This is a genomic window from Nocardiopsis sp. TRM 82005 (assembly GCF_056312425.1).
On the sequence record NZ_JBWDTQ010000036.1, the window covers coordinates 1 to 57,671 of the forward strand.

General features: G+C 67.6%; 49 protein-coding genes and 1 CRISPR repeat array (1 of these 50 running past the window's edge). Of the genes, 3 read left to right on the plus strand and 46 right to left on the minus strand.

The window, feature by feature from the left end; all coding sequences use genetic code 11:
- Positions 1–43: 43 nt before the first annotated feature.
- The 27 genes from AC0T5L_RS24535 to fxlA all read right to left on the minus strand — a co-directional run bounded on the left by AC0T5L_RS24535 (position 44) and on the right by fxlA (position 29,680).
- Positions 44–2,128 (minus strand): OmpA family protein, encoded by a 2,085-nt coding sequence (locus AC0T5L_RS24535; RefSeq protein WP_476167851.1) that lies wholly within the window; start codon positions 2,126–2,128, stop codon positions 44–46.
- A gap of 53 nt (positions 2,129–2,181) precedes the next feature.
- Complete coding sequence (locus tag AC0T5L_RS24540; protein ID WP_476167852.1) at positions 2,182–2,616, minus strand: TadE/TadG family type IV pilus assembly protein; 435 nt, start codon at positions 2,614–2,616, stop codon at positions 2,182–2,184.
- Entirely contained in the window at positions 2,613–3,041 is a 429-nt protein-coding gene (locus AC0T5L_RS24545) for a TadE/TadG family type IV pilus assembly protein (RefSeq protein ID WP_476167853.1), read from the minus strand. The genes AC0T5L_RS24540 and AC0T5L_RS24545 overlap by 4 nt, the downstream gene beginning before the upstream one ends.
- Positions 3,038–3,439, minus strand: coding sequence for a TadE/TadG family type IV pilus assembly protein (locus AC0T5L_RS24550; protein WP_476167854.1), 402 nt, complete (start codon positions 3,437–3,439; stop codon positions 3,038–3,040). The genes AC0T5L_RS24545 and AC0T5L_RS24550 overlap by 4 nt, the downstream gene beginning before the upstream one ends.
- Positions 3,436–3,642, minus strand: coding sequence for a hypothetical protein (locus AC0T5L_RS24555; RefSeq protein WP_476167855.1), 207 nt, complete (start codon positions 3,640–3,642; stop codon positions 3,436–3,438). Before AC0T5L_RS24555 ends, AC0T5L_RS24550 begins: the two co-directional genes overlap by 4 nt.
- Positions 3,643–3,657: 15 nt before the next feature.
- On the minus strand, positions 3,658–4,533 hold the full coding sequence (locus AC0T5L_RS24560; RefSeq protein ID WP_476167856.1) for a hypothetical protein: 876 nt from the start codon (positions 4,531–4,533) through the stop codon (positions 3,658–3,660).
- Positions 4,530–5,432 (minus strand): type II secretion system F family protein, encoded by a 903-nt coding sequence (locus tag AC0T5L_RS24565; RefSeq protein ID WP_476167857.1) that lies wholly within the window; start codon positions 5,430–5,432, stop codon positions 4,530–4,532. Before AC0T5L_RS24565 ends, AC0T5L_RS24560 begins: the two co-directional genes overlap by 4 nt.
- Entirely contained in the window at positions 5,432–6,742 is a 1,311-nt protein-coding gene (locus tag AC0T5L_RS24570; RefSeq protein ID WP_476167858.1) for a CpaF family protein, read from the minus strand. The genes AC0T5L_RS24565 and AC0T5L_RS24570 overlap by 1 nt, the downstream gene beginning before the upstream one ends.
- Positions 6,739–7,623: a CpaE/TadZ family protein gene (locus AC0T5L_RS24575; protein WP_476167859.1), complete on the minus strand. Its 885-nt coding sequence runs from the start codon at positions 7,621–7,623 to the stop codon at positions 6,739–6,741. The genes AC0T5L_RS24570 and AC0T5L_RS24575 overlap by 4 nt, the downstream gene beginning before the upstream one ends.
- Positions 7,620–8,348 (minus strand): SAF domain-containing protein, encoded by a 729-nt coding sequence (locus AC0T5L_RS24580; RefSeq protein ID WP_476167860.1) that lies wholly within the window; start codon positions 8,346–8,348, stop codon positions 7,620–7,622. Before AC0T5L_RS24580 ends, AC0T5L_RS24575 begins: the two co-directional genes overlap by 4 nt.
- A 39-nt stretch (positions 8,349–8,387) precedes the next feature.
- Complete coding sequence (locus AC0T5L_RS24585; RefSeq protein ID WP_476167861.1) at positions 8,388–9,218, minus strand: hypothetical protein; 831 nt, start codon at positions 9,216–9,218, stop codon at positions 8,388–8,390.
- The gene (locus AC0T5L_RS24590; RefSeq protein WP_476167862.1) at positions 9,212–9,733 is read right to left on the minus strand and encodes a hypothetical protein; all 522 of its coding nucleotides are present in this window, start codon (positions 9,731–9,733) and stop codon (positions 9,212–9,214) included. Before AC0T5L_RS24590 ends, AC0T5L_RS24585 begins: the two co-directional genes overlap by 7 nt.
- A 234-nt stretch (positions 9,734–9,967) precedes the next feature.
- Positions 9,968–10,183, minus strand: coding sequence for a hypothetical protein (locus AC0T5L_RS24595; RefSeq protein ID WP_476167863.1), 216 nt, complete (start codon positions 10,181–10,183; stop codon positions 9,968–9,970).
- A gap of 856 nt (positions 10,184–11,039) precedes the next feature.
- Positions 11,040–12,107 (minus strand): C40 family peptidase, encoded by a 1,068-nt coding sequence (locus AC0T5L_RS24600; RefSeq protein WP_476167864.1) that lies wholly within the window; start codon positions 12,105–12,107, stop codon positions 11,040–11,042.
- Complete coding sequence (locus tag AC0T5L_RS24605; protein ID WP_476167865.1) at positions 12,104–12,985, minus strand: replication-relaxation family protein; 882 nt, start codon at positions 12,983–12,985, stop codon at positions 12,104–12,106. Before AC0T5L_RS24605 ends, AC0T5L_RS24600 begins: the two co-directional genes overlap by 4 nt.
- Positions 12,982–15,324 carry a type IV secretory system conjugative DNA transfer family protein gene (locus AC0T5L_RS24610; protein ID WP_476167866.1) on the minus strand — a complete coding sequence of 781 codons (2,343 nt, stop codon included), beginning with the start codon at positions 15,322–15,324 and terminating at the stop codon, positions 12,982–12,984. Before AC0T5L_RS24610 ends, AC0T5L_RS24605 begins: the two co-directional genes overlap by 4 nt.
- Entirely contained in the window at positions 15,324–17,171 is a 1,848-nt protein-coding gene (locus AC0T5L_RS24615) for a VirB4 family type IV secretion system protein (RefSeq protein WP_476167867.1), read from the minus strand. The genes AC0T5L_RS24610 and AC0T5L_RS24615 overlap by 1 nt, the downstream gene beginning before the upstream one ends.
- Complete coding sequence (locus AC0T5L_RS24620; RefSeq protein WP_476167868.1) at positions 17,171–18,151, minus strand: PrgI family protein; 981 nt, start codon at positions 18,149–18,151, stop codon at positions 17,171–17,173. Before AC0T5L_RS24620 ends, AC0T5L_RS24615 begins: the two co-directional genes overlap by 1 nt.
- Before the next feature lie 24 nt (positions 18,152–18,175).
- Positions 18,176–20,185, minus strand: coding sequence for a TrbL/VirB6 family protein (locus AC0T5L_RS24625; protein WP_476167869.1), 2,010 nt, complete (start codon positions 20,183–20,185; stop codon positions 18,176–18,178).
- Positions 20,182–20,574, minus strand: a complete 393-nt coding sequence (locus AC0T5L_RS24630) for a hypothetical protein (RefSeq protein WP_476167870.1) — start codon at positions 20,572–20,574, stop codon at positions 20,182–20,184. Before AC0T5L_RS24630 ends, AC0T5L_RS24625 begins: the two co-directional genes overlap by 4 nt.
- Positions 20,575–20,657: 83 nt before the next feature.
- A complete protein-coding gene (locus tag AC0T5L_RS24635; protein WP_476167871.1) occupies positions 20,658–21,491 on the minus strand; it encodes a sigma-70 RNA polymerase sigma factor region 4 domain-containing protein in 834 nt (277 codons plus the stop codon).
- Between the two features lie 669 nt (positions 21,492–22,160).
- Positions 22,161–23,510 (minus strand): pentapeptide repeat-containing protein, encoded by a 1,350-nt coding sequence (locus AC0T5L_RS24640; RefSeq protein ID WP_476167872.1) that lies wholly within the window; start codon positions 23,508–23,510, stop codon positions 22,161–22,163.
- A 491-nt stretch (positions 23,511–24,001) separates the two neighbouring features.
- Positions 24,002–25,177 carry a methyltransferase, FxLD system gene (gene fxlM / locus AC0T5L_RS24645; protein WP_476167873.1) on the minus strand — a complete coding sequence of 392 codons (1,176 nt, stop codon included), beginning with the start codon at positions 25,175–25,177 and terminating at the stop codon, positions 24,002–24,004.
- A gap of 33 nt (positions 25,178–25,210) precedes the next feature.
- Positions 25,211–26,383, minus strand: coding sequence for a lanthionine synthetase C family protein (locus AC0T5L_RS24650; protein ID WP_476167874.1), 1,173 nt, complete (start codon positions 26,381–26,383; stop codon positions 25,211–25,213).
- Positions 26,380–29,130, minus strand: a complete 2,751-nt coding sequence (locus AC0T5L_RS24655) for a lantibiotic dehydratase (protein WP_476167875.1) — start codon at positions 29,128–29,130, stop codon at positions 26,380–26,382. The genes AC0T5L_RS24650 and AC0T5L_RS24655 overlap by 4 nt, the downstream gene beginning before the upstream one ends.
- Positions 29,131–29,356: 226 nt before the next feature.
- Entirely contained in the window at positions 29,357–29,494 is a 138-nt protein-coding gene (locus tag AC0T5L_RS24660) for a hypothetical protein (protein WP_476167876.1), read from the minus strand.
- Between the two features lie 36 nt (positions 29,495–29,530).
- Positions 29,531–29,680 (minus strand): FxLD family lanthipeptide, encoded by a 150-nt coding sequence (gene fxlA / locus AC0T5L_RS24665; protein WP_150246332.1) that lies wholly within the window; start codon positions 29,678–29,680, stop codon positions 29,531–29,533.
- 33 nt (positions 29,681–29,713) lie between these two features.
- Between fxlA and AC0T5L_RS24670 the strand changes: the two genes are divergently transcribed.
- Positions 29,714–29,875 (plus strand): hypothetical protein, encoded by a 162-nt coding sequence (locus AC0T5L_RS24670; RefSeq protein WP_476167877.1) that lies wholly within the window; start codon positions 29,714–29,716, stop codon positions 29,873–29,875.
- Positions 29,876–30,331: 456 nt separating this feature from the next.
- Here AC0T5L_RS24670 and AC0T5L_RS24675 read toward each other — a convergent pair whose 3' ends face one another.
- Together AC0T5L_RS24675 and AC0T5L_RS24680 are read right to left on the minus strand one after the other, a co-directional pair.
- On the minus strand, positions 30,332–30,559 hold the full coding sequence (locus AC0T5L_RS24675; RefSeq protein WP_476167878.1) for a BldC family transcriptional regulator: 228 nt from the start codon (positions 30,557–30,559) through the stop codon (positions 30,332–30,334).
- Complete coding sequence (locus tag AC0T5L_RS24680; RefSeq protein ID WP_476167879.1) at positions 30,556–30,849, minus strand: WhiB family transcriptional regulator; 294 nt, start codon at positions 30,847–30,849, stop codon at positions 30,556–30,558. Before AC0T5L_RS24680 ends, AC0T5L_RS24675 begins: the two co-directional genes overlap by 4 nt.
- Positions 30,850–31,546: 697 nt before the next feature.
- On the opposite strand from AC0T5L_RS24680, the gene AC0T5L_RS24685 reads away from it, so the two are divergent.
- Positions 31,547–32,602, plus strand: a complete 1,056-nt coding sequence (locus tag AC0T5L_RS24685) for a hypothetical protein (RefSeq protein ID WP_476167880.1) — start codon at positions 31,547–31,549, stop codon at positions 32,600–32,602.
- 9 nt (positions 32,603–32,611) lie between these two features.
- Here AC0T5L_RS24685 and AC0T5L_RS24690 read toward each other — a convergent pair whose 3' ends face one another.
- The 17 genes from AC0T5L_RS24690 to AC0T5L_RS24770 form a co-directional block, all read right to left on the minus strand.
- Positions 32,612–33,550, minus strand: a complete 939-nt coding sequence (locus AC0T5L_RS24690; protein ID WP_476167881.1) for a 1-aminocyclopropane-1-carboxylate deaminase/D-cysteine desulfhydrase — start codon at positions 33,548–33,550, stop codon at positions 32,612–32,614.
- A 727-nt stretch (positions 33,551–34,277) separates the two neighbouring features.
- A complete protein-coding gene (locus AC0T5L_RS24695; RefSeq protein ID WP_476167882.1) occupies positions 34,278–35,012 on the minus strand; it encodes a PaeR7I family type II restriction endonuclease in 735 nt (244 codons plus the stop codon).
- A gap of 9 nt (positions 35,013–35,021) precedes the next feature.
- The gene (locus AC0T5L_RS24700) at positions 35,022–36,695 is read right to left on the minus strand and encodes an Eco57I restriction-modification methylase domain-containing protein (protein WP_476167883.1); all 1,674 of its coding nucleotides are present in this window, start codon (positions 36,693–36,695) and stop codon (positions 35,022–35,024) included.
- A 1,149-nt stretch (positions 36,696–37,844) separates the two neighbouring features.
- On the minus strand, positions 37,845–38,081 hold the full coding sequence (locus AC0T5L_RS24705; RefSeq protein WP_476167884.1) for a Dna2/Cas4 domain-containing protein: 237 nt from the start codon (positions 38,079–38,081) through the stop codon (positions 37,845–37,847).
- Positions 38,078–41,143, minus strand: coding sequence for a CRISPR-associated helicase Cas3' (gene cas3, locus AC0T5L_RS24710; protein ID WP_476167885.1), 3,066 nt, complete (start codon positions 41,141–41,143; stop codon positions 38,078–38,080). Before cas3 ends, AC0T5L_RS24705 begins: the two co-directional genes overlap by 4 nt.
- Entirely contained in the window at positions 41,140–42,168 is a 1,029-nt protein-coding gene (cas7i, locus tag AC0T5L_RS24715; protein ID WP_476167886.1) for a type I-B CRISPR-associated protein Cas7/Cst2/DevR, read from the minus strand. Before cas7i ends, cas3 begins: the two co-directional genes overlap by 4 nt.
- Positions 42,165–43,574 (minus strand): hypothetical protein, encoded by a 1,410-nt coding sequence (locus AC0T5L_RS24720; RefSeq protein WP_476167887.1) that lies wholly within the window; start codon positions 43,572–43,574, stop codon positions 42,165–42,167. The genes cas7i and AC0T5L_RS24720 overlap by 4 nt, the downstream gene beginning before the upstream one ends.
- On the minus strand, positions 43,571–44,146 hold the full coding sequence (locus AC0T5L_RS24725; protein ID WP_476167888.1) for a CRISPR-associated endoribonuclease Cas6: 576 nt from the start codon (positions 44,144–44,146) through the stop codon (positions 43,571–43,573). The genes AC0T5L_RS24720 and AC0T5L_RS24725 overlap by 4 nt, the downstream gene beginning before the upstream one ends.
- A gap of 482 nt (positions 44,147–44,628) precedes the next feature.
- Positions 44,629–45,823: a CRISPR direct-repeat array (repeat unit 30 nt; unit sequence GTTGCTACCCCTCGCAGGGGCGATGAAGGC).
- 936 nt (positions 45,824–46,759) lie between these two features.
- Positions 46,760–48,709 carry a hypothetical protein gene (locus tag AC0T5L_RS24730; RefSeq protein ID WP_476167889.1) on the minus strand — a complete coding sequence of 650 codons (1,950 nt, stop codon included), beginning with the start codon at positions 48,707–48,709 and terminating at the stop codon, positions 46,760–46,762.
- A 59-nt stretch (positions 48,710–48,768) separates the two neighbouring features.
- On the minus strand, positions 48,769–50,730 hold the full coding sequence (locus AC0T5L_RS24735; RefSeq protein ID WP_476167890.1) for a coiled-coil domain-containing protein: 1,962 nt from the start codon (positions 50,728–50,730) through the stop codon (positions 48,769–48,771).
- A complete protein-coding gene (locus tag AC0T5L_RS24740) occupies positions 50,727–51,446 on the minus strand; it encodes a hypothetical protein (protein WP_476167891.1) in 720 nt (239 codons plus the stop codon). Before AC0T5L_RS24740 ends, AC0T5L_RS24735 begins: the two co-directional genes overlap by 4 nt.
- A gap of 614 nt (positions 51,447–52,060) precedes the next feature.
- Positions 52,061–53,245 (minus strand): tyrosine-type recombinase/integrase, encoded by a 1,185-nt coding sequence (locus AC0T5L_RS24745; protein ID WP_476167892.1) that lies wholly within the window; start codon positions 53,243–53,245, stop codon positions 52,061–52,063.
- A 463-nt stretch (positions 53,246–53,708) separates the two neighbouring features.
- Entirely contained in the window at positions 53,709–54,248 is a 540-nt protein-coding gene (locus AC0T5L_RS24750; protein WP_476167900.1) for an SMI1/KNR4 family protein, read from the minus strand.
- A 444-nt stretch (positions 54,249–54,692) separates the two neighbouring features.
- Positions 54,693–55,280, minus strand: coding sequence for a GyrI-like domain-containing protein (locus AC0T5L_RS24755; RefSeq protein ID WP_476167893.1), 588 nt, complete (start codon positions 55,278–55,280; stop codon positions 54,693–54,695).
- 29 nt (positions 55,281–55,309) lie between these two features.
- Positions 55,310–55,681 (minus strand): nucleoside triphosphate pyrophosphohydrolase family protein, encoded by a 372-nt coding sequence (locus AC0T5L_RS24760; protein WP_476167894.1) that lies wholly within the window; start codon positions 55,679–55,681, stop codon positions 55,310–55,312.
- A 95-nt stretch (positions 55,682–55,776) separates the two neighbouring features.
- Complete coding sequence (locus AC0T5L_RS24765) at positions 55,777–56,754, minus strand: saccharopine dehydrogenase family protein (protein ID WP_476167895.1); 978 nt, start codon at positions 56,752–56,754, stop codon at positions 55,777–55,779.
- Positions 56,755–56,791: 37 nt separating this feature from the next.
- The gene (locus tag AC0T5L_RS24770) at positions 56,792–57,532 is read right to left on the minus strand and encodes an SDR family NAD(P)-dependent oxidoreductase (protein WP_476167896.1); all 741 of its coding nucleotides are present in this window, start codon (positions 57,530–57,532) and stop codon (positions 56,792–56,794) included.
- Between the two features lie 103 nt (positions 57,533–57,635).
- On the opposite strand from AC0T5L_RS24770, the gene AC0T5L_RS24775 reads away from it, so the two are divergent.
- On the plus strand, positions 57,636–57,671 hold the 5' end (the start) of the coding sequence (locus AC0T5L_RS24775) for an Rrf2 family transcriptional regulator (RefSeq protein ID WP_476167897.1). It continues 417 nt past the right edge of the window; 36 of the gene's 453 nt are visible here — the first part of the coding sequence; the start codon lies at positions 57,636–57,638; the stop codon falls past the right edge of the window.

Here is a 57,671-nt window from a genome sequence, read left to right on the forward strand (position 1 = left end):
GCCCGCACCGGGCCGGCGAGATCACCCGAGCCGTGCTCGTCCTTCAACTCCGAGAAGCAGGATGAAAAAGGCTGAGTGTGTACCGGCCGTTGCGGTTCGCGAGCACGGGTTGCCCGGGTTCCTGTAGTGCTTTTCGCAAGGATGAGCGGATGCTGTTGATCGCGTTCTTGCGGGCGGAGACCGCTCGGGCAGGCTCCAGCGCGGCGAAGCACTCCTGGGCGATGTCCTCTGCGCTCGCCCCGCGGGGGTGCAGGGCGAGATAGGCCAGGAGGGCGCGGGCCACCGAGCGCAGCCCGGTCACCTCCTTGCCGTCTACCTGGGTCACCAGGGTGGAGGCGAACAAGCGCAACCGCACCCGACAGGCGGCCGCGTCCTCTTCCGTGTCGGGTGCTGTGGGAACAGGAGGAAGCGTCACGGGGACCGCTGGCTCTGCTTCCTCCTCTGCCGGGAGAGAGGCCGCCTCACTCGGCGTGCTGTGCTCCGCCGGGCTGTGGCGGCGCAGGGCGATGCCGTCACGGCAGGCCTCGGCGTGAGCGGACCTCGCCCGCACTCGGTCGGTGGCGTCGCAGTCGAGGGCGACGGCGGCACGGTCGGTCTCACCGAGCACGCACGCCACCACCGTGGCGTCGTCCGGGGCCTCGGGCAGCCCGTGGGCCTCATCGAGGCCGTCGGCATCGCACACCACCAGGATTCGGGGAGTGCACGCGGCGTGGTCGTCCTCTGGGGCGCCGTCGGACTCCTCCATGCGGCGCCGTGTGGCGGTGAGGAGTTCGCTCTCCACCGCGTTCCGCGCTCCGGGGAGGTCGGCCACGACCTGCACACCCTTGGGAAGTGCTTTCACGCCGCCCAGTGCCGCGAGGGCGGCGCGGGTGGAGATCACCGGCTCGGGCGCGTGGTCTGTGGCGACTGCGGTCAGGACGGCGGCGGAGTGGGCTCCGACGAATGCCACCCCGTCCCGGCCGTTGACCCGAACGGTGTCGGAGACGAGCACATAGCCGTCCTCGTCGATGGCTCCGCGGGTGAGCCCGAGCCGGTCCTCGGTCAACAGATCACCCGTTGCGGGCGTGGTGTCCTCAGCGCTCGCCGGAGCAGGTGCCGGGACCGGGGCAGGGGCAGCGGGACTCGCTCGGAGGCGGGATGCGCGTCGCCGCCCGGCTGCGTATCCCGCTCCCAGGCCGACTGCCCCGGCCACGGCCCCCACCAGAAGCGGGTCCGGCTCCGGCGCTCCATCGCTCGCGGTGGTCACGTCCAACCGCACCCGCTCCGGCTCGGAAGCGCCGTCGGAGGTGTTCTCGGCGTTGGGCTGTGTGGTCGGCGCCGGGTCCTCTTCCTTGGCCGGGAGGGGCTGGACGGTGTAGGCGATCTCCACTCGGCGGTGCTCCCCGTAAGGCGCCTGGGGGTTCGCGGGAGGCTCGGCGGAACCGGCGCCCCGCACCTCGAAGTCGGCGTTCTCCAAGCGCTGGGCGAGGTAGTCCGCGACGGCCTGCGCCCTCTGCTCGGACAGGTTCCGGTTGTAGGCGGGATCGCCGACCGGATCGGTGTGCCCGGTGACCACCACCGGCTCCTCGGCCCGGCCGAAACCGCTGATGAGGTCGATGGTCGGTTGGAGCGACTCCTCCATCTCGGGGGTCAGCTCGGCTGAATCGAACCCGAAGTACGGCAGGTGGCGCACCCGGTCGATCGCTCCCTTCGGCCGGTCATCCGGCTGCTCCTCGGAACCCTCCGCCTCCTGCCCGGTCGGATCAGGGAGCACCGGTACCGCGGTCGCCGTGTCCGTGTGGGTCGCGAGCGCCACGGTCTGGGCGGTGGTCGCGGTGGCGCCCCCGGCCGCCAGTACCCACACCAGCCGCACCAGTCCCACCCGGGGCACCAGGCCTCGCAGCAGGGCGATGACGTCGAGGACTACGACGGCCAGGTGAACCGCCCACAGCGTCCACAGAGCCACCACCAGTACGGCGATCACGGCCTCGTCCGGAACTCGGCCGCCGCGTAGGTACTGCCACAGCCACGTCCACGTGGTGTGCTCTCCCAGCGGCCACCCCAGTCGAGACGCCAGCAGGGCGGGGCCGATGAGCATCACGACGGTGACCACGGCTTCTGCGGCCATGGACCAGGCACTTCGCGGCATACCTTCGCACTTTCCTTGTCTTGTTGGAGGTGCTGTGTGGAAGGGACTGCTCGTCATCGCGCAGACGGCTGGAGAGCGGTGGCCGTGGCTTCGGCCTCGATCGGCGTCGCGGTGAGCGGCAGGAGGGCGGGGGTGTAGGTGGTGCGGGCCAGCACGGTCACCCGCTCCTCCTCGACCAGCACCCGGCCGGTGAGCCCTTGCGAGGCCAGGTGGTCGGCAGCGGCCTGCTGGGCCGCAGCGGTGTCCAGCGTCGGGGTCCCGCCTCGTTCGAGGGTGGTGACCGTGTCGAGTTGTTGCGTGCCCGCCCGTGCGGCCGAGTGAGCGGCGTGCAGCAGCTCGGACTTGGCGGCCAGCATCTGCCCGCCCTCCCACACCAGCGCGAACACGACCGTGAGGACCGGGACGAGCATGATGAGGAAGACCGACGCGTGTCCGCCGTCGCCTCCGCCGGTCCGACGGCGCCTGTGGTTCCGGGGAGCGCGGTTCATGGCGTCTGCTCTCGGTAAGGATCCACCGGGGAGGTCGAGGTGGCGGTCAGGGTGCGCTCGCCGCCGAGCCCGCCCAGGTCGACCACGGTGACCGTGCACGCCACCCGCACCTCCACGCTCCCGCCCGGTTCGAATCCGGAGGCGTCCACCACAGCGGTGAAGGGGGAACAGACCACCCCCCGGTCATCCAGTTCCCGCCCGGCCTCCCGGTAGGCGTGAGTACGTGCGGAAGCCGCGTCCCGTTGCAGGGAGGCGGACCGCGCTGCCGCAGCGGCGGCGTCCCGGGTGATCAGGGCAGCCGAGACCTGGCGTCCGGCGATCACCATCAGCACCAGAGCCACGACCAGGACCGGGACGAGCAGGGACAGTTCAACCGAGGCGCTCCCACGGTCCTCACGGCACCGCTTCCGGCACGGGGTGTTCATGGTGTGAGGCGTTCGACGGGCCCGGACGCCTCCGAGGCCACGGGCAGACCGGTCCCGGGCAGCAGGCTCACGGCTCGGGCCCGGACGCGTACGCGCGCGTGAGCCGCACCCCGGTCGACGCGGACATCGACCTGGTACAACATCCCGCCGCCGAGCTGTTCGCGCGCCTGTTCGGCCTGTTCGTAGGCCGCTGCCACGGAGCCGTCGTAGGCGCGCGCCGTAGCAAGGGCCTGTGAGGAGATGACCTGGACGCGGTGCTGGGCGTGCGCCCACATCCCCACCTGGGTCACCACCAGCAGCATCACGAACACCAGGGGCAGGATGAACAGCGGCTCGGCGCTGCCCTGGTCGTCGTGCCCGGTTCGCCGTCGGCTGCTCCGGTGCGGGGCGGGCTTCACCTGTTCACGCCCAGGTCGATGGACTCGGCCGCCGTGGTGAACTCTCCGATGAGGATCCCTCCGACGACGGTGGCGATGGTGATGGACACCATGATGATCAGGATCCAGTCCGTGGTCGCCGATCCGGTATCGGTGGATGCGTCCGGCGGCGGAGTGGTCCAGGTACGGGCGCGGTGCTGGACGCGCTGGAGGAGACTCCTCATCACACCTCTCCTTGTCTAGAACCCCACCGTGATGTGCGCGAGGGCGACGTAGCTGATCAGCAGCAGGAACCCGGCGACCAGGCCCATGGTCGGCAGGGTCATGCGTTCGGTGGCCGCTTGGGCGAAGGCTTCGGTCTCGGCCAGGAGGCGGACACGCAGGGAGGTGGCCTTCGCGGCCAACGAGGTGCGGGTACGCGCCCCTGAAGCACCGCCCAGTTGCAGTGAGGCCGCCAATTCGCCCAGCTCCCGCACCCCGGTTTCCCGGGCGAGGGCGTCGAGCCCCTCCCAGGGAGGACGGTGCCGCAGCATCGCGGTCTGCACTGCGGTGCGGATCCGCTTGGGAGCGGGCCCCTTGCCGTGGTGCAGGGCGGTGGCCAACGCGCCGGTGGTCCCCGCCCCGGCGGCCAAACCCATCACCACCAGGTCCGCCAGCGCGGAGGAGGCCGCCCTCAGCTCGGCTCGGTGTTCGGCGGCGGCTCTGCGGGCTGCCAGGTCCGGGGCCGCGATGCAGCCTCCGGCGACCAGGGCGGCGAGCAGCCATGTGGTCGCGGGGCCGGGCAGGACCGCGCTGCCGACGGTAGCCAGCACGGTCGCCAGCAGGATCCCGATTCCGGTGGAGGCGGCCTTCTCCGCCCGGTAGGCCTCCGGCGATGTGCCCGCTGCCGTGAGCGTGCGGGTCATGGCCGGTCCGGGGACACCGGCGCGGGCCAGGAGGTGACCCGCGCGGCGGCCGGTCCGGTGTGCCCAACCGTCCGTGGCGACGGGGTGCGGCTCCGGCCGTGGACGGGGTGTGAGGCGCTCGGCCAGTGTGGGGCGGCGCAGGGCGTAGGCGGCAGCGCACACCCCGGCTCCCACCAGACCCCCGGCGGCTCCCAGCACCACGGCGCTCATCGGACACCGCCTCCTGCTCCGCCGGCCTCTGCCGGAAGGAGGCTGAAGGGGCGCGGCTGCTTCGGCGGTGGGGCGAGGCGGGCCAGCCAGAAGAACGAGGCCGCCCACAGGCCTCCGGTCGCACCGAGGATGAGCTGACCGGAGACAGTGTCCAGCGGTTCCAGGAAGGCGGGGTTGAACGCCGCCAGTCCCACCAGCATGAAGGTGGTGGCGGCGGCGATGATGCGTACCGAGGAGCGCACCCTGGCCCGGGAGGCCGATATCCGGGCCACCACCGTCGCCCTGTCCCGGGCGGCCTCGGCCAGGCGCGAGAGCGCCCCGGCCACATCGCCGCTCTGACGGGAGGCGCCCATGATCAGAGTGATCGCGATCAGGTCCGCCAGGTCGGAGTCGACCTGTGCGGCGAAGGCCTCCGCCGCCTGGTCCATGGGCTGGCCAGCGCGCAGCCGCGCTTCCAGGGCAGCGACCTGGTCGCGGATCACCTCCGGGGCGACGGTCACGGTCGCGGCGATGGCCTGGTGCAGCCCGGCGGCTCCGGTGATCATGTCCCGGAGCTGTTCTGCCCAGGAGGCCAGTGCTTCCGCCAGGTCGGCCTCAGCACGGTTCGCGGTGTCGGGTCCGAGCAGGGCGGGCAGCCACCACCCGGCCGCCGCGGCGATCACCGCCCCGACCGGCCACCCCGTCACCAGGCCGGCCACTGCTCCCGCACCTGCGGCACCGGCTGCGCGCACCCACATCCGGCGCTGGCGCAGGAACACGGTCCAGCGCCTTGAGGAGGGTGAAGCTCCTGCGGTGCGCCAGGGAACGAGGCTCGTCGTGTAGGCGGCGCAGGCGATCCCCGAGCCCAGGAGGGCTCCTCCTACGGCCAGTCCGACCATCGTCCAGTCCCACCAGGGCATCACGCCCACCCCCGCACCACATATCCGGCGCGGGACAGGCGTCGGCCGCCCACGCCGCTGGGAGCGCACACCATCGCGCCCGTGGCTTCCGCGGCCTCACGCGTGTACAGCTCGTTGGAAAGCACCTGGTCACCGTCGGAGCCCACGACCTCACGAATGCTCGTGACGGCCCGCTGGCCCTCCGCGGTGGTGTCGATGTGCACCACCAGGTGCAGGGCAGTCCCCGCCAGGGACGCGGTCGCCGAGGCGCTCAACCGCTCCGATGACTGGGCGCAGTAGGCGGCCAGTTTGGCGAACACCTGCTGACTGGACGAGGCATGGATGGTGGACATCGACCCGTCCGTGCCCATGCTCATGGCGTTGAGCAGTGCGAGCGTCTCCGGCCCCCGGGTCTCCCCCACGACGACCCGGTCCGGGCACATCCTCAGCGCTGCCCGCACCAGCTCGGCCAGGGTGATCTCCCCGACGCCCTCGATGTTCTCGGGGCGTCCTTGGAGGGCCACGACATCGGCCTCGGGAAGGTGGCGGTGCAGTCCCAGTTCGAGGGAGTCCTCCACCGTGATGATCCGCTCGGCCTCCACCGTGGCCAGCAGGGCTCGGAGCAGCGTCGTCTTACCCGCGTTGGTGGCACCGCTGACGATGACGTTCAAGCGCGCCCTCACCGCGGCGACCAGCAGGTCGCGAGCGGTCTGGTCGACCATCCCCGACCTGGCCAGGTTCCCCAGGGTGAGGTGCTGGGCGGGGTGGCGGCGGATCGTCACGGTCGGGCGGGCCGCGACCCCCGGCATCACCGCCGACAGCCGTTCGCCTCCCGGCAGCTCCATGGACAGGATCGGGGCACCCATGTCGAAGCGGCGCTCGCCGCCGGTTGCCCGGGCGGCAGCCCTCTGCACCAGGGCCACGAGGTCGGTGTCAGCGGCCACCACCGCCGGACGGTGTTCCCGGCGTCCTCCGCCGAAGTCGACGATGACTGGCTGCGATCCGGTGATGTGGATGTTCTCCACCCCGGGCTCGGCCAACAGCTCCTCCAGCGGCCCCAGCCCCAAGACGTGGTCCAGCACGAGCTGGCGCAGCCGTGCCTCCTCCGGCGCGGCGAGCTCTCCCTCCCCTCGGATCAGGGCTGTGCGGGCCCGGTCCTCCAGCAGGGTGTCCACCAGCCGTCCCACGTACTCGGTGTCCTCTGCCCCACCGGGTACGGTGACGAGCTGCTCGGTGACCTGGTTGGCCAGGGTGATCGCCGTATCCCGCAGTGCGTCATCCTCGTCGCCGGGTGCGAAGAGCGAATGTGGGCGTTCGGGGGTCGTCGTCATGCCGCGCCCGCCTCGATGGCACGCCGCACCGGGGAGGCCGCGCCGATCCCGGAAAGGTCGTCGCACAGTTCCGCCAGGGCCTTGGCCGCTTTGATCAGCGGCATCCACTCCAGGCCGTCGGGGTCCCGGTATTGGGACCGCCACGCGGCCAGGCGGTCGCGCAGGCGGGTGGGCGAGCGGTGCTCGCCTCGCACCAGCGCGGCTCCCACCAGGTCTTGCGGGATACGTGCCCACACCGGCAACCCTGAGGCCACCTGGGACACCTCCTCGTCGGGGTGGAAACAGGACTCCGCGACAGCCAGCCCCACGCGCACTCCCTCCTGGCGCAGCAACGCCAGGGCCGGTGCGCACGCTCTCATCCTGGAGGCGTGCCCCACGTTCCCCGGGTCCGTGACGACCACGACGGCGTCGGCATGGCGGAGCAGGGCCGCCCCCGCAGACCCCGGTACCGCCCGCCCCACGTCGATCACGGTCGCCTTCCCCGTCCCCAGCAGAGCGGACTTGCTGACGAGCGCGTCCACTGCCCGTCCGGCCTCCACCGGATCGGCGGGAGCCACCACCGCACGGAGTCCGCCGGGCAACTCCACCGCATGGTGAAGCAGCGGTTCACCGGCCGAGGAGGCGTCCTGCACGCCTGCCTGTGCCCATGCCTCAGCAGACGCCGGTACCGGAACCGGTATGCGGGAGGCGGCTGCCAACGACACCAGTCCTGTCTCACGGTCGGTGTCGATGCCGTACCAGGAGGCCAGGTCACCACCACAGGCATCGGCTTCCACCAGCACCGGCACTGTCAGAGGGGCCGAGGGCCAGCACGCCGCGATCGCGGTGGCCAGGCTGGTCACTCCGGGCGCCCCGCCCAACGAGCACACTGCCACGATCATTCGCGCTCCTCCTCTTCCTCGGACGACCGGAGCCCCTCGTGCGGGTTGACCACCGCGAGCTGTGCTTCCCCACCGGCTACCGCGCGCGAGAACCACACGGCTCGGTCCCTGGGCAGAACGACCTCGACGATGTGTCCGCCGCTGCCGAAACCCTCCTCACCGGTCACGACACGGTGGACCAGCCCCGTGACCGCACCTGCTTCCGAGGAGCTGTCCTCGTCGCTTTCCTCCCCGACCGCCGCGGTGATCAGGTCAACCGTCGTCCCGGCCTCCAGCCCCTGGGGCAGCGTGGAGACCGGCACCGCGACCACTGCCTGTCCCCGCTCCGGCCACAGGGCGCTGTCGGAGACCGAGTCCGCCACCAGCGGAGAACCCGCCGGTACCGGCCGTGTCAGCACCATGCCCTCCGCCACCTCGGGTGTGAGCAGCCGAAGCCCGTCAGCCGCTCCCAGATCCACCGAGGCCACATCCTCAGCCGTGATGAGGTGCCCCGCCGGCAGGTCGGCGGCGAGTACCGCGACCGTGCGCGTGTCCTCCCCAGCCAGTCCGGCCCAGGCCCCCGCCGCACCGCCGGCAACGATCAGCGCGCCGGCCAGCAGGCCCCACTTCCACCGGCGGCGTGAGGCCGCCACCAACCGCACGGACTCCCACTCCGGCCCGGTGTCCTTGGCACGGCCAGTCCCACTTTCCCGGTCGGTTCGTTCGGGTTTTGCGAGCGCGACCATCCCTCCCCCTTCTTCCTCAACGTCTTCTGCTCCCCGCCCTCAGCGGTGGCCGGTTACCACAGAGTGGATCTCGCTGACCGGCACCAGCACACTGGCCGCCGTGGTCAGGTCCTCCAGCTCTCCGCCCCTCCCGTCGGTGCTGGACCAGGCCACTCCCCACTCCCACACCGCTGCCAGTTCCACCCGGGCGCCCGCGCCGCCCGGCGGCAGGCTGGTGTAGGTGTGGCCGCAGTCCGGAGACCCCTCCTCCCGGTACACGTCGCGGGTGAACACGGTGCCCGGCACCTCGCACACCACTTCGTGGCCGTCGCCGGTGTCCCACACGATCCGCTCCGGTGTCGCGACCACCGTCACCGACCCGGCGCTGACCGAGGCCGTGGCCGTGACCGGCTCCCAGTCCGCGGCTTCCACCCACATCCAGGAGGGCATGTTCACGAAGCGAGGGCTGTCCGGTGGCGGAGCCGTTCCGATCTTCGGCGCGGGCAGGCGCATGACGGCGCGTGCCTGTTCAGCCAGCACGGCGGGGTTGAATTCCGGGAGACTCGCCGTGCTTCCCGAGCTGGCGCACAGGGCTGTGTCCAAGGGCACCTGGAGGGGCCCCTCCTGTCCGGACTGGGCAAACTCCACGTCCGGTGTCAGACAGGGCGTTCCCGCTTCGTCGGCTGCGCTGTGCCCGCCTTGGGGCGGAGCGCTGGAGACGGCCGGGTCGCGACCGGGCGTACGGGCGACGACTTCGCAGGAACCGCCGCTGCACGAGGTGTGACCGTCGAAACCGGAGGTGTCTCCCCAGGCAGCGGGCGCGCACACCGTCAGGTACACCGCGACCGCGACCCAGCCCAGGAGCCCTCGTGGCACCCTCCGTGTCAGCACGCGCCGGGCTCTCCCAGCCACAGCTCCTCGACCGTCCACTGGTCTTCGACCAGGGTGACCGTGGCCGTGTACAGCCGTGTGTTGCGGTCAGCGGGGTCTCGTGCCGGTTCGCCCTCCAGGACCCAGTCCGTGTTGTCCATGCAGTCCTCGATCACGACGGTCGGCGGATCATCGTCCGTCCTGGCCTCCGCCACCTCCGGGTTCAGTACGGGCTCCCCCATGGCGGTGGCACCGTCCAGCATGTCCGTAGTCAGTTCGAGCGCCTGCCCACGGGCGTACACCTTCAGATCGGCATGGTCTTCGGCGCCTTCCAAGGACGCGTCGACCAGCGCACGCATCATCCCGAGATAGGCGTCCACCGCCGCCTCCTCGACCTTCGACGACGGACTGGCAGGGACCGCCAGCGAGGAAGGCGTGCTCAGCGGTTCGCTCGCGGGGTCCCCCTTCTCAGCCGTGCATCCCGTCGACATCGCCACCACCGCTACGGTCGCCCAACCCACCGCAGGCGCGCGCATACCTCACCACCGGTTCCTCGCCAGACACGGCCCCACACCGTGCTTCCGAAGGGTGACACTAGCCACACTGAGAGTAATAAGACAACTGTTTTCTGAATACTCACCGTGACGAAAACTGTGAAGAGAACCACCCGGCTCCGATGTCGCACGCTCCACCTGGGAAAATACAAAGGCCATACAGACAGCACGGAGGGCTGCCTCCATGAGGAGACAGCCCTGGATCCGCTGCCCGGGTCAGGCCACGGGCACCCGTTGGGCCTTCCACTGGCGCACCAGGGCCGCCAGTTCGTCCCACTCCCCACGAGCCCCTGGACCACTCGCCGTCAGGGCGTCCGAATGATGCCGTGTCCGGCGCGTCTCGCGCTCCAGTTCTCGCTGACGCCCCGAGCGCTGCCGCTGTTCGTGCGCGACCAGGTAGGGACGCACCGCCCGCATCCCGTCATCGTCCACGCACCACCCCGGCTCCGGCGGACTTACGGCGCCGCCCCTCCCAATCGCCTTCCCGCCACCCGCAAGAAGGGCTTCCGCTCGGGCCTGTTGGGCCTGCCTCGCCTGGTCGTAGCGCCGAACCCACTCGGGTTCCCGGCACCGAGCCGCGTTCCCGGGATTCCGCGTCTTTCGTGGCGTGCGTGGTTCCGCATACCGGCTGGCAGCGGTCTTCACCTCGGGCTCCGCGCCGATGATCGCGGCGAGAACGGCGCCCATCGCCCACCGCATGCGGCAGGCCCATCCACGTCGACGCCTGCGGTGCCGACCCGTACCATGACTCACTGATTCTCCTCCTGCTACCTCAGGTGGGGATCACGCCCCGGGCGGTGTGCCAGCACCGACCGGGGCGCCTTTTTCTCTTGTGTCGTTTTCCTGGGGCCACCAGCAGGCCGGAATGGGGCGGGTGCCATTGGCTCCGAGGTCGTACGCCCCTCAAAGCTGCGCTTCCTCGCCGCCTCCGACCTGATGCGAACAGCCCCGCTACCTGGAGGTGGAGCCTTCGGAGCGAGGTGCGCCAGCGACTTCCTTCAGAACGCATTCAGACATGACAAACGACCCCATTTCAGACATGCGAAATAGAAAAAAGGATCGGGATAACAGCGTTCACCCGGACTGAACGGTATTCGCGATGTTTCCCCATACTCGCGAGAAGTTTCAACCGGTTCGGTTCGGAAGAGTCACGACAAGCGAAAAAGGCCGCCCGGCGGCCATGCCCCGAGCGGCCCGCACGCCGCCCCACGTCCCCGCACCGTCCCCAAGCGCGGCCCCGGCCTGCACCGGACGGCTGTCCGCGCCCCACGGGGTGTTTGGTGGCCGTTCAGCCCGGTCGGACGGCTGCCACGAACCGGGCGCTGTAGTAGTCGCCGTCGACCGGCTCGACCCGGATCAGCTGGCCGGTTCTGGGTGCGTTGACCATCTGGCCGCCACCGACGTACATGGTCACGTGCGAGGGCGAGGCACCGTATCCGGTGTCGTAGAAGAGCAGGTCGCCCGGTTGCAATTCACCGAGCCCCATCCGGGTTCCGACGTTGACCTGGTCGGTGGTCACCCGCGGAATGCCCACACCGGCCGCCGCCCACGCCTGCATGGTCAGCCCGGAGCAGTCGAACGCGTGCGGCCCGGTGCCGCCCCACAGATAGGGCTTGCCGACCTGGTCCAGCGCCCACTCCGCTGCCGCCCGGCCCTGCGCGCTACTGGCGCCCGAGCCCGCCACCGGGACCCGGGTGGCAGCCTGGGCGGCGAGCCCGGTGTAGTGCTCGATGTGCCCGCGCACCTGCCTCACGTAGGTGCCCGAGCGGTTGTAACGCAGCAGAGCCGCGTCGAGGTCTTCCTCATCGGCGAAGTCCACCGCCTTCGCTTCCGGGGCGCTGACGCACAGGTACACAGCGCTCGACCAGGCCGCGTCGAAGACGTTGTGCGGGTCTGCGGTGCCGTCCCCGGTCGCGTCCAGGCCGTGGGAGGCCCAGGTGGCGGGGATGAACTGCATCGGCCCCACCGCGCGGTCGAAATCCGTGTCCCCGTCCCACCGGCCGTCGTCGGAGTCGGTGTGGGGTGTGGTGTTGCCCCCGGCCCCGCGGCCGTCCAGACGGGGGCCGATGATCGGCGGGTCCACGTCCCCTGACAAGGAGACCTCATGCCCGGCCGCGTGGTCGGACTCGACCTTCCCGATGCCGGCCAGCACCGGCCAGGTCATTCCCGTGCACCCCGGGTACCTCTCCTCCAGACGTGCGGCGGCCTGGGCATAAGCCAGCAGGACTGTGCCCGGAATGCCCTCCACCCCTTGAGGTATCGCGGCGAGCTGGTGGTCCTCGCCCGCCGTGGCGCCGATGAACACCACCGGGAGCAGGAAGAGTACTCCTGCTCCCGCGACCGCGAGTCGGATCACTCCCCGTCCTGCCCCGGGGCGGTGTGGCGGCAGGCGACGTCGACCAGCCGCAACCGGTCCGGGGCGTCGGTGGCCCGCCACACCGCCTCGGCCGGGCCCCGTGCACCGAGCCGGGCATGGGTGGTGATGTAGACGCCCACCATGTCGGAGACGTCATCGGCCAGCTTCGCGGCGAGGTGGTCCTCGCGCTGGTCGGAGTGGACCGCGAACAGCACGATCGACGGCAGGCGGCTCTCCCTGGCCAGGCGCGCGTACCCGCCCATCTTGCGCTGCACCTTGGTCAGGGGTTCGCTGCCGGTGTCGTACTCCCAGAACACGTCCAGCTCGGCCCCGTCCTGGTGCCAGCGCATGTAGGCGTCCGGGCGGATGTGGCGTCCCCAGCGGCGTGCGCACTCGCGCTCGTTGTCCCAGCGCACCAGCTGCGCAGTGGGAAGGTCGCGCGCGGCCTCGGTGGCCAGTACCAGGGATTCGACCAGGCCGAGCATGTGCCCGAGCCGACCGGAGTGCGCCCAGGCCAGCACACGGTCCTGTCGGAACCCCAGCTCCCCCGGCTCCACTCCCCGCTGTTCGGCGACCAGGGCCGCGCCAGTCGGGGCAAGCACCCAGTGGTCGGGGACACGGACCCGGCCGAAGGGCCGGAACCGGTCGATGAGCCCGTACCGGTGCAGCAGAAGCAGTCTCCTGCGCGTACGGCGAGCTCCGCTTTCAGGAAAGTGGAGCCGGTGGATGTGGTGGGTGGTCATGACGTGGTGGTCATACAGTCCGGTCAGGATCTCCCTGTCCCTCGGTGTCACACGGGGTGCCAGCCACACCAGGGCCGACCCGTACTCGGTGCGCTCGACGGTGTTCCCGAGCACGCTCTTCTCCGTCCGCCTCACGACGTCTCCCCCGCCTTCCCCCGCACCTCGTCCGCGGGTCGGTCCTCCTGGGCCCCGAAAGTGCGTGCGGCTTCGCGAACCTGGACGGCCCTCCCCGTGGTTCCGTCAGGCAGCGGCCGGGTGCGTGCCGTCGCCGCCCCCTGCTCCCTGGCCCCCACCAGGGGCCTGACCACGGCCTGGTAGGCGCCCAGGTGGGTCAGGTCGTAGGCCCCCAGCACGGGCAGCGTGTGCTGCTGGAGGCTGGCCGCGTCGTCGGGTGAGGCGGTGAAGTACACCTTCGTGCGCGCGTTCGCCGAGACCGCCTTGCGCAGATCCGCTGGCAGCTGGCCCAGCTCCTGGTGGGCCAGGGTCAGGCCGAGCCGGTAGCCGCGGGCCTCGGCCAGCATGTCCTCCAGGCTCCCGGGAAGGTTGAGGAAGTTCTGGCACTCGTCCACGTACGCGCACAGGTCCTTGCGCTGGTGTTCGGGTGTGTGGATGCGGGCGGTCACCGCCTGCCACGTGGCCGCCAGCGCGAACGAGCCGATCAGCGAGCTGGTGTCCTCGCCCAGGCGCCCCTTCGGCAACCGCAGCAGGACCAGGTGTCCGGTGTCGAACAGGGAGGGCAGGTCGACCGTGGACGGCCCCGAGGCAACCACCTGCCGCACCCAGCGCCGGAGCAGCGCGGTCCTGAGCTTGTTCAGCACCGGCCCCGTCACCGAGCTGCGGGCCGAGACGGTGAGTCCGCAGTACCAGCCCCAGAAGTCCTCCAGGGCTGCGTCCTGACCGTTGCGGGCGGTGACCTTGTCCATCACCTTGCGGCGTAGGTCGTCGTCGGCCAGCAGACGCGGGACGTCCCCCAGGGTCAGCTTCGGGTCTCCCGCGCGGGTCAGGGTCAGGGTGGCCGCCCGCAGGATGTCGTCGGTCCGGGGCCCCCAGTACTCGGCGTAGATCCTGCGGAAGATCCCCACCACCGTGTCGCTGGTGAAATCAGGGTCGCCGCCCTGGAGCAGGTTCAACCGGGGCGGTGGCGCCTTGTCGTCGGGATCGAACAGCACCACCTTGTCGATGGCGTGTTCGGGCAGGCGGGCCAGGATGTCGGTGACCAGGTCCCCGCGCGGGTCGATCACCAGCCCCGCCCGTCCGGCCTCGGCGTCCTGGAGGACGAGGTTGGCCAACAGGGTGGACTTGCCCGAGCCGGTCTTGCCGAGGATGTGCGTGTGCTGGCGCGACTCCACCACCCCCAGCGCGACCGGGCGCCGTGTACCGACGTCGCTGTCGCCGACCACCCGGGCGTTCTCCCCTCCGCGCGGAACCTCCGGGGCGGGTGCTGCGGGCCGTGCCCCGGCCCGGGTCAGGCCGGGCACGGTGGTGTCGGTGGGCAGGTGCGCCACTCCGGCCAGCTCTGCCGCGGAGAGCAGGAACCCGTATCCCAGGAAGCGGTTCACCGCCCACCAGCCGGGCCGAATCATGAAGCGCCGGTCCAGGTGGTTGGTGCCGGAGGTGAACACGGCGAACGCCGCGGCGATCCCGTGTGCCCTTCCCCGCAGACGTTCCCTGGCGGCGTCGCCGACGTGGGTGGTGGTGAGTATGTAGGCCGCATCGCACGCCAGCCTCGGGCTGGAGGCCTTGGCCAGGATCGCCCGCACGTCGTCCCCCGTGCCGGGAAGCACCGGCGGGCGCCGGGGTGCAGAGCCGGCGGTGGGGTCGAGGGCGTCCACCAGGTGTGTGGCCAGGCCGGTGTGGCCGTGCAGGCGCGCCGCCGCTCGGCGGGCGCGCGCGGCCCGCCACCCCGTGGAGGGGCGGGCGGTGATCCGCACCAGGGCGTGTTCACCCTCGACCAGGTCCTCAAGCGCCCCCAGCAGCGGTCGGGCCGGGTCGTCCTCGAACCTGGTGCGTAGCGGGAAGACCTCGCTGCGCCCCAACCGCAGGTGGCCGCCGGTGGTGTAGACGCCTGTGGGAAGCGGGGGCTCCCCAGAGGCGAGGTGGCGTGTGGAGGTGGTCGCCCCGGGCCAGGCGGAGGAGACCGCGCGTTCCACCGTGCCCGGCGGCACCGCACCCGGCACCCACACCTGGAACCGCACCCCGGCTGCCGAGGCGATCACCTCCAGGGCCAGGTGGGGCTGCACCAGCCACCGGGACCACCGGGGTTTGAGCAGGCCCATCACGTGCTGCCAGAAGGCCTGGGCGTTCTCCAGCGTCGCCTCGGGCGGCGGCAGGATCTCCACCACCCGCGCTTCCCGGGACAGGTAGTGGTGGCGGGCCAGGCGCACCCCGACCAGAAGGGCACACACCGCAGCCCCTGCCAGCGGGACGGTCCCGAGGAGCAGGAAGAACCCGCCGCTTGCGAGGAAGCCGACCATCACACCGTCTCCTCGTCATCGAACCCGTCCGCGGCAGAAGCGGGGCTTTCGTCCTGCGCCTCTTCTCCCGCCGTCCCCTCCGTCCGCATGGCAGCGAGCTCTGCCGGGTCGGACGTGATCAGCTGGTGTTCAAGTAGTGAGGCGACGGGGTGGAAGCCGACCCTCTGGTGTCCGGCGACCAGGAGCGCGGAGCCCCTGGGGGCGGTACCGACCAGGTGGGTCTCTCCGCCCGAGAGGTGGAACGCCTCGCTGACGGCGTCGAGGTTCTGCGGGGCCTGCTTCAGCAGCACCTGGGTGGCGGCGTTGGCGACGACCACCCGCCCCAGCTCGGTACCGAGCACGTCGCCCACGTCCTGGGTGATCAGGGTCAGTCCGACCCAGTGCTTGCGTCCGGCTTTGGACAGCCGGGCCAGGTAGCGGGCCGCGGCCGGGTCCTGGAGCAGCATCCACGCCTCGTCGACCACGACCATGCGGGGACGCTCCGGTGTGCCGGCGGTGATGTGCCGCCAGATCGCGTCGAGCGCGATCAGAACACCGACCGGGCGGACCTCGTCCGGTAGCTCCTTGAGCGAGACCACGGTCAGGTGCCCGTCGACCCGGCCGGTGGAGGGCCCGTCGAACAGCGCCGCGTGTGAACCGTGGACGAAGGGCTCCAACCGGTCGGTCAGCGCCTGTGCGGCGCGGCCCGGTTCGTCCCCCGTATCGGGATCGGCCGCGACGTCCTCCAGAGCGGCGGCCAGGTCGGCGAGCACCGGAGCGGGCCGGTCCCACGTGGTGGGGTCGCGCGTGATCCCGGCCTCGGCGTAGGCGGTGATGACCGCCCGGTCCAGCACCGTCTTCTCGGTCGCGGACAACTGGCCGACCATCGCGGTGACCAGGGTGTGCAGGAACAGCGCGCGAGAGGTGAACGCCTGCCCGTCCTTCTCCGTGCCCGGCGCGGGAAGGTCGAAGGGGTTCAGCCGCCCGTTCTCAGTGCCCAGGCGGAGGAGGGTGCCGCCGACCGCTTCGGTCAAGCGCAGGTACTCGCCCTCCGGGTCGATGACTGCGGCCTCGACCCCCACCAGCAGCGACCGCAGGACTTCGAGTTTGGCCAGGTAGGACTTGCCCGCCCCGGAACGCGCCAGGACCACGCTGTTGTGGTTGTCCAGCCCGCCGCAGAACCGGTCCCAGGCCACCAGGCCGCAGGAGTGCGTGTTGGTGCCGTAGACGACCGTGGTCTCCCCCAGATCCGCGACCAGCTCCGGAGAGGTGAACGGCAGCGTCGTGGCCACTGCGTCGGTGTCCATCGACCGGCCCGCCCTCAGCGCGTCGGTCCCCAGCGGCAGGGTGGTGATCCACCCCTGCAACGGCCGGAACGTCGCGGGGACGGCCTCCACGAGCAGGGACGAGCACAGGGCCAGCACCTGCTGGAGTTCGGCCTCCAGCACTTCCAGGCTGGGGGCGTGCACGGTGATGTACACCCCCACCTTGAACAACCTGCCCTGACCCGTGGCGATGCGGTCGGCGATCTCGGCCGCGTCCATGGCCGCCGTCACCTGGTGCGGGTCCTCCACCCGCCCCTGGGCGGCACCGGTGCGGTGGGCCGACTCCAAGCGGGCCCGACGCTTGCGCAGCCGGGCTGCGGCGACGGGAGCGGGCACCGGCTCCAGGTGGAAGGCGATGTCGAGCTGGCCGGGATAGGTGAGCAGGGGTTCGGCCCATCCGACAGCGACCTCGCGCGGATAACCGGTGACGACGAGGGTCTGGCACACCCCGCCCTCGACCTCCACATGGCGCGGTCCGAGGCGAAGCGCTGGTCCACCCAACGCGGGCGTTCCGAGTCGTGTCCGCAGGCTACGGAGAACCATCAGCGCTCCTTCTCGTCGTCGGTATCCGCAGGGCTGTTGGTCTCCGCTCGGTCGCTGACTCCCACGGACCCGTCGGTGTCCGGATCGGGATCGGTGAGGCTCACGCCGGGAGCGGCCATCGACGCCCGCAGGACCTGCTTGGCTTCGCCTCTGTCCAGGACCTGTGTGCGGATGCCGAGAGCAGCCAAGCGGTCCGCGGTGTCCTGAGCCCTGCGCAGCAGAGCGGCCCCCACTCGGCGAGCGGCACCGGCCGCGGTCACCACGACCACCACCTGCTGGTGTGAGAGCTCGTGGGTGGCGGTCATCTCGTCCAGGAACTGTGCGTGTGCCATCGCGGCCTCGGCCAGCGCCGGATGCGGCAGGTGGTCGGCGTTGTCGCGGAGCATCGCGGTGAACTCGGTCAGATCCGCGCTGCGCCGTTGGACGAGGATCTGCACCGGTTCGGACAGGGCGTCCAGCACCCCGGCGAAGGCGGCGAGCACCTGGTCCTGCTCGCGCCCGGAGGCGAGCTGGAAGGGCAGGGTGGTGCAGGCGATCATCACCGCGCACCGGCCGTCCAGGTCCACCACCCCTTCCGGAGAGATCGCCGACGCCGGTAGCCGCAGCGGAGCCAGGCGGGGACCGCGCCCCAGACGGGGCGCCCACCGGGGCAGCGGCGGGATGTGCCCGGACGGCGCACAGACCAGGTGCTTGGGTGCGCGCGCCCACGCCAGGGCACTGGCGGCGACCTGCTCCAGGCCCCGACCGTCGTGCTCGCCCAGCGCGAGGGCGATGACCGCGCCCAGAACGGGGGCCAGGGCCATCGCGAACACCCACAGGGGCACGAGATCGCGCAAAAGCAGGTAGGTGCCCCAGGCTGCCAGCAGGGCCGGGGCGATGAGCAGGCACTGCCGCGCGGTCAGGTTGAACAGGACCGGTTCTGGCCGGTCGATATCGGCGGGGATGCGTCCCCGCCACGCGGACGCTTCTTCAGAGGCCACGCGGGTTCCTTCCTCGTCGAGCGATCATTTGGCGTCCTGGTCGGGGCGCGGAAAGAGCCCGTACTGCTTCCACACGCGCTTGGGGTTGGGAAACAGCGCCCGCTGGCCCTTGACGTGCGGCGGCTTGTCCCACGTCAGCGGCGGCATGCCGGGCAGGTGGCGCAGCCCCTCCGAGGGCCGGGGTGCGGGAGCGGGCAGGCCCAGGCGTGGCGTGGTGCGCCTGCCGGGCACCCGTACCGGTGGCGGGGTCGGCAGCACGCCCTGGCGCCACCTGCGCTTGGGCGGTGCGACCGGTGCCGAGGGCTTCGGCGGCGGGGCCGGACGTGGAAACAGCACCTGTTGGCCCACTCTGGGTGAGCCGGGCATGCCGCCCACCTCCAGCTCGCGCCGGAGCGACGCGGGTGGCACCGGACGCGGGGGCGGTACCGGCGGCAAAGCTCGCGGTCCCGGCAGCGAGAGCGGACCGCGTACGCGGTCACCTGGCCACGATGGGCCACCGGCCGCTCCGGGAGGTGCGCCCGTGGGACCGATGGCGGGTCCCGGACCTGTCGGGCGCGGGCCCCGGTGGTCTCCGCCGGGGCCCGGCAGCGCTCTCCGATCCCCTGTGGTGATGGCACCGGCGGGCTCAGGAGGATCGTGGCGGGCCCGGTACCACCACGCCTGGGGCTGCAAAGGTTGCAAGCCCGCCCCGGGCCCGGGTGTGTAGCGGGGCAGCTTGCGGCCGGGGGTGCGCGGCGAGGAGAACTGCCACTTCAGTGACGCCGCCGGGGCCGTGGGCAGCCGCATCCGGCCGATCGACCTGAAGGCCAGCATCGCCGCGATGTTCTTCAACATCGCGGCGATGGGCGAGGTACCCGGGTTGGGCTGCCACACCAGCTTCATCACCCAGGAGCCGATCCGGATCTGCACGTACAGCAGCACCAGGAGCAGCATGATCTGCATCAGCCAGCCCGCGTCCTCCGTCTGCCCGTGGCTGGGCGAGGCGAGCACACTGCCGGCCAGGGTGACGCTCTGACCGGTTCCGGTGTCCAGGGCCATGTCAGGTCCCTGCTCGGGCGCGGCCGTCTCCCGCAGCGATCCGAAGATCGTCATCTGCCCCTCGAAGAACAGGCGGGCCATGGCGATGAACACCACCGACTGGGCGATCGGGATCGCGCACAGGCCCGCCATGGACTTCCACCACAACTCGGCGAGCCGGTTGGTCTGCGGCAGGGCGTGGAAGATCAGCAGCAGCGGGGCGGCGATGGTCAGCACGATGGCCATGCAGATACGCACCGCCTCGGTGACCATCCACACCACCAGCAGCACCACGACCACGACCAGGAGCAGGATGGTGAAGACCAGCGCCTCTTCCAGGATCACCTCCATCCGGTCGCGGAGGTTGACCGCTGCCTCGTGAGCGTTGATGCCCTCGGCGCCGATGGCCGCGGCGATCTGGTTGGAGGCGCGGATCATCTCCCTGGCCGCCCACAGCGAGAAGTTCGAGGCCACGAAGGCGAACACGCACCGGGGCAGGATGTCGGCGGCCGAGTAGCGGCTCTGCACGCTCTGGTAGCCCATGGCCACCACCCCGCCCGCCACGATGAGCAGCACGAAGAGCGTGTTGCTGGTGGTGAGGATGCCGCTGTGCAGGGCCTTCATGCCCTCGGTCGGCACCGGCGTGTGGAACGCCTTCTCCGCCAGCCAGCCCAGGGCCGGGTTCAGCCCGGACACCACGAAATCGGCGAACCAGTTGGACACGTGGCAGCCCGGGTCGACCAGACCACAGTTGAACACGTCCCCGTCGGTGTCCAGCTCCATCGAGTCACCGCCAGATCCCTCCTGTTCCCGCAGAGGAGGCTCTCCCTCGCGCGGATCCTGCGGCTCTGGGAGCGGATCGTCGGTGATCTCCCGTTCCGGAGCCGGCTGCGCTTCGGACTCGGGTTCAGGTCGCGGCCCGGGGTCCTGCGGCTCCGGGAGCGGGTCGTCGCTGGGCGGCGGCAACGGGTCATCGGAGGGTTCGGGTTGCAGCGGGGGCCGCCAGGCAGACGTCACGCGCCACCCCCGCCCACACTGACGATCCAGTCCAGGATGTCCATGAGCACCGTGGCCAGGATCGCGATGCCGTAGCCGATCGCCGTGCCGGTCAACGCCCTCTTGGCACCGTCGATCTGCCCCGGCTCGCCGTTGGCGGCCAGCCACCGCACCGCCGCGATCGTCAGGAACAGCGTCCCCAGCGCTGAGGCGAGAGCAATGATCACCAGGCGGATCCGGTTCACGACCTGCCGCAGCTCCGAAGTGGTCTGCTCCGCCGACTCCGCTACGGCCTCCGCCCAGACCCACGCCGCTTCGTCACCGACCACCACCCACCACACGGCCGCCCCGACAGCAGTCAGGAGCACCACCGCCCACCGGCCCGCACTCGATCGCGTTGCTGCTGCCACCCGTCCCCCTCGGTGTCCTCGCCCCCGGAGGGGCACCGGGCCCAGCGCTGCACCGCCGAAGCCCAGTGCCCGTATCTGCTCCCCTAAGAAGCCCGGGGAAGAGGCCGATGCGACAACGGACTCCAACGGGTTTCCGACCCCGCCACCAGGAGCCGGAGCTCGCGCCGCTGCTCATGAAGACCCCGCGAGCGGACGAGTGCATCGGCGATCACCACCTCGCCCGCGCTCACCGCCGAGACCAGACGGGCTTCGGCGCGCTCACGGCGCTTCGCCAGAGCCTTGTAGGACACCCCCAACTCCGCCGCCTCCTCGGCCAGCGAGACGTTCTCCACCCTGGTCCGGGCGATCAGGCGTGCCTCCGCCTGCGAGAGGACACCCACCCGCGCCGCGGACACCAGCAGAAGGTCGGGGCTGCCCTGCATGCCCGGGTCAGGGTCCTCCTGATGCCCCGGGTCCCCGGTCGGAATCGGCGCTTCCTGCTCGTGCCTGCGCACCGAGAGCGCGGCGCGGTGTGCGGGCTGTGTCAGGTACCAGGCCATGCGGGCATAGTCCAGGCTGATGGTGCGGACCCGGTGGATGACCTCGGACAGGATCGCGGACTCCACCGCCTCCACTCCGTTCGCGCTCAGGCCCCGGCAGGCGCGCCGAGCGGTGGAGCGCAGCGCCGGCATGCACAGCCCCAGCGCGCCGACCATCCAGTCCTGGGACAGGCGGGCGGCGCGGATGGTGTGCCGCCACACCGCGTCGCGCACGTCGTACGGCGTCCCCTCGTCCATGAGGACGTCGCGGAGTTCGTACAGGGAGTAGGCGCGGCCCTGGAGCCATGGGTGGCAGTTGGTGCCGTGCAGGAGCAGATGGGATGGCGCCAGGCGGACGAAATGGGTTTCGACCACTTCCAGCGGCGATGGTGCGAACACGGATGCCTCCCCGAACACGAGCGAGAAATGACATCCGCATGGAACACGTCGGCGTTCTCAGTCAGGGTTCACAAGGGGTTCACTGCGCACGCAAAAGCTACTCGGAGGGCGCTCAACCCATGATCCCCAGAGTAAAGAATCACCCAAGGGAGTGCCCGCAGGAGACCCCCGTGTCCCAGGGAGCGATCCCAGTGAACCCCAGGTGAACCCGCCACCACCTGCACTTATGGCAGCTTGATCAACCAGTGAGTGCCGAGCAAGGTCGACGCTCACCAACCGAGAAGCGAAGGAACCGGCGCTCTCCTAAGACACGCAAGACACCAGGGAGTCAGTAACCGAGCACCCTGGGAGGAGGGTGTTTTCCGAATGCCCCCTCCTCCATTCGGAAATGACCTATGAGCTGTTCTGCTGAACCAAGGAAACCAGCGACCAGGAAGGGTTGTGTGTTGACGAGCACGAACATGGGTTCTGGCACTGATCTTGTGGTGTGGTGACAGTCAGTTGCCCGGATGGGGCAGAGGATCCGGGTCCGATCCCTTGAAATTCGCACACAGCCCAAGACCACAGGCTTCCGTGACTCTTCGTGCGCCAACCGCAAGATCAGTGCCAGAGTCCATCTTCGCGACTGTTGAACGCAACGAGCACGACAGTGTTGGCGCAGTGAGGATGTCAGTGATCGGGTGCATCAGCAGACGTGCTTGAGGCTCCCTGCTGGCCATTCTTGTTAGTAGTCGGCCGCCACTGCCCTGGAAATAGCAGTACCACTCCAGGTTCTCCGTGCTCGATCGCTTCCAGCAACCCGGTAGGACGCGTCCCCAAGGCCCTGTTGAAGTTCACGATCCCGCCAGCGAACATGGCCTCGTTGAAGTCCACCGTCCCATCGGTGAACCGGACCCCGCTGAAGTCGACTCTCCCACCTGCGAGCTGGATCCCACGGAAGTTCACCACCCCACTAGCGAACTGGGCGCCAGCAAAGAGCACCGTCCCATCGGTGAACCAGGCTCCGAAGAAGCTCACCGTCCCGCCTGCGACCTGGATCCCGCGGAAGTTCACGGTCCCGCCGACGAACATGGCCCTGCGGAAGTTCACGGTCCCGCCGACGAACCGGGCCCCGCGAAAGTCCACCGTCCCATCGGTGAACCGTGTCCCGCTGAAGTTCACGGTCCCGCCGACGAACATGGTCTCGCTGAAGCCCACTGCCCCATCGGTGAACCAGGCCCCGCTGAAGTTACCGCCATCGAAGACGACACCGGTGAAGTCGTAGTCCTTACCCCGCCAGCGAGTGGGCTCGCGCAAGTGGTTGCCGATGATACGGATGATGGTGTGGCGCACCTCGCGGAAGGAGGCGAACTCCAGTGTGCGTGCGCGGTGATCCTCGCGCTGGGCGTCGTCGGCGTCAGCGGGCAACTCGCCGGGCTCGGGGGCATAGGGCATGCGCAGGTAGGCACACAGCACGTCGATCACCATCTGCACGAGATCGTCGCGGTCCTCAGGGGCGTCGTCGGCCAGATGAGCCAGGGCGTGTACTCCGCCCAACCGCACTGCGGGCTGGTCCTCTCCGAGCTGGCTCACAGCGGTGGTGAACCGCTCGGTAAACAGTTTGGTGTTCTCACGCGCGACGGTCAGTTCCGCGCGTTGGGCATCGGACTCGACTGTACGTTGGCGTCGGTAGGCGATGACCAACAAGGCCACACCGCCCAAGCCAGCGACGATGGCGAAGGCGCGAGTGGCGATCGCGTCCAGATTCTTGGGTGTGAGCTCCGTAGGTGGTTTCCACTGGGGTGTGTCCAACACCAGCCACGCCAGGGTGGTCATAGCCGCGACCATACCCGCGGCGACCGCCCAGGCAGCCAGAATCAGCCAGACCAACCGCACCGGAGTGGTGCGCTTCCAGTTCACCCCCGCCACACCGGCGGCCAGCAGCAGAGCGCACACCCCCACTGCGGCTACGCGCCAGGTCTGGCCCTCGGTGAACCCGAGCAGATCCCAGACCGTTGTGGCCAGAGGCCACAACGCCACGGCCGCTCCGAGTCCGCCGACAGTAACCGCAATCCAGGACAGGTCATGGCGACGCCGATCGAGGCGCTCACGCAACAAGGCGGCTCGTTCCAGGAAACGTTTCCGCCAGGACGATCGAGGGGGTGAGGGATCAGTGGTCATGGTGCGACCGTAACCAGCCAAAAGCGGGGCATGGGCCTCTGGCCAAATCCGGTCACGCTAGCCCCGAGACCGGCCTGTGTAGGGACCGCCATCTCCGTCACACATCCCACTTGTTGAGTGCAGCGAAGATGGGTTCTAGCACTGATCTTGTAGTGCGTCACGGTCCGTAACTCAGATGAAGTAGACGCAGGAGTACTTCATCAACATCCTGAACTACGCACGTAGCTCAGGAACACAGGTCTCCATGGCCCTCCGTGAGAGAACCACAAAATTCAGTGCCAGAACACATCCCCGCGCTCGTCAACAGTGTGCCTGGACGGTGCTAACCGTCCAGGCACACCCCTGGCCGGCTACGGCCTGGTGACGAGCAGGTGCGTGGTCCGCTTGGTGATGACACGCCCCGATGTGCCGTCGAGCAGGGACTTGTCACGGGCGGCTGTGAACGCCAACCGGTCCTCACGGTCCTTGTCCCAGGCACGCACGTGGTCCACGATCCGAGCGCACAGTTCCTGGGCGGCCGGGCCGTGGCCGATGGCTCCCAGCTCGGAGTCCCGGGCGCCTTCCTCGCGTCGGTGGGTGAGGTAGGCCAGCGAGGAACCCTCGATCACCGCGGGGGTCATGGACGGGATCACCGGTCGCGCCCGACCCGACTTCACCGCCTCAGGCTGAGCAGCGATACGGCTGGTCCCCCGCTCGGCCACGACCAGCCGTCCCCCGAGGCCGTGGATCGGCTCGACGCCGACCGTGACTCCCGACCAGGTGGCGGTGGGAGAAGTGTCCAGCACCCCGGCCAGGTCGTCGGAGCGGATGTCCTGGTCTTCGTCATAGCGCACCATGACACCGCCGCCGAGGTCGAGGTCGTGTTCGCCGTCGTCGTTGCGCATGGGGATGAACCCGCACAGGCGCGCGGTCTCGCTGATCATCCGGTCACCGTGGCGACGGAACGCGATCGACCGGGTCGTGCCCCGGAACCTGAGCGGAATGACCAAGAGGCCTCCGTCGACGAGCTGGTCCCACCAGGTGCCGGGAATGTCCCACGACCCGGCGGTGATGACGATCCGGTCGTAGGGAGCGCGCTGGGGGACCCCCTCTTCACCGTCGCCGTGGACCAGGCGTACCCCGTCGACTCCGGCCCGTTCCAGTGCGGCGCGGGCGTGGGCGATGGCGTCGGCGTCGATGTCGATGGAGGTGACCGACCCGGTCGGTCCCACCAGGTGTGTGAGCAGGGAGGCGTTGTAGCCGGTTCCCGCACCGATCTCCAGCACGTTCTGTCCGGGTTCGGTCTCCAACTGTTCGAGCATCATGCCGACGATGCTGGGCGTGGAGGCGGAGCTGAGGCACTCTCCTGCCGGGCCGCTCTTGATCGCGATGTTGCGGTCGGCGTAGGCCGTTTCCAGGTCCTCGTCGGGCAGGAAGAGGTCGCGCTGTACTTCACGCATGGCCTTCTCCACGCGCGGGTCGTTGATCCATCCCTGGGAGCGGAGGGTGTCGACCAGGCTGTTGCGCAGATCGGTGGCAGTGGTCACGGGTGTGCCCTACTTTCGTGGTCGGTTTCGCGGTCAGCTGGTGATCAGTAGGCAGGTGTCCCACCGGGTGCGGTGGGCGGGAGCGGGCAGGTGTGCCAGGGCCTGTCCGGAGGAGCCTTCCAGGAGTCCGGTGCCGGTGCTGGGTCGCACCGTGACCTGGTGTTCCAGGTTTCGTACCACCTTGTCGAGGCGTCCGGTGCCCTCGTCCTCGGCTGTCCGGCGCAGGGTCTGCAGCAGCCCGGAGCGGCCGTGGCACAGGCTCGCGTCGAGTGCGGCCAGCCGGTTCCGGTCGGTGGCGCAGGCCGCCAACGCATCCACGCTTTCGGCAGCGCGCTCCGTTCGGCCGAGGGCGAGGGCGGCCAGGTGCTGGGCGCGTGCCTGTCCGGGGATGCCGTAGCACCACGCCGGTCGCATCGGGTTGGGTTCCACGGGTTGTTGTTCCAGGTACTGGGGCCAGGTGATCCAGCGGGGCCACCACACTCCGTCGTCGTCGCGGTGGCGCCAGATGTTCATCCAGGCGGCGATGTACTCGATGGCGTCGACCTGTCCAGGGACCTCCACGCCGCGGTGCAGGGCCGTGGCCAGGACGGCTAGGGGTCCGGCGATGCCGTGCGCCATTCCCAGGTTGGCGTGCCCGTGGACGAAGCCGGGGCTCTCCTGTCCTTTCGGGGACAGGCGTGTCCACCATCCGGGCACCTGTCTCCCGTGCACGTGGCGGGGCTCGGTGAGGGCCACCAGGTAGGACAGCACCGCGCGGGTGGTGTCCCCGTCGGGTTGGGTGGTCAGCAGGTAGGCGCCCAGGCCGGAGAGTCCACCGATGAGGTCGTATTCGCGTGGGGTCGTGGTCGCGCCGTCGGCCAGACGCCGGTGCGCTGTGTGGAGACGCTTTCGAGCCAGGGTGAGTACATGGGTGTGCAGCCGCCGACGGAGCTCGGCGTCCCCGGCCCGGGTGATGGCCAGCACGTAGGCCAGGGAGGTGACTCCGCAGAACAGGGCACCGTCGGGGTGGGAGGAGACGGAGGTACGGGTGGCGGCCCGCAACCATGCCAGCGCGGTGTCGGCTCTGTCGGGGGCGGTGGTGGCTCGGGTCAGGTGGAACAGCGCGGGTCCCAGAGCGCCGTTGGACAGCGACTGACCCCAAGCCGGGTCGGTGATGTCCTCGGGCACCCGGTCCAGGTCCCGGCTCGGTGGTGCGGTGGTGTTCACGTGCGGGTCCTCTCGGCACGGTGGTGCCAGGTCAGTGCCACTTGCCGGGCGGTGCGGTAGCAGGTGCGCTCCCCGGCTCGGTCGATGCCCAGAACACGGTTGTGGAGCATGTGCAGCAGTGAGGAACAGACCGTGTCGGAGTCGGGCCCGGGGCGCTCGTCCAATCGGGTCCGGTAGGTGATCAGTGCGCGGTGCAGGCCGGGATGGGTCGGGTGCGCGGCGAGCTCAGCGGCTCGTTGCTGGACGTGTGCGGAGGACGCATCGGCTCGCTTGTCCTCGCGGTGGTCCAGCAGCCACCGGGTGCCACCGGTGAAGGAGCGCACGGTGTGGACCATCATCGCGGCGGCCAGTGCCGTGGCGTCCGTGACACCACGGGCGAGGTAGTCCAGGACCACGGCCGATTCGGTGGTGAAGACCGCTTCGGCGGCTTCCAGGCACGGCCCGGTCCCGTAGCGTCCGCTCTCGGGCAGATAAGTGTCGAAGGCCAGGCGGGGAGAGAGCCCGGAGTCGCGCAGGCGCTCGGCCCACGACCCGAGGGCGGTCACAGCCCGGGAGGTCTCCTGGGAGGAGCCGACGCGGATACGCAGGCGCAGGTGATCGGCGTCTCGGGGTTCGCGGTAACGCAGGAACCACCAGGGCGGGTCGCCCAGCTCGTTCAGGAGGGCGAGTAGGTGGTGTGTGAGGATCTCGTTCTGGCGGTGTGGGTGGGTGTAGACCTTCGCGAACAACCAGCGCGCTCCCTCGGATCCGGGGAAGTCTCCGCGTTCGCGATCGGTCACAGTGACAGGGCAGACCCGTTCCAGAGGTGAGGGGGACGGAGGCAGTGTGGTCACCAGTGGCACGACGACCTCGTGCTCGTGACCGCCGATCCACCCCAGGTCCATGTCCGGGTCGGGTACCTCGGTCAGCAGAGCCCGGCCGTGTCGGTCCAGGTGTGCGAGCACCAGTGCCCTGTGCGCAGCCGCTTCCAAGTCGACCGGCAGTACCCGGTCCCCGTGCACGAGGCCGACGGCGTCGGGCACCCTCCACTGGTGGCGCCAGGCCTTCAGGATCTGTTCCCGATCCCGCCCGAGGGGTGCGTCGTCTCTGGTGAGCATCCACCGGGCCGAGGCCAGGATGGTGCGCCGGTAGCGGATCCGGGGCAGGAACGGCAGCGCAAGGCCGGAGTCGCCCCAGGGGAACTGTTGGTAGGAGGCGCACAATCCTCGTGTGAAGTTCGCCAGGAAACGGGCCAGCGCGGGTGTCTGGGAGTCCAGGGACAGTCCGTGCATCATCTGCGGTTCGACGATGCGGCCTGTGGGGGTGTGCACCAGGTACAGACGGGTCCGGTCTACCAGCACACCCAGGTCTGCGGCGGTGAGCACGCCGGGCTCCTCCTCGGGCCGGTGCTCGCCCAATGCCAACACGTGGTCCAGGAAGCGCGGGGTGTGTGCGACCTGGTCGGCCGCTGGAGTCAACGGTGCAAAGCTCATCTGGGCGGGGAACGCTCCTGCGGTGGTCACCGGAATCCGTGAGGCCGCCGCAGCCAACGGTGAGCCCGCGATCTGGACCCGGCCGGTCATCGTCCCGATCGCACGGGCCGGACGCAGCCGCAGCGTGTAGCGGCCGGCATCGAGATCGGCCGGGCTGGCAGAGCACACGGTCACCGCGGTCTCCACATGGGGCGGCACCCTCACCGAATCGACTTCGGCTACCGTCAGTCCGTCCAGGTCGGCGTCGTCGAGCACGACCTCGCGTTGCCCGAGCACCGCAGCGCGCTGGGCCAGCACCAGGAGGCGTTCTTGCCGGGCGAGGAAGCTCGGGGTGCGCTCGCGGGGCAGGGACAGGCGGGTCCCGGGATAGGTGGCCGGGTAGCCCAATCCCATGTCGCGGTCGAGCAGGTCCGCCAGTGGGACCACCGTCCCAGCCCCGTACCGGTGCACGAACTCGGTGTAGTAGTCCCGCCAGCCGGGATCGCCGCCCGGGTGGGGAGACAGACGGACCAGGGCGGTAGCCGCGACAGCAGCCTCCTCGGCCACACTGCTCGGCAGCGTCAGGTCGCAGTCCAACTGCAGGTCGATGCGGAGTGGTGCCGCGGTGCTGGCCGGGTCGGTTTCTGCTTTCCGGAGCTGGTCCAGGACAGGAGCAGCCGCCCGCACTTTGTGTATCTGTGCCCGGTCAAGATGCTCCAGGACGTGGCCGAGCACGTCGGGAGTGGTACCTGGGGCACGCAGTTCCGAAACGAGAAAACCTTGGGTGAGCAGGCCGCGAATCATCGCTGCAACGGCTTCACGCGGCGCGGACGGCTCGTGCGCGCACAAACGGTCGGCCACCGCGCTCACGGTGATCGGTGTGGACGCTGCCTCCAGCACGAGACGCACCGCTTCGGTCCGTCGGATCTCGATGCGCTTCTTGCCGTGGGTGAGTTCGTAGTGGTCGCCGCGCAGACGGATCCGGTCATCAGCCACCACATGCAGCCGCTCGGCCGCCTCTGGAACAGCTTCCAGGTCGGTGACGGCCTGGTGCAGCCACTCCGGATCAGGCCGGGTGACGGCCCGGTGATCGAGACCCCACCGCAGCCGGGTCTTCTCTCCAAAAGAAGCGGGGGCGGTACCGGCGAAGAACCCGAACGGGGTGGAGCGACCCGTGGCGCGCAGTAGGTACCGCATGAGTGCCAGGGTCGCCCGGCGCACCTTCCGGTCATCATCGACCCGGCGGGCTGTGATGGCGTCCAGAAGCGCGGACAGGGAGGGGCTGGCCAGCCGCACCGCCTCTGCCGATGGTCCCGGCCACTGATCCGATACCCAGGCCCGCACCTCTTCAGGGGCAGCGTGATCGGGGTCGGGCCACGCCTGTGACTCCGGGTCTCGTGGCAGTCGGGCCGCCCTCAGCAACGCCGGGCCCAAGGCCCGGTACAAGGCGCTCACGGTTCCTCCTTGATCGTTCGCTGTCTGGGCCCGGGGGCGTCCCCGCCCCCGGGTTTGGTGAGAGGTGTCAGGTTCCGCTGACGCAACTGCCTGACGCACAGGTCGCGCCGCATCCGCCGTCACTGACCAGCACGGTGAGGCCGTCGGCCGCCACCGAGTCCTCGGTCACGTGCACGTCCAGGACCAGATCGGGGGTTTCGTGCACCGCTCTCCTCCTTCGTCCATCAGGGGGTAAGGCGGCTCAGAGACCGCTGTTGGTGCAGGCGCTCGCGCACGTGGAGCCGCAGCCGTCGCTGGTGTCGCAGGGCACGAGACCGTCGTCGTTGACGGCCTCGTCGGTCACACGCACTTCCAGGGCGAATGTGGATGCGTTGGTGTTCTTGGAGTCCATGGATTTCGTGTCTTCCTTGTGTGGTGTGTTGTCATGAGGTGGACACTCGCCTCGGGCCCGGATATGGGCCCGGAGGTGCGCGAGAGGATGGTCCTGGCGGTCTCCTTCCTGCCTTTCTCGTCGTGGAAGCCCGCTGGGCCGGGCGAGATCAGGACGGTGGCGGAGCAGGCACCGAACAGCGCCGGCAAGCTCTGACAGGTCGTCCTGCGGAGCGAAGCCGACGGTGGGTGTGGCCCGGATATCGGTGTTCGTACACGCCTGGCTCGCGAAGGCATGTCCCAGCACGGCCAGACAGGTGGGATCGTCCAGGGGCTGTTCCTGGCGCTGCGCCATCACCCCGACAGCGACTTGCTCCCCATGAGGGATGCAGGGGCGCGGTATTGGGCCGCTGTCCGACCGCCCATGTTCTGCCTGTCGGAAGCGGCGGGGGAGCCCCCTGTACTCGGCGGGTCCTGGGATGGACACTGGTCCAGCTCCTTTGCCTCGGGTGTCGTTCTCGTTGTCCTCGCCTGGGTGAGGTCCGGCTGGGAGATGGCCGGACCTCGCAGGAAAGGGCGGTAGCGCGTACAGCTCTCGGACCGAAGAGGTGCCCCACAGCACCGCTCTGGTGTTGTTCGTCCCGGCTTCCGGAGGGGACGGACCGTTGTCAGGTCAGACTCCTCCGGCCAGGGTGAAGTCCCGAGCCAGCAGGGAGTACACCTCACGGGCGAGGAAGCGCCTGTGCCCTCCAGGAGTCCTGAAGCTGGACAGGAGTCCGCGGGCCGCCCACCTAGCCACGGTTTTGGAGTCCACGCGGAAGAGGGTCGCGACCTCCGCAGGTGTCAGGGGTGCTTCGGATTCTGTGTCCGTCGCAGGGAACGCGGTAGTACCAGAGGTCACGTGCGGTTGTCCTTTCCAACAGGGACAGCAGGGTTACGGGCGAGGAAGGCGAACCAGTCGCTCACCTGGGGATGGCGGCGACGCAGAGCCTGGCGTTCGGCGTGGGTCAGCCCGCCCCAGAGCCCGATGTCGATCCGCTCGGTCAGGGCTCGGGCCAGACAGTCCACTCGGATCGGGCAGGGAGCACAGACATGGCGGACACGTCGCTGCTGCAGAGCGTTGCCGAACAGGTGCTCGGGGTCGGGCAGGTCCTGGCACGGAATGCGAGGTGCTGCGATGGCTGTGGTCATCGGTACGAAGGGACCGGTAGCGGGCAGGGCGCGTGGGACACGGGGTTGATCGAGGTCCAGGAGCAACACGAGACGGGGCACCGCCAGTACGACGCCGGGTGGGTGCGGGCGATTACCGTCTGAGCACGCCTGATCTGGATCTCCAGCCCTTCGGCGGAGGTATCCGAGAGGGGATCAAGATCGGCGTCGCCCTGGTAGAAGGCGAAGTACCTTCTGGCTCCGGGCCCCCACATCACCCACCACAGGCGGTGGTGACGCTGATGGAGCTGCTCAGCGGCCGCGTACTGCACACGGTCGTCCGCCACTTCCCAGCCCACTGCGGTCACCGGCCTGTTCCACCACGGTGACGGTGCAGCCTCAGGAGGTTGGAGAGCGGTCCGGGCACCTCCGTCGTAGGCCACGCCGCTGTGGCCGGCCGGAACCGTCGCCCGGTAGTTCTGTGTCGCTCCCACATGCACCCCTCCGTACTGGCGCCGAGGCCGCTGTTCCCGGTAACCGCGCAGAGCGGTGTCCCGCGAAAACAACGGCTGTCGTCCCTGGTGTGTGGGTTCAAGCCTGTTGGAGAACGGTTGCGCTGACCACCCAGAGCAACCATGATGATTGGCTGCAACATCTCCCTGTTCAACAGGGAGGTTTTGCGCTGGCTCTCCGGACCGTTAGCGTCCATCAAACACATCGCCCGACCGCGGGAGGCACGATGGCGATGAAGGCCCGTAGCGCTCGCCAGGAGCAGAAGGCGACAGCCGACCGGCTCCGCTCACAGGGGATGTCATGGGTGGAGGTGGCCGAGGCCTTCCGGAAGCGCTACCGCGTGAACGCCCGTGTGGCCTTCCGCCTGGTTCGCGGCTGGAGTCAGCGGGAGGCCGCTGACCGGTGGAACGACCGCTGGCCCGCCTCTCCCAAGACCTTCAAGAACTTCTCCTACTGGGAGCTATGGCCCTCATCGACCGGTCACGCGCCGTCCTTGGAGATCCTGGCCCGTCTGGCAGAACTGTACGAGTGCTCCGTAGCCGACCTGGTCGCCGACTGCGCCGACCACCGAGGCACGGATCCCGCTCACCGGGCGAAGTCCGTCGCCGATGAGCTTCCCCTCCTCGTGGCCCATGGAACCTCCGATGCCGACACGGAGGGCGAGCAGGCCCTGGCGCTCGCGGAGCGCTTGGAGTCCTTGGACGTCCACGACATCGCCCGCGGTGTGGCCGCCTGGTCCGTCTCCGGCGGCATAGGGCCCAATGCCCGCCGCGTGTTCCTGAAGGTCTCAGCGGGTCTGTCGCTGGCCGCATCCCTACCGGTCAACGCCTCCAAGGAGGACCCGCTCCCGCCCGGCAACGGAAGCACGCGCGCCGACGAGGACTACTCGGGAATCTGGCATAGCCGATACCGGTACCCAAGCAGCAGCCGAAACAGCGAATTCACCAGCGAGCACTACGTCGTCCTCCGCCAGGAAGGCACGCATCTGGTCGGACAGAGCCTGCCGCACACCACCGGTTCCCGACTGGACCTGCAACTGGATCTCGACAAGGGTGTGGCCAGCGGCTCCTGGAGCGAACGGACCTCGCCCACGGGTTACTATCGCGGCGCGGGCTACCACGGCACCCTGCAGCTCCTCATCAACCCGATGGGGCGCGCCATGAAGGGCAAGTGGTTGGGGTTCGGCAAGGACTTCACGGTCAACTCCGGCGAGTGGGACCTCACCTGGGTGGACCACGCCTCCTCACACAGGACCATCCGCGAATACCACATGAAGCTGTGACCGCTTGGTTTACCCGCTCAAGCTCTCAGCGGGGCCGGTGATGAGCGCGACCACGGTGCTGCCCCGGCAGAACCTGCCGCGCGCCACCAGGTCGTAGACCCCGGCGAGCATCTTGGCCACGTAGATCCGCTCCAGCAGCACCCCGTGGCGCGCGTGGAACTCCTCGATGAAGGCGGCCAACTCAGGTGGATGCTTGGCGAATCCCCCGAAGTGGTAACCGGTCTCGACCGACCAGTTATCGGTCACCACACCGGCCTCCTCCTGGAACCGGCGTACCTCCTCGGTGAGGAAGTCACCGCCCTTGAGCACCGAGAAGCCGATGGCTTCCTGCCCTGGGGCCAGACCTGCCGCCAAACCAGCGAGTGTTCCACCCGTGCCACACGCACAGCAGATGGCGTCGAAGTCCTCGTCGATCTCGTCGGCGATCGGAGCGCAGCCGCGCACGGCCAGGGCGTTGCTTCCGCCTTCGGGCAACAGGTAGAAGTCGCCGAACCGCTCGCGCAACCCGTCGACGACTGCGGGTGTGTGCTTGAACCGGTAGGTCGTCCGGTCCAGGTACTCCAGCCGCATGCCCTGTTGTGTGGCGTAGGTGAGCGACCAGTTGAGCGGAAGGTGCTCTTCGCCTCGGATGATGCCGATGGTCGAGAACCCGCACGCCCTGCCGACTGCGGCCACCGCTCGGATGTGGTTGGAGTAGGCCCCACCGAAGCTCAGCAGCGTGGAGTGGCCCTGCCCGTGTGCCGCACGGAGGTTGGGGTGGAGCTTGCGCCACTTGTTGCCTGGCACCTCAGCGCTGATGAGGTCGTCGCGCTTGAGCAGCAAGCGGACCCCGTGCTCGCGTAGGAATCCGTCGTCGACTTCCTCCAGCGGTGAAGGCAGCCGCACATCCGCGTAACCACAGCCCTTGAGCTCCATACGGGCCAGGTTAGCCATCACGAAACGCGGCACACACCAGAGCCTCCATAGCTCCCGGCGCCAGACAAGTTGCTCCCCCTCGCAGGGGCGATGAAGGCCCCGGACCTGGTGTGCGTGTGCGCGCCGTGCTGCTGGTTGCTACCCCTCGCAGGGGCGATGAAGGCCCGGACTCGCGTCCCTCTTCGGGTGGCTCAAGCCGTTACTACCCCTCGCAGGGGCGATGAAGGCTCGACCGACCGCAACGTGGCTGCATAGAGTTGAACGCTGCTCTTCTCCCGAGAGAGCGGTGAAGAATATCTGACCGGCAGGCTAGAGGTGGCTTGTGACAGACGCGAACCTCACGAGGTACCTTCTAATCCGATGGCCGCGGGTTCGAATCCTACCGAGTGCACCACAAAACCCCAGTTCAGAAGGAGCGCACAACCTCATCTCAGAGGAATCGCCGCACTGTGGGACCAGCTCACCACTCACACCCCTTCCCCGCCCGTGCCGCCGGGTCCTCCCAACGTCCCGCAGCACCAGCCAAGCCGTCTGCTCAGTCGCCTACCGTCCCGCCTCCGGCGACACAATGCCGGCCGGACCCAACATCACCTTCGACAGCCGCCTTGCTGCACGGGAGTGCCGGGAGGCGATCCCGGAACGCACCAGAGCCGACACGAGACAAGTGGCGAAAGTGGAAAGCATTGCCGAGACGACCCCCTCGGGAGCTCGAACACACCCTGGCAAGAAGACGCATCCAGGCATCTTCTCCTAGCCGATTTCACCCCTCGTTGGGGTAACCCAACTCCCCCAGGTAGCAGATCCTGCTTCGCACCCCAGCTGCAAAATGCGCCCAATCCAGTTGGTCCACTGGCTCGACTGGGTTCGGGGAGTCCTTTGAAGAGGTGACGTAACAAACCGAGTCATACAAAGACTCGTCGATGAGTCGTTTGCAGAAGATTCCGAACCTGTCCTGGTATGAAGTCCCATGCCAGATGGGTTCGGGAGGGAGGGCTGCCTTTTTCCCAATACTGACTGGACGCCGGGACCCCTCATCATCTTCCATAATGAAGAAGTACCCCAACCACGGCTTTTCTCCTGGGTATAGCTTCGCCAGGGCCGCGTGTCGGAGGTCCACAGCACTACCCAGGGCCTCTTCCACACGGTTATTGTAGTTGTTACCGAACGAGGGTCCACCAAGAGCTTTGAGTTCAAAAGCCGCCACCAGAGTTTGTCCCATGCTGACGACGACGTCCCACTGTTTCTGTGGACGAAAGTATCCGGGAAGTTCCAATCCTTGTTTGCGGTCAACACGAATAGATTCTTCGGGATATCCGGCTTCGAGGAAGAACTTCGCAATGAGCCCCGCGACACTATCGAAGTGCTTACCGGCCCTGACGGAACTGGCTGTTCCAGCGCCGACCGCGCCTTTGATCTTGGAAAGATCGCTCTGCGTGCTTTTTACGCCCCAGTACTGGGCGATGGCGTCCTCGAAGTCCTGACGGGTGACCGCCAACCTGTCCTCCTAGTCGGGAAGATGATCCAGACCATAGGCGTCCAGTGCCGCTCGTGTTGCTGCATTCACGTCACGGTTCCTGAAGGCCTCGGCCAGTTGCAACCGGACCTTATCGCTCAGGTCGGACGGTTGGGGTACCCGGATTTTGCGCAAGTACTGGGCTTGGAACCGCAGGGTGCCACCACGCATCTTGACCGCATAGGCCTGAACGAAGGCCTGCGCAACCTTGGAGATCAACAACCCTCCCAAAACCTCCAGATCCCAGACATCGGAGACGATGTAATAGAGGTTGTGGTGAGGGTAGACGCCCTCCTTGTCGAGGACCGGATGGATGGTGGTCTTCATGTCCGGGAGCAACAGCTTCGGTTTGCCCACCAAAGCATGATCGACCTTGTCGATGGTCTTGTACCAGCGCTCGGGCTGCTGGACCGCGACGTAGCGTTTGCGGAGTAGGTGAGCGTTTCGTGCGAGGTAAGACCGCAAGCGCGGGAACCGATCCAGGTCAACCAGTTCTCCGCTACGGGTCCAGGGGTTGACCAGGTAGTACCCCTGCCATTGGTAGGTACCGGTCTTGGTGTCGCGGACCATGGCCAACGGCAGGAGCCGGTCTTCCTCCACCAGGTTGGCATCGGTGGTGATGAAGACCTTGTCCGCGCCGGTGGCCACCCCGATGCCCACCCGCGTGCCAGCCGTACGGTCTTCTAGGACACTGAACCGGTCGTTAAGGTCTTCCAGCATGGCCAAACGTGCTGGGGAAGCCGCGGGCCAGAGTTCGTCTCCGGAGAACCAGTGCGGCAGCCGTGCTGCTTGGTAGGTCGGCTTCTCGGCAACCTGGCTCTCGGGCTGCAGACTCCAGTCGTAGAGCTCTCGCGCCTCAGCCTGGGAGAAACCCTTCCTGGTGTCGGCTGCCACCGCGCTGCTCTGCTGTTGCTTGCTGATAATAGTGATGGCGGGGTAGGCGGATACCTGTTCTTCGAAGGCGTCCACGTCATGCATGGTCAGTACGAAGTCAACGCTGAAGCCGGAGGTCACGAGCTCGCGTAGACGTGCTCCGTACTGGTTGTGCATCCACCGGTCCGCGCAGATGAACCCGAGCTGTCCCTGTTCCCGGAGGGTGCGCAAGGCTGCTTCGTAGAAGCCAACGTAGATATCAGCTCGGCCGCCCATGGTGGGGCATGCTGCCCGGTATAGCGCCATGCGCTCGCGGGGAACATCTTCGAGGCGGATGTAGGGCGGGTTACCGACGACGAAGTCCACAGCCTGGCCGCGGTGGTGCGTCAGGAGGTAGTCGCCTTGGGTGACCCAAGCTTGAACAGCACTCTCAACCGTCGGTTCGTCCCACCCTTGGGCCTGCATCTGAGTGCGGACCAGGTCACGGCTGGCCTTGACGTTCGCTTCGAGAAGGTCGAACGCTCGTAGCGCTTGCTTGGCTTCGCCCAGGTCGCGGTTGTGAAGTTTGCAGGATGCGCTAAGCCGTTGCACGATCGGGCCGAGGAATGCTCCACTTCCGCATGCGGGCTCCACGATCGTGAACGTGGCAAGGTCACGCTCTGGGGTGTAGCCCAGCAGGTCCAGGATGAGCTCAACGACCCATCCGCGGGTGAAGACCTCTCCATGAGTGATGGCTTCACGCATCGAGGAGGGAAGTCGCTCTGTAGCGTCTCGCAGGTCAACGGTAGTCACGAGCCGACCCTATAGCGTTACTGCTCCCGCCTGTTCCCGGCAGAAATCATGGCTTCGACGTATGCCTCAGGATCGAGAGCGGCTGGAGTCGATCTCAGCACACGCCGTAGCCTCCACTGCAACCGGCACGAGACAGAGGCCATGCTGGATCTCCAGTGTGAGTTGCGACCCACGCGTTTTTACCCCTCGCAGGGACGATGAAGGCGCGCCTGGCCGCCGTCTACGCCGACCACCCCGACTAGTTGCTACCCCTCGCAGGGGCGATGAAGGCACGAAGGCGAGATCGTCGCGTACCGCAACACCTAGTTGCTACCCCTCGCAGGGGCGATGAAGGCATGCTCTCAGTTCCCGGCGGGCCCGCATCACGATGTTGCTACCCCTCGCAGGGGTGATGAAGGCGGGTCAGGCTGTGGCCCCGGTTGGTGGCCATCTTGTTGCTACCCCTCGCAGGGGCGATGAAGGCGACCCGCGGCTGTCGGTGTACACCGTGCAGTTGTGTTGCTACCCCTCGCAGGGGCGATGAAGGCATCAGCGCGCGGGTGATGATCACCCCGGACACGAGGTTGCTACCCTTCGCAGGGGCGATGAAGGCCGGCCCGCGATTGAGTGGCCGGACGGTATCGAGGTGTTGCTACCCCTCGCAGGGGCGATGAAGCGCCCGCGCGGTCCGCGAACTCACGGTGTGCTGGTAGTTGCTACCCCTCGCAGGGGCGATGAAGGCCAGGACGAGGCGCCCCTCACCCGGGTGTGCCTGTAGTTGCTACCCCTCGCAGGGGCGATGAAGGCGCGACGGTGGCGGACTGGGGTCCGTACAGGCCGTGTTGCTACCCCTCGCAGGGGCAATGAAGGCAGGCCGGGTCCGGCGCCAGCACGGTGCTGCTCGCGTTGCTACCCCTCGCAGGGGCGATGAAGGCCCCGTAGGCGTCCACGTGTGCGCTGTCGTCCTGCTGTTGCTACCCCTCGCAGGGATGATGAAGGCTCGCCGCTCTTGGAGAAGCGGAAGTCCAGGTCATGTTGCTACCCCTCGCAGGAGCGATGAAGGCCTGGGCGGGCACCGCCCTGTCCGGCGGCATCACCGCGTTGCTACTCCTCGCAGGGGCGATGAAGGCGCCACGACGAGCGCTAGGACACGATCACGGTGACGGGTTGCTACCCCTCGCAGGGGCGATGAAGGCCCCACAGGTTGCCGTCCAGGTCGTCCAGGCGTGCCGAGCCCAGGTCGATGGGGTGGGCGCGGCGGTAGGAGGTCTCGTGGACCGCTTCGCCGAGTTGGACGGTGGCGCTGGTGGCTTCGGGGCGAAAACCCCGGGCGTACAGCCACAGTTGGCGGGGGCAGTGGTAGAGGTACTTCACGTGTACCCCGCCCACGTCTTCGGTGCTGATCACAGGATCGCTCCGGGCTGGTAGGAGCCCGTGCTGGAGGCTGACTTGATCGCGGTCAGTCCCCGGTCGTCTTCGTAGTCGGCGTCGATGATCAGGACCTTGAGCTTGTGGTCCCAGGTACCGAGGAACCGCGCGTAGTGCGGGAGCGGGATCAGGTACTGCGAGGCCAGCAACCTGCCCGTCCCCCGTTCCTCACCTGGCGACTTGCCCAGAAGTGCGTCTTCGTAGGCTTGCCGGTCCTGGGTGAGGATGCCGTCCACACCGTCGAACATCTCGTCGAAGGCCTCGGAGAGCTGGGATGTGTCGTTCAGGGGCTGCTCAAAGCCTAGGAAATGGTCCTGGAAGGACTGGACGGAGTCGTCCACCTGGGTGCGCCACTCATCGCCCCAGGAGCTTGCGTAGATCTCGTTGAGCCATGCGGTGAACAGCCGTTCGTCCAACTCCTGACCGTCGTCACGGGCCAGAATGTCCCAGCTCAACCGGGTGGGCTCGGCCGGATAGACCTTGTCGGCGAACTCCGGCCCGCTCCTGCCGCGCGGAGCGTAGTGGGGTTGGTGCACGATGACCGGCGCCGGCCGTTCCAGGGCACCGACGCGGTTGATGCGTCCGAAGCGTTGCAGGAGCGCTTCCAGAGGTGCGGCGGAGGTGTGCAGGACGTCGAAGTCCACGTCCAGCGACACCTCGACCACCTGGGTGGCCACCAGCAGTCCGGGGTGGCGGGGCGTGGTCTTGGTGCCGAAGCGCTCTCGGATGGCCTCTTCGATGCTGGTGCGGTCGCCGGTCTTGAAGCGGGAGTGCAGCAACAGCGCTGCTTCCTTGCCGTGGAGTTCCTCGGTCAGGGGTGCGAGCTGATCGTAGAGGTTCCAGGCGTCGGCGACGTTGTTGGCGATCACGGCCACGCTCTGCCCCGCGCGCAGTGCGCCCTTGATCTGCTCCACGCTCTCGGGATCGGTCAGGTGCTCCTGGTGCAGGTGGAGACGGTGGCGGCGCGGCCAGACGTAGTCGGCGTCGGGCTCCACCAACTCCACCCGGTGGTTTTCGCCAAGGGTCTCCCGGATGGTGTCCAGGAGCCGGTCGGGCAGGGTCGCGGAGAGGACACCGATACGTCCGCCGAGGCTGGCCCACTGGCCCATCATCGCCAGAATCATGCCGAGGCGCCGAGGTTCGTAGGCGTGCAGTTCATCGAAGACGAACACCGAGTTGGCGCTGTCGATGAGAGTAGCTGCGTGCGCTGTGCCCCCCAGAGCTCCGCGCAGGAGCTGGTAAGGGGTGGTGATGCGCACGAATTCCCGGAACAGGCGACTGGCGTTGGCCTGGGCCACCGCTCGGGAGGCCTGTTGGCGTTCCTGGTCGGAATCGCCCTGCTGATGGACACCGCCGTGGTCATCGCAGGAGGCGGTGGACAGGTAGAAGCTCGCCGCGCGGGAGTGGACCACACCGACCTGGTCCTGGCCCAGGTCATCGCGCAGGCGCGTGGCCATGGCGTTGATCGAGGCCAGGTAGGGCAGCGAGTAGAACAGGCGGGGTGTGCCGCCTGTGTCGGCGGTCAGGCCGCGGGTGTGGGTGTTGGCCCACAGCAGGGCGGCTTCGGTCTTGCCCTGCCCGGTGGGGGCGCGCATGACCATGTGGGTGGTGGTGGCTTCGGCCCGTTCCTGGTGCGGGTAGGCGCTGTTGCCCTTGCTGGCCAGTTCCAGGCGCAGCCGCGCCGGGTAGTCGGTGCTGACCAGTGGGTGTGTGGTGAGCAGTGGACTGTGGGCGGAGGCCACGTGGTCGGCCAGGGTGACGGCTCCTTGTAGCAGGGCAGCGGTCAGTCCGGCTGCGTCATTGGGGCTTTCCCCGTGGTCCCACTCCTTGAGGATGTGCTCCAGCATCCGATGAGTCGCCTGGGCCAGGTCGGCCTGGGTGAGGGATGCGGGGGCGGGCGCCGAGGCGCGTGCGGCCAACCAGGTGGCGAGGGCATTGGCGGAGGCGGTGTCCACGGGCTCGAAGCTGTCCTGCACCTGCTGAGGATCGGCCAGGGTGCGCCGTTCACCGCGGATGGACCTCTCGCCTCCAGCGAGGGGACGGTGGTGGGTGAGTACCCCCAGGCCAACCCAGGTGCGTTCTTCTTCCGGTAGGTGGTCGAGGACGTGGTCAACGAAGGCAAGCGAGTAGATCTCGTGCCTTCTCCCCCACGGTTGGGAGGGAGGAGGGTTTCCCACCATGGTCTGGAACCCGTCCGGTACCTTTCCGGCGTCGTGGAACAAACACGCCAACCAGGCCCAGGTCCAGAACCGCTCGTCCACCCCGGGAAGGGTGCCGACACGGGCGCGCAGCAGGCCCAGGGCCCGGGCGGTGGCCTGGAGGTGAGTGGTCAGAGCCTCACCGCGCTTGTGACCGAATGCGGGGCTCTTGGCCCAGATATGCGGCAGCTCGACCTGTTCCTCAGCAGCAGCCTGGGGATGCACCGCGTGCAGGGGTACGACCGCTTGGCCGCTGTCGGTGCGCAGGGGCGAGTCGACCTGCGCGACGCTGCCCCTGGGCGCGTATCGGTAGGTGCCCCACTGGATGCGGGAGCGGTCGGGGCTGATCGCGTGCGGCATACGCACCTGCATCCCCGAGGCGGACACCTCCGCGGGCAGCAGGGCGTGTCCTTGGGTTCCCGTCCCCGAGTGGAGAGTGATGCGGCGGGTGCGGGCCGAGGCCAGGTCCTGGCTGCGGCCCAGGCGCAGCGGCCACACCGGGCGCCGCAGAGCTTTCTCCCACAGATCCAGGTGGTTGAGCACCCACACTGTGAGAGTCGTGTCAGCGAGGAACTCGTGGTCCTTGGGGGTGGCGTCCCGTTTCTTGCCTTCGGCGTCCAGGGGGTGGAAAGTCTCCAGGTCCACCCCTTTGCCCCGGGCGGTGAAGGACATGGCCACGCGGGTGTCGGCGGGCATGCGCTCCCACCCGCCCACCGCCGCAGCCAGCAGGCCCGCGACGGTGGACGGCGGCGGGCAGGGCAGAGTGACCTGCACACCCGAGTACAGGGGGTTACGGAACGAGACCACCGGGGCAGTGATCGTGATCTCCAGAGCGGTGGTCATACGGCCAGGTCCTCGAACCAGGAGTCGCGCTGACCGGCCTCGATCTCCTTGGCCAGGCCCCCCAGGACGGTGCGCGGGTGGTCGATCACCACACGACCGGCCGTGATGTACTCGGCCAGATCCTGGCGGACCTGTTCGCGCTGGGCACCGAGGAACCCGGGCGCCCAGCCGATGTGGACAGGACCGTCCAGCTCATCGGACCAGGCCCGCATCTCCTCGGAGAAGACGTCCGCGTCGAAGAACACGCCCTGTGGCCCGGTGGCCAGCACACGGGTGAAGGGGTTGTTACCTCCCTTCAGGGGGGCCAGCAGCACGAAGGAGGGGGCACGGTCGCCGTAGTGCAGGGCGCGGCTGGCCCCGCCCTGGACCTGGGCCAGGGTACGCAGCAGGACCGCGGCCCGACGGCGGCGCTCCTCGATCGGCAGACGCAGCGACCCAACGCCGCGCAGCACATGCTCGCTGGCACCGGCCTTGACCGCTTCTTCGGCCGCAGCCGGGGCCAGAGCGCGGCGCAGGCCGCCCCCGTCCTGCTCGAAGGTGCCCACACGCGGCAGGTCCAACAGCACGTCCCCGGCCATCTCGGCGGTGTAGTGCTCGTGTTCGTGGATGACCGGGTCGGCGTCGGCCGGAAAGCCGCGGCTCATCGTGCCGAAGTCGGAGCTGATGCGCTTGGACGCCAGCGAGACCAGGGTGCCGGTCGCCAGAACGGTGTCGCGTTGGTAGCTCTCCTTCTTGACCGCAACCATGTAGCCGAACAGGTCATCGTCCAGGTGCAGGTCCGGGCGGCCCGCGGTGTAGGCCTGCTGCTTCTTGCCGGTGCCGGACCGGGTGACCGGTGAGCGCTTCTCGGTCGCGGGCAGGGAGTCGCGCCACCAGCGGCGAAACGCCTGCGCGGAGATGTAGGGGACGCGTTCCCCGCGGCCAATGGTCAAGTACTTGACCGTGGCCGTGTTGTCCTCGCCCCGGCCGTTGTTGGGGGCGCCGGCGGTGATGTCCAGGGCGATCTTGCCCACCAGGTAGGTCATCGGTTGTTCTCCGCATCCAGGTCAGCGTCGGGAATGAGGTCGTCGGTGGACACGTCGTCGTGGTCGCGTCCGCGCCATGCGGGCTTGAGTTCGTGCAGGTGGTTGAGTACGCCGATGAACAGCAGGTCCCGGTGGAGGAAGACCCGGTCCTCGGCGTCGAAGAGCAGCCGCCACTGGCGCTCGGTGATGAACGGCTCGGCTTCCTGGGTGCGCAGCGTGCGGTCGACGGATGCGCGCTGCAGCCAGGCGCGCAGGGTGGCGAGCTTCCTACGTGCCTGGAGGAACTTCTTCAGTTCCTTGTCGTCCTCGGTGTTGAGGACCTGGGCGATGCGTGCAGCGAGTTGATTGATCTGGTCCAAGTCGGTGGAGGACACCTGGAGCACCTTCGTGGCGTAGGAGGAACATGTGGCGGACAGCAGCGGCGTCTGGGCGCAGATACCGTCCTTGCCCAGGGCGCACTCGCGCAGGAAGTGAGCGACGGTGGGAATCACCCGCTCGGGCAGGTCGAACAAATTGCGGGCGAGCATGGACCGACCGGGCACCTTCTCCCAGCGGTGAGTGCGGCCCAGCCACCCCAGGGGTTGGCGGGGCAAATCGTGGATCCACTCGGCGCTGGGCTGGTCCATGGCGTGCGCCGCCAGGTCCTGCTCCTTGTTGCTGTTGGTGAAGACCATCAGCTCCACACCGTCGGTCACCGTCTCCTCGTAACCGCGCAGACTGCTCAGCGCGGCGAGCTGGCGGGCGTAGGAGGGGCGTTCGCCCGCCGGAGCGCCGGCCACGGCCTGGCGTCGGGTCTGGTCGACCTGGAACTTGGTCAGGACCCGGAGCAGGTCGTCGTCCCAGCTGTGCAGTGCGGTGGCCCGCCCGCCACCGATCGCGCACCCATAAGGCAGGGCGTAGAAACTCAGCAGGCACCCGCGGCACAATGCCATCCCCTCGTGGGTGGGGATGGTGGTGTTGCGGTAGGAAGAGCTCTCTAGCAGCGGGACGTCGACCTTGCCGTAGAACCCACAGGCCAGGTGGTCGCACAGCACACATCGGGCGTCCAGGACGGTGTCGGCCTCGGGCAGGTTGCGCCACTGGGTGAGCTTGTCCTTGAGATCCTGACCCAGCAGGGATTTGCGGTTGGTGGTGTTGATGGGGCAGTTGGGCCAGAACAGGTAGCTGGCCCCCAGCCAGAAGCCGCCGGGTTCCTTACTCGTCGCGATAGAGGTGGTGCGGTCTAGGTCGCGGGTCATGTTCGCGTTCGCCGCGCGCAGGTCCTCCTCGGTCAACTCCAGAGGATGGGCAAGCTGCTTCAGGCGTACGGGGCCCCGGTGCACGAGTGAGGCCAGAGCAAAGACACCGACCCGCTGGAGTGGGTGAGCGGTCAATCGCACACTCAGCTCGGTGATTGTGGTGCTCACGCGATCACCCACCCAAAACCCGCGGAGTTGGCTTGGCCCAGGCCCCAGCTCCAGATGCCTCGTAGGGTTTCCGGAGCACCGTGGACCTCGGCTTCCACTGCGGCCCCGGGTTTGTAGCCCTTGCCCACGGCGAAGCTGCGCTTGGGGCCGACCCAGGTGATGGCCTGCACGCTGACGTCGGGGTCGGTTTCCAGGGTCAGAGCTTTGCGGCGCAGGTTGGCCTCGAAGTAGACGGGAAACTCCGGTTCGGTCGGCAACACCCACGCCTGGCGGGTGGTGCGCTGCCCGTGCTCGTTGTGCCCCGATCCCTTCATCACCACGGGGGTGGAGGTTCGGAACACGGCCCTGCCGGAGGCGAAGTCCGGCGGAGGGAGCACGTCGACCGCGTCCACTCGCAGTGCTATACCGCCCCAGTCCAGCACCGGCTGGCCGGCCAGGCCTTTGGCCAGTCCCTCGACGACCTGGGGCAAAGGGCTGCCCAGCTCCAGGGTGCCTGTCCCACCCACCGCGTACTGGCCTCGCTTGCGCCGAGCCGACGGGAACACAGGGGCGCTGTGTCCGAAGGGGGTCATGCCGGTTTCTCCCCAACCGCTCCCATGCAGTCGGGTACCGACCTCAGGAGCCCCTTGGGCGAGCAGTTCGTAGACCAGGCCACGGCCTGGGCGAAGCACATTCTCCCAGCCCAGGGACGTAGCCGTCGTACGGACTGCCACTCGAAGACGCATGGGTCACCTCCTCACTTTCTCCGGTGTAACGATGGCTCACATTAGGAGGCACCCACGACAGAAGAGCGACGGGATCACCAAAGTGGCCAAGCAAGGCCAAATATTGGTTTTCCAGGACAAGAGACGACTGACTCTGCTACAGAAAGAAAGGTACATTCGAAATAATGTTCGAATTACCTCTAGTGTTCCCATGGGACCCATACGACGTGCTGAGCGATATGGGAGGTTTCCGTTCTCTTCAAACGACCGTAGGGCTAGCCAAAGTTGGTCGCTCTCTACATGAGGAGCGGAGACTCGCTGTGACCTCACGCCTCCATTTCCGCCCTTGCGTTACCACCCCTGGTAGGGACGATGAAGGCCACGACCAGGCCATCCAGTACGTGCGCCGTGAGATGTTGCTACCCCTCGCAGGGACGATGAAGGCAGGTCGACGCGTGGTGGGCCGCCGCCATGGGCGCGTTGCTACCCCTCGCAGGGGCGATGAAGGCCCGGAGGCGCCCAGGGCCTCGAACCACTCGCGTGGTTGCTACCCCTCGCAGGGGCGATGAAGGCGTGCCAGGGTGGGCCTTGACGACGCTGGTCATACGTTGCTACCCCTCGCAGGGGCGATGAAGGCATCGTCAGCCAGACGTCGTCATCCAGGGCGTGCTGTTGCTACCCCTCGCAGGGGCGATGAAGGCCCTTCGCAGCTGCGTGCGCAGCTTCCTCATGCGCGTTGCTACCCCTCGCAGGGGCGATGAAGGCGCCCTCGGGGCTGGCCAGCCATCCGTGCGCCTCGGGTTGCTACCCCTCGCAGGGGCGATGAAGGCTGTTCGCGGATGTGGCGCTGTGGGAGTCCTACATGTTGCTACCCCTCGCAGGGGCGATGAAGGCCTCGCCGTGGTCGACGTCGACCCGCCCGAGGGGCTGTTGCTACCCCTCGCAGGGGCGATGAAGGCGCGACGGTGCTGCTGCCCATCCTGCTCGCCGAGGGGTTGCTACCCCTCGCAGGGGCGATGAAGGCCGCTTGCCCGGTGGCCCGGCGGCCAGGTCGAGACGTTGCTACCCCTCGCAGGGGCGATGAAGGCCCCAGGTCCCGCAGCACGGCCAGCTCGGAGGTGACGTTGCTACCCCTCGCAGGGGCGATGAAGGCCTCGGTGTGCACCAGGTCGTCGGTGCGCCGGCCCGGTTGCTACCCCTCGCAGGGGCGATGAAGGCCCGGCCCGGATGGTGCCAGCCACCCAGCGGTTCTAGTTGCTACCCCTCGCAGGGGCGATGAAGGCGGGCACCGCCGTCGCCACCCTCCAACAGGAACTCATGTTGCTACCCCTCGCAGGGGCGATGAAGGCGTCCACCCCGAGGGGTTCAAGGCCAACCAGTCCACGTTGCTACCCCTCGCAGGGGCGATGAAGGCCAAGCACAGGGCCACCCGCCTGGCGTCGGAGTGGGCGTTGCTACCCCTCGCAGGGGCGATGAAGGCTTGTTGCTCGCGCTGGGGTCCACGTCGGGGACCCTGTTGCTACCCCTCGCAGGGGCGATGAAGGCCCGAGGGTAAAGCCGCAGGCCACACCGGTCTTAGGCCAGCCATATCAGACCCATTTTTCAGCAAACCTCCGGTAGTGCAGCCGAGCCCGGCGAGTCGCTGAAAACCACCTCGCTGAGCAAAGTTCGTCCTCGGCGATGAAGGCACGTCCACCAAAGCCTCAGAGGCACCACTCTCGATCTTGCCATCCCCCACAGAAGTGATGAAGGCCCGACCGACCGCAACGTGGCTGCACAGAGTTGAACGCTGCTCGTCTCTCGAGGGAGCGGTGAAGAGTATCTAACCGGCAGGCTAGAGGTGGCTTGTGACAGACGCGAACCTCGCGAGGTGCCATCGGATGCCACCAGGGGCCTGTGTGTGCTCCGATTATGCTCCGCAGTTCCGGACTGGCACGACACCGGGCGGCACCTCTTGACACGAAACGATGGCGGTGATCGGATAGATAGGGACGAAACGACACCGTGTGGCACGTAGAGACACGAAAGCCTTCTAATCCGATGGCCGCAGGTTCGAATCCTGCCGGGTGCGCCACAAAACCCCAGGTCAAACGAGGTGCGCGACCTCATCTTAGAGAAGTCGCCGCACTGATGGGACCAGGGTGGGACCGAGATGGGACCAGCTCCCTGATCACGCCCCGTCCCCGCCCGTGCCGCCGGGTCCTCCCGACGTCCCGCAGCACCAGCCAGGCCGTCCGCTCAGTCGCCTACCGTGCCGCCTCCCGCGACACAATGCCGGCCGGACCCAACATCGCCTTCAACAGCCGCCTTGCTGCGCGGGAGTGACGGGAGGCGATCCCGACACACACCGACACCTCCAACACCACCGGCACAAGATAGGGCGCTAGGAAAGGACCGTCACCTGCGTAATTCACCGATCCAATCGAGTGCTTGTGATGTTCATGGCGTCTCTTCGATGAGGTGATCGCTCCAGTTGGGTCGTCACATCTCGTGGGGCGTTTCTCTGTTCCCGGGGACCCTGACCACGACCACCCAACGGTCCTCCTGTTCGATATCAGGCGCCTTGACCCGCACCGCCCACATACCATCACGAATATGGGGAATCCAATTCTTTTTGGGCGTGAGGTCGAGAACGGCGAGAACCCCCAGGGCTACGTTGGCGGACTGATAGGCCGCCGTCTGCCCTAGATAGCGACTGAGCCCTTCTCTACTAATTTTCCCTCTGGTTCGCTTACACTCGATGATCACCGCACATCGTGATAGTCGAACTTCGATATCCGCGCGCCCACCACTGCGATCAGGAATCTCAACATTAACATCCTCCGAATGACTATCGAGGTAGTCAAGAAGATCGTCTTGGAGGGCGCTCTCCAAGGGGAGATCCTGCCCCGGCCCTGGCGAGAAGAGATAAGAAAAAGCACGTCCATGATGAGCACGCCCTCTGTTAGTTCTGTTCGCCAAGAAACGAATCAACAGGGTAATGAGACGAATAAAATCTCGGCGAACCTCGACTATCCTGAAGTCAGTACAATCTTCCAACACCCTGACAACATCACCGAAAATCTGCTGTTGGACTATCGGCAATCTGGGTTCTACATGACTCTCGGTTCTAAGAATTCTTTCCGAGAGGAAATCGATGAGTTCCCGAGGAACTTCATCGAGAGCATTGGCGCCAAGAGCGGCGACCAACTGGGAGTTGGGCGCCTGGTGAACTTTTCCCGGGTTCGCTGCTTCCCGTGGTACAGGTTCTCCGGAACACAGGCGGTCATCCACGGCTTGAAGCAGTCGTTCAGCTGACCGATTATCCCAGTCTTCGGGCGCATCAGCAATAAGGCCGCGAAGTTGAAGTAGCAGGCCTTGACGTGAGGCGAAGGCGTCCTCGATACGCGGAGCGACGAGGATCTGGGCCCCCAATGCGTTCTGAGGGTCCTGGAGACGGACGCTGCGGTGCGCGGTGTAGACAGTCAGGATGTGTTGGATGGTTTGGTTCGGCCACACGGTCACCGGTTGATCCAGGTACTGATCGGCTTGCTCAAGGTCGAGCGCCAGTTCGTACCAGGAAGCCTCGGTATCGTACCGGCCAGCCCGCCAATGGGTGCGCGCTCCCATCAACCACAGAGAGCGTTCTGTGGTGGCACGGCGCAATTGATTAGCCGCCTTATGCAAAGACGCACTCTGCCCGGTTTCGAAAGCGAGGAAGGCTTCGATCGCGGCGAGGAAGGCGGTAGCGTCGGTACGGTCCTCATCCGCTTTGACAGCTTGTGACAACAGCTCCTGGGCGGAACAGAAATCTCGAACGAGCGAGTCGCGGTCTGGGGCGTTAGCCGCATCCGCCAGACGGCACATCGCCATTTCGTAGACCGCATCTCCGTGAACATCGGTGTTCACGAACTGTTCCAAGGCTAAGAAAAGCTCATCCTCGCGCCAATGCTCATAGGCGGCACCCAGGGCACGCACCACTTTTCTGGCATAAGAAGATGGCGCTGCGGGGGCTTGCGGGTCCACAAGGCAGGAGAAGAGACCGTAGCGACTGATACTACCGGACAACACCAGGCGCAACGATGCCTCGAGGAATACCCCCGCGAGTTCGGCGTCGAGGGGTGTATCACGGTGGTCGGTGCGTTGCAGGGCGAGTTTGTTGAGGTGAGACGCCGTACCCCGCAGATATCCGCGGTGCTCGACCAACCGATCGAGGATGTCGTCGGCGACAGCCGGTTTGTCGGTGGATGCCAACGCTTGGTTGATGAAGGACACCGCGCGTTCAGGGTCCTGCAGGGCGTCCCACTCGGCGAGCATGGTCTCGGCGGCTCGGAACCACCAGGGAGAGTCGACGAGGGTATCCGCGTTCTCCCAGAGGGCCGACTCGCCGCCCAGCTCGTCAAGCGTCGGCGGCTGCCCCTCCTTCAACAGCAGCATCTCGAGTCGGGTCAAGGTGGTGTCCTTTCTCGAGAGCCTGGTTGGTGGATCGGTTGCCTCTTCCTAACAGACGTTCACCACACTGGTCTGCCCGGGGCAGCGGCTTTGATGCGATGTTCGGGGATCACGTTGACGGCCACGTCGCGTTTGGCGGTCGCGGTGATCACTTGCAGGTCAGGCGTCTCCTCACAGATGCCATGAAGTTGACTGAGAACCTCGGCAAGGTCGACGTCGATGGATTCCTGCGCACCAGGGGAATCCAGGAGGAGCAGACCGGGATGGCGCCCGACTCCGGACTGCTGCCCGATCCTCAGCAAGGCCAAGAGGGTGGCGATCCGAAGCCGTACCTGCTCTCCTGCGGTGACCTTGGTGAAGGTGGTGTCGGAGTCTCCCTTCCACACCTTCATGGAGCCGTTGCCACTGAGTTTGATGTTCTGGATCTCAGAAGCTCCCAAGCGGACGGCGAGCCGACAGATCTCCTTGCTGACATCCTCCAAGAGCTGAGAGGTAGCGGACTTGGCACGTTTGTCGGCCTCCTTTTCCGCAGCCTGGAGGATACGCTCTTCCCGTGAGGCGTTCTCGGGGCGTGCCGCGCGTCGTTCGGCGTCTTTGCGTTCCTCGATCCGTCCTTCGAGTCTGGCCAGCTCCAGATGCGCGCGCAGCGCGGATTCCTCCGGTACTGAGGCCTGCGCTGAGGTGAGGGCGGTGCGCGCCGCTTCCATGGCATGCTCTGCTGTGGTGACCGCAGTTTCGACCTCTCGTGTGGCCTGCCCCGCCTTCCGGTGGCTTTGCTCGAGGACCTCGATCGATTCGGTGAGTTGGGCGATCGCCGCGGGCTCGTGTGATGCCTCCGTGGGAGCCGAACCGCAGATACCGCAATGCTGATCACCCAGATCCGCGTGGGGAAGCTCAGTCAAGGCGGTCGAGCAGCGCGGACAACATGTTGGTGCGAGCGCTCCGAAGAAACGCTCCGCCGCCGCCGTCTCACGAAGATCCCTCAGGCGTGACTGGTCCGCGACCAGTGCCTCCCGCAATTCTTCTTCACTTCGCCGGGTCTGACGCATCCGCTCCACTAGAGCGGAGTGCCTGGCCGTCGACTTGTTCAGATCCGCAGCGGCCTTTTCTACCGCATGAGTGGCTTCCTGCAGAGTTGGTGCCGCTCCGGCTTGGGTCACCGTCTCCCTCGCGCGGACTAACTGGTCCCGCAGCTCCTCGAGCGAGGTGCTGCGGGCCTGCAGGTCCTGTTGGGCTCGGCGTCGCTCACCTCTGCGGGATTGCTTGGCCATGGACAGGGCCGTCTGGGTGTCCCTGCGTGTGGTCGTCCATGGCAGCCCCACATACATCTGCAGGAGGCTGACCATCGTCCCGCCCCCTGCGGTCTGCCCCAACAGCGCATCATTCTCACGGTTGCGACACAGGAGCGCGTGGCTGAATGCCGGCCAGGAGGTGATTACCACCTGGCCGTCCGCATGTTCCGCGGCCGTGTCCGGGGAATCACTGGTGGTGTGCGGTTCTCCCTTGCGCCAGCTTCGCAGGGGCTCCAACCCGAGACGGCCCATCATGAACTGGCCCATCACCGAAGCGAACTCCGTATCACCCGTGAAGGCGATGGGAAGGCTGCTGTGGCCGACGGCCAGTTCCCCGACGAGCTGTCCGTCGGTGATGTCTACGCTGACTTGGAAGGGTTCTCCGTCGATCTCCGCGTTCAGACGCACTCTGTGCAACCATCTGCGCACATCGTTCTGCAGATTGTCCGATCCTCGCAGACACCACCAGATGATCTCTAGGATGCTGCTCTTACCCTTCAAGTTGTCGGCGGTCACACACCACAAGCCTTCGCCCACATCCCAAGAGAAGTCGACGGATCCCGTCGAATTTCCCGTTTTCTCCCCTGAGAATTGCACACGCCTCACCAGGAGCTTGTGAGGTCGTGGTAGGACCCCGCTCTCGCGCACTCCGTACCGCGTCAGAACCTCGTCCACGTTCTCGACGTCGAGCTCGACACGGTTGGCCACGGCCTGCAGAAACTCGCTCACCCTGCTGCCTCCCAACCCTGAGCGGTCATCTTTTCCAAACGCTCTCTCACTCGATCGGTGATGCCGCTGATACTCGACCTCCACACGGTTCGTTCGTATTCGGCCTGTTGATACTGCGCGTCTTTCAGTTGGGTTCCCGAACGTTGGCCTGCCACCGTGAGCACCACACTCGCCCGTTCGTCGTACCAGACCAGATCCGGGGCGTCCGAACGGAGTTGGTTGGCCATGGCGCGGCCCGGTCCTGACAGGTAATAGTCCCAACGGTCGATCTTCGTGGGCGGCTCGCCCACTGCCTTCACCACTGCCAGACCATGAGCGACCAGAAGTGAAAGGGCATCGTCGAGTGCCTCCCACGCCCCGAATCGCCACCGGACCATCGGGTAACGAGAGATATCGGGTTCGTCACCCTGCAAGAGGGTCCGTGCCTGCACAAGCGCCGCAGCCGGATCATCTGTTCTCCCCGACTCGATTTGAGTCAACAGTTCATCCGCTAGATAGTCCGGGTTTCTCAACCAGAAGTCCAGCGCCTGCAGTCTCTTCTGCCCCTTGACCACGGAAACAGCTTCTTTAGGAATACAATCGCTTGATGATCCATCGCATGGAATTCCACAACGATCGAGAAGAAACAGCAGCCTAACCGCGTCTTGGGCACGCGACGCTCGCCGTACCCCTAAACTTCCCATATGACCCACCTTGGGCGTTTCGCTGTCGGACATGACACTCCTTCCAAATAGATAACATAGGATTCTTATTCATGGTACGGCCAAAGGTCCTTAATCATGATCCCCAAACCGGAGGGTCACACCGTGTAAAGAGGCCGACACGGACCTCCGCCCAGGAGGACGGAACAGTAGGCACGAATGCTGCAGGCAGGCTCAGGGGCGGTGTGACAGCAGCAGACGGGCGCGGTAAAACAGCAGAGACAGCAACCGCTCGCGGATGCCAGTGTTCAAAGCCGCTTCGCAGTGCGGCGCGGATCCACTGGGTCGTCGCTGCGGACAAGGGTTCACCAGTGGATGTGGTGTACCGAGCGATCCGCTCGAAAGCCACAGCCCCAGATCAACACGCCGACGCCGAGAATCTCGTGAGGTGCCATCGGACGCCACACACCCCCGGTTCGTGCTCCGTTTGTGCTCCGCAGTTCCGTACTGACACGACACCCGACGGCATCATGCGGCCTCAGACGACACGACGGATCGGATGGGGTGACACGAAACGGCATGAAATGACATGGGGCGGCACCAGATCACCGGACTTCTAATCCGACGGTCGCAGGTTCGAATCCTGCCGGGTGCGCCACAAAACCCCAGGTCAGACGGACCTCATCGCGTCACCTCAGACGTTCCCCAAAACTAATGGGGCCAGGATGGGGCCGAGATGGGGCCAGCCCCCGACGCACCCTTCGTACACTCCCCCGCCGATGAGCCCTACCGGAGTCGCGCAACACCAGCCACGCCGTGCGCTCCGCCGCCTCACGCGCCACCTGCGGCAACACCGTGGAATAGGTATCCGCCGTCAACACGATGCTCGCGTGCCCGAGCATCGCCTGGACCACCTTCAGCTCCACCCCCGCCGCCAACGCCAACGTCGCCGCCCCATGGCGTAGATCATGCAACCGCACCGGCGGCAACCCGCTGGAGGTGTTCAGCTTCCGAAACAGGCGCGACAACCGTTCAGGCGCCAACGCGCCACCCCGCAGGGCGGTGAAGACGAACCCCCGCGGCTCCCACACCCGCCCCTGATCCTGCGCTTCCTGCTGCTGGTGCCACTGGTGGCGGCGCAACACCCCCAAGGTGGTGTGGTCCACCGACACCACCCGTCGACTCGCCGCGCTCTTGGGAGCCAGCTCCACCAACCTTCCCTGGTGGGACTGCAGTTGGCGCTCCACCCGCACCGTCCCCCGCACCAGATCGATGTCGGGCCAGCGCAGCCCCACGATCTCGCCCCGGCGCAGCCCCGTCATCACCGCCAGGTGAAACAACCCGTACAACCGGTCCTGGGACACGTGGTCCAAAAACGCGCGGGTCTGCTCCACCGTCCACACCGCCACCACCGGCCGCACCCCACCGTTACGCCAGTCCGCGACGGCCTGATCGGTCCACACCACCGGCCGCATCGCACGGTCGCCCTCCAACCGCAACCCCTTGGCCGGGTTCGAGGCCAACAACCCCTCCCGCACCGCGGTGTTCAGCGCCGCCCGCAACGTGGCCCGCACCCGCTGCACCGTCGCCGCCGACAACAGCACGCCCGCAGGCGACCTGTGCCGGGAAATGGAGACGAAGACCTGCGCCACTGTGGTAGGCGTCAGCTCCTCCAGAACCAAATCACCCAGGTGGGGTTGCAGATGGCAGTGGATGTGCTCGGCGTAACTCGTCCGGGTCAACGGCCGCAGCCCGGTACGGGTGGCCAACCAGTGCTCCAGCCACGCCCCCACCGTCAACACCGCCGGATCGGCATCACCGCCCTCGAGCTCCCGCTCCCGGCGCAAACCCTCGCGGGCCGCTTCCCGGGACACGAATCCACCCCGACGCACCCGACGCCGAGCGCCCGGGGCATGGTCCAGCTCCAGCGCGAAGTACCAACTCCCATGCCCTCGCCTGGCCAGCCCAGGGCACCGGCCCTCCCGAGCCTTCACACCCCTCACACCACGACACCCGCACCGCTTGTACACCAAACCCGATCCAGACACGACGAACACCCCCACAATCAGTGTCCGCCCCAGAACGGGATAGAAGCGATGCCCCGTGTCCACGGGTGAGTGACCTTCAGGGTCGCTCTCCACTTCCCGGGTGACGGGAGGCGATCCCGGCATCCGCCAGGGCCTCCAGCACCCCAGCACGAGACAACGACACTGATCTACTACCGCCGCCTCACCAAATGAAATGAACTCTCAGTCGACCACCAGCCACGTACTCAGGGAGAGAAGCCGGCCCCGGCTGAGAGAAGTCACCGTGCACGGGCACGGTGGATGCCCGGGATTACATCGTGTACGGCGTGAAGGACGGACGCTCTACCAGGTCGGCGATGGTGAACTCCTCGAAGGTGACATCGGACAAGACGCGGAACAGGCACTCCGAGGCCGACATCGGCAAGCGCTGCCAGGGGTCGACCTCGGTCCGCGCCACCACCGGCCACTCCTCCGGCGGCACCTCGGTGTCGGCGGCCCAGTAGAACTCGACGGCTGTCACCGACATGGCCCAGGGAATCAGGCCCGCCCCACCCGGACGGTAGAGACCGTACGGATCGAAGGCGTCCCGCGTGATCGGATGTGTCTCCAGTGTCCGCCACAACGACGCCAATTTGTCCGCCACCTGCGAGTCGGCGCCTCCCGGCGCACCGTACACATGCACATACTCGTTAAACTCCCCCACACCGAAGCACCGGCAGAGCTCCTTGTAGTCAGCGGGAAGCGCCGTGCCCAAGCGCGCCTCGATCACCTCCCACGCGATCTCGACGTCTATCGACCGCCACTCGACAGCGTCGGCGATCCGACCGACCCACGACACAACGCCTCCCATCCCGACCACCACGGCACCTTGGCGATCCCAGACCCTCTCCGGCCCCTGGACGTTACCCGCCCACAGGAGTGAGTCTTCTGCGTCCTGAAGATGCAGACCACAGCCCGGTGGCCTCTTCTAATCCGATGGCCGCAGGTTCGAATCCTGCCGGGTGCGCCACAAAACCCCCAGGTCAGACGGGGTGCGCGAGTCGAACAGACGAGACGCGCGGGCCGGATCCGGGCCTGAAATGCTCCGTATGTGCTCCCCAGCGCAAGGCCCAGTACAGGTGGGCACCCACCTCCGGAGCACTTTGCCGTCCCGTGACCCTACGGGCCCGCGCCGGGACACCCCCGTTTCAGCACGCCGTCCGCGTTCGTCGCGGCTCAACCAGGGTGCGGTACCTCCTGTCTCGTGCTGTAGGAGACCACCGCTCGGCAGGGCCGCCCACACGGGCTGGCCTGTTCACGCGACGGGGTCGCGCAGGATCGTGCGCAGGGTGTCCTGCGGTGTGCTGCGCGCGAAGGCGTCGAGATGGATCTCGTGGTGAGGTCCGCTGCGACGGACGCCGCGTCGTCGGGCGTAGTCACCGAGTCGTTCGAGAGTGGCGAACTCTTCGGCGAACGGGCCGTGGTGCATGACCTGCACGACGTCCTGCTCGGGGAGGGAACACAAAGCCACCTCGTCGGACGCCGTGTTCGCGGCACTCGCCGTCCGGGCTCTGGCGGCGTCGACATCCGTCTGGACGGTGTCTGCGGGGACCTGGGAGAGGACCCGGTAGAGCAGCGACGGGACCGGGTTGACGCTGTAGAAGTCGGCGATCTCCACTGCGGCTGACCCCTCCGGGTACCAGTACTGGATCTCCACCACCGGCGCGGACCCGGCGTTGTTCAGCTCCGCGGCGGTGTCGGACACGAGGGCCTTCTTACGATAGAACTCGTCGGTCCCCGGCGCCCCGTCGCCCGAGACAGAGACATAGGTCACTGGAGGTGTCCGCACGTACTCGGGGTCGTCGGCGGCGTGCAGGTGCTCGGCGGGCTGTGCGGTGGGCATGGCTGCTCCTGGCGGTGTGTCTCGGTCGGTCAGCCGCGCTCGGACGCGGCGGGGGCTGTGCGGGCGATGGTGGCTTCCAGGCCGGCACGGATCCGGTCCATGGTCTGGGTGAAGGCCTCGTCGATGTCGATGCCGAGCTTGTCGGCCAGGACGAAGGTCCACCACATCGACTCGGCGAGCTTGTGCTCCAGCTCGGCGCGCGGGTCGCCGTCGATGCCCCAGGTGCCGTCGTTGGCGAGCAGCAGGCGCCCGATGTAGCCGACGTCGTTGGCGAAGCCGATCTGCAGCTCGTGCAACGACCATGTCTTCCCGTTGAACCGCTTCTCCAGGATCTCGTAGAGGGAGCGGACGGCGAGTGCTTGCTCGCGGGCGGCGGCGAGCGGCGGCGTGGAATCAGGCATGAGTGTTCTCCTTCGAGGTGACGGGACGGGAATCGGTGGTGGGGCTGTCGGGAAACAGACAGACACCGGGAATCCCTGTGGCGAGGCGATCGCCTTCACAGATCGGTGATCCGGGTGTCTGCGACCGACGTTGCCAATGCCCCGTATGCAGACGCGGGGCTCTGGAAGCCGACGGTGTAGTCGCCGGCCGCGACACGGCGGGCGACCTCGACAGAGCTGTGCTGGGTGAAGGTGTAACCGGTGGGCGTGCTGATGACCGACCGTGCTACTTGCCCGTCCTGCCCAGTCACTTCGGCCAGTGCCTCGTAGCGCCCCTGAGCGCGCTCCTCTGCTGTCGGGCCGACCTTGTCGTCATCCGCGGAGGGAAGGGCGCCGGCGTCTGTGCGCATGTAGACACGGATATTCGCGATGCCGGTGGAACGCTGGGCGGTGATCAGGTCACCCATGGGCGCCAGCGTGTATTCCTCCTCACCGTGGCCCAGATCGAAGACGCGCGTCTCGGGCGCGGGCAGCTTGACAAGCTGCCCGGCATCACGGACCAGAGAGCCGAGATCACCGATGCCTGCCGCGCTCGCGAGGGAGCCGCGTGAGAACCCGCCGGTGATCCGCAGTGCGATCGCGATCCGCTCGGGGTTTGCGACGCGGGCGGCGGTATGGACCGCGAGCGAGTCCGTCGGGACGACATCCCACCCGACGCCGGACATGACCATGACCCCAGCGCGCTCGGCGTCAGCGCCCACCGACTCGGCCAGTCCGTAGGTCGAGAACTCGGCGGTCGTGTCGAGGTAGTGGACGCCGGCCTGGATCCCGGCACGCATGAGCACCTCGGCGGTGTCGCGGAAAGGACCCGCGACGTTGAGAACACCCGCGACCCTGTCCAAGCCTTTCACGACTCGCGCGGGGTCTTCGAGGCCGAAGACGCGACCCGGCACCCCGAGTTCCTCGGAGAGCTCACCCACACGCTCGGGGCTCCGCCCGGCGACGATGATGCTGAGTCCTCGCTCTCGGGCGTGCGTGGCGATGAGGCGACCGGTATACCCCGTCGCTCCGTAGATTAGTACTGGCTTGTCCATGATTCCTTTCATCTGACATGGTCCGTGTGTGCCGCGGTCAGGAGCTGTAGCCACCATCGATATCGATCGATGCCCCGTTGATCAGTCCGGCGGCATCGCTGGCGAGGTATGCCACCAGGGAGGCGACCTCATCGGTCGTGCCGAACCGGCCCAGCGGGATCAGCGACCGCAACGTGTCGCCGGCGGGGCCGTCCGCGGGGTTCGCGTCCGTGTCGACCGGTCCAGGCTGGACGTTGTTCACCGTGATCCCCTGAGGTCCGAGCTCACGCGCGAGGCCCTGAACCAGGCTCGCCACAGCCCCTTTGGTCATGCCATAGATCGATGAGCCGTCGTCGGGCATGTAGTGAGAGCTGACGCTGCCGATGGTCACGACCCGGCCACCACGCCGAAGGTGAGGGATCGCGAAGCGAATGAGGTCCACGGTGCCCCGGATATTCACATCGACCATCCGGTCGATCGCGGCATCATCGAGCTCGCCCAGCGGCCTGAGAACTCCGCCTCCGGCGTTCGCCACCACGATGTCCAGTGCGCCGGACGAGGCAGTGTCCTCGACGAGGCTGCGCAGCTGCCGGCGATCGGCGCTGTCGACGGCCACTCCTCGAGCACGCCCGCCGGTCGCCCCGATTCCTTCTGCGAGCTGTCCGGCGGCATCCCGCGCGGAGGCGTACGTGAAGGTCACCTCCGCGCCCGCCTCTGCGAGCTGCTTGACGATGGCGGCGCCGATTCCGCGCGCCCCGCCCGCGACGAGTGCCCGCTTCCCTTCAAGTGCCTGACCCACGGCTGGCTCCTTCTGCGGGATACCCGCGAACTTAATGTAACTGTGTTTGTTACATGGTAAGATATGTAACCAACCCAGTTACGTCAAATCGGAGAGGCGGCTCATGAGTGCGAACAGCAAGATGAGCGTGGCCGTCCAT

Excerpts from the sequence above, each read along its gene's own strand:
- AC0T5L_RS24535 (WP_476167851.1), bottom strand. The coding sequence starts at position 2,128 with ATGCCGCGAAGTGCCTGGTCCATGGCCGCAGAAGCCGTGGTCACCGTC.
- AC0T5L_RS24540 (WP_476167852.1), bottom strand. The coding sequence starts at position 2,616 with ATGAACCGCGCTCCCCGGAACCACAGGCGCCGTCGGACCGGCGGAGGC.
- AC0T5L_RS24545 (WP_476167853.1), bottom strand. The coding sequence starts at position 3,041 with ATGAACACCCCGTGCCGGAAGCGGTGCCGTGAGGACCGTGGGAGCGCC.
- AC0T5L_RS24555 (WP_476167855.1), bottom strand. The coding sequence starts at position 3,642 with ATGAGGAGTCTCCTCCAGCGCGTCCAGCACCGCGCCCGTACCTGGACC.
- AC0T5L_RS24560 (WP_476167856.1), bottom strand. The coding sequence starts at position 4,533 with ATGAGCGCCGTGGTGCTGGGAGCCGCCGGGGGTCTGGTGGGAGCCGGG.
- AC0T5L_RS24565 (WP_476167857.1), bottom strand. The coding sequence starts at position 5,432 with ATGCCCTGGTGGGACTGGACGATGGTCGGACTGGCCGTAGGAGGAGCC.
- AC0T5L_RS24570 (WP_476167858.1), bottom strand. The coding sequence starts at position 6,742 with ATGACGACGACCCCCGAACGCCCACATTCGCTCTTCGCACCCGGCGAC.
- AC0T5L_RS24575 (WP_476167859.1), bottom strand. The coding sequence starts at position 7,623 with ATGATCGTGGCAGTGTGCTCGTTGGGCGGGGCGCCCGGAGTGACCAGC.
- AC0T5L_RS24580 (WP_476167860.1), bottom strand. The coding sequence starts at position 8,348 with ATGGTCGCGCTCGCAAAACCCGAACGAACCGACCGGGAAAGTGGGACT.
- AC0T5L_RS24590 (WP_476167862.1), bottom strand. The coding sequence starts at position 9,733 with ATGCGCGCGCCTGCGGTGGGTTGGGCGACCGTAGCGGTGGTGGCGATG.
- AC0T5L_RS24610 (WP_476167866.1), bottom strand. The coding sequence starts at position 15,324 with ATGGTCGGCTTCCTCGCAAGCGGCGGGTTCTTCCTGCTCCTCGGGACC.
- AC0T5L_RS24615 (WP_476167867.1), bottom strand. The coding sequence starts at position 17,171 with ATGGTTCTCCGTAGCCTGCGGACACGACTCGGAACGCCCGCGTTGGGT.
- fxlA (WP_150246332.1), bottom strand. The coding sequence starts at position 29,680 with ATGGACTCCAAGAACACCAACGCATCCACATTCGCCCTGGAAGTGCGT.
- AC0T5L_RS24670 (WP_476167877.1), top strand. The coding sequence starts at position 29,714 with ATGAGGTGGACACTCGCCTCGGGCCCGGATATGGGCCCGGAGGTGCGC.
- AC0T5L_RS24680 (WP_476167879.1), bottom strand. The coding sequence starts at position 30,849 with ATGACCACAGCCATCGCAGCACCTCGCATTCCGTGCCAGGACCTGCCC.
- AC0T5L_RS24685 (WP_476167880.1), top strand. The coding sequence starts at position 31,547 with ATGGCGATGAAGGCCCGTAGCGCTCGCCAGGAGCAGAAGGCGACAGCC.
- cas3 (WP_476167885.1), bottom strand. The coding sequence starts at position 41,143 with ATGACCACCGCTCTGGAGATCACGATCACTGCCCCGGTGGTCTCGTTC.
- cas7i (WP_476167886.1), bottom strand. The coding sequence starts at position 42,168 with ATGACCTACCTGGTGGGCAAGATCGCCCTGGACATCACCGCCGGCGCC.
- AC0T5L_RS24725 (WP_476167888.1), bottom strand. The coding sequence starts at position 44,146 with ATGACCCCCTTCGGACACAGCGCCCCTGTGTTCCCGTCGGCTCGGCGC.
- AC0T5L_RS24740 (WP_476167891.1), bottom strand. The coding sequence starts at position 51,446 with ATGTCCGACAGCGAAACGCCCAAGGTGGGTCATATGGGAAGTTTAGGG.
- AC0T5L_RS24750 (WP_476167900.1), bottom strand. The coding sequence starts at position 54,248 with ATGGGAGGCGTTGTGTCGTGGGTCGGTCGGATCGCCGACGCTGTCGAG.
- AC0T5L_RS24755 (WP_476167893.1), bottom strand. The coding sequence starts at position 55,280 with ATGCCCACCGCACAGCCCGCCGAGCACCTGCACGCCGCCGACGACCCC.
- AC0T5L_RS24760 (WP_476167894.1), bottom strand. The coding sequence starts at position 55,681 with ATGCCTGATTCCACGCCGCCGCTCGCCGCCGCCCGCGAGCAAGCACTC.
- AC0T5L_RS24765 (WP_476167895.1), bottom strand. The coding sequence starts at position 56,754 with ATGGACAAGCCAGTACTAATCTACGGAGCGACGGGGTATACCGGTCGC.